52 protein-coding genes and 1 pseudogene (1 of these 53 only partly in view) are annotated in these 55,533 nt (G+C 71.7%); 28 read left to right on the forward strand and 25 right to left on the reverse strand.

From position 1 onward, the window contains the following. The 4 genes from AQI95_RS37970 to AQI95_RS37985 are packed head-to-tail and all read right to left on the reverse strand — an operon-like array spanning nt 1 to nt 3,427. The gene (locus AQI95_RS37970; RefSeq protein WP_067135008.1) at nt 1–1,035 is read right to left on the reverse strand and encodes a DUF2891 domain-containing protein; all 1,035 of its coding nucleotides are present in this window, start codon (nt 1,033–1,035) and stop codon (nt 1–3) included. Further along, on the reverse strand, nt 1,035–1,685 hold the full coding sequence (gene pcp, locus AQI95_RS37975) for a pyroglutamyl-peptidase I (RefSeq protein ID WP_067135010.1): 651 nt from the start codon (nt 1,683–1,685) through the stop codon (nt 1,035–1,037). Before pcp ends, AQI95_RS37970 begins: the two co-directional genes overlap by 1 nt. 51 nt (nt 1,686–1,736) lie before the next feature. Next, nucleotides 1,737–2,711, reverse strand: a complete 975-nt coding sequence (locus tag AQI95_RS37980) for a DUF979 domain-containing protein (protein WP_067135012.1) — start codon at nt 2,709–2,711, stop codon at nt 1,737–1,739. Next, a complete protein-coding gene (locus AQI95_RS37985; RefSeq protein ID WP_067135015.1) occupies nt 2,708–3,427 on the reverse strand; it encodes a DUF969 domain-containing protein in 720 nt (239 codons plus the stop codon). Before AQI95_RS37985 ends, AQI95_RS37980 begins: the two co-directional genes overlap by 4 nt. Nucleotides 3,428–3,595: 168 nt before the next feature. Between AQI95_RS37985 and AQI95_RS37990 the strand changes: the two genes are divergently transcribed. The 4 genes from AQI95_RS37990 (at nt 3,596) to AQI95_RS49955 (ending at nt 8,167) form a co-directional block, all read left to right on the forward strand. Next, nucleotides 3,596–4,348 carry a LamB/YcsF family protein gene (locus AQI95_RS37990; protein ID WP_067135017.1) on the forward strand — a complete coding sequence of 251 codons (753 nt, stop codon included), beginning with the start codon at nt 3,596–3,598 and terminating at the stop codon, nt 4,346–4,348. Then, nucleotides 4,345–5,007, forward strand: a complete 663-nt coding sequence (locus tag AQI95_RS37995; protein ID WP_067135019.1) for a 5-oxoprolinase subunit B family protein — start codon at nt 4,345–4,347, stop codon at nt 5,005–5,007. Before AQI95_RS37990 ends, AQI95_RS37995 begins: the two co-directional genes overlap by 4 nt. Beyond that, nucleotides 5,004–5,861: a 5-oxoprolinase subunit C family protein gene (locus AQI95_RS38000; protein WP_067135021.1), complete on the forward strand. Its 858-nt coding sequence runs from the start codon at nt 5,004–5,006 to the stop codon at nt 5,859–5,861. Before AQI95_RS37995 ends, AQI95_RS38000 begins: the two co-directional genes overlap by 4 nt. A 62-nt stretch (nt 5,862–5,923) precedes the next feature. Further along, the gene (locus AQI95_RS49955) at nt 5,924–8,167 is read left to right on the forward strand and encodes an FUSC family protein (RefSeq protein ID WP_107121870.1); all 2,244 of its coding nucleotides are present in this window, start codon (nt 5,924–5,926) and stop codon (nt 8,165–8,167) included. A 24-nt stretch (nt 8,168–8,191) separates the two neighbouring features. On the opposite strand, the gene AQI95_RS38010 is transcribed toward AQI95_RS49955, so the two are convergent. Both AQI95_RS38010 and AQI95_RS38015 read right to left on the reverse strand, forming a co-directional pair. After that, nucleotides 8,192–9,241: an alpha/beta hydrolase gene (locus tag AQI95_RS38010; RefSeq protein WP_067135023.1), complete on the reverse strand. Its 1,050-nt coding sequence runs from the start codon at nt 9,239–9,241 to the stop codon at nt 8,192–8,194. A 13-nt stretch (nt 9,242–9,254) separates the two neighbouring features. Next, nucleotides 9,255–9,926 carry a M15 family metallopeptidase gene (locus AQI95_RS38015; RefSeq protein WP_067135025.1) on the reverse strand — a complete coding sequence of 224 codons (672 nt, stop codon included), beginning with the start codon at nt 9,924–9,926 and terminating at the stop codon, nt 9,255–9,257. A gap of 156 nt (nt 9,927–10,082) precedes the next feature. Here AQI95_RS38015 and AQI95_RS38020 point away from each other — a divergent pair, with 156 nt between their 5' ends. Beyond that, entirely contained in the window at nt 10,083–10,598 is a 516-nt protein-coding gene (locus AQI95_RS38020) for a hypothetical protein (RefSeq protein WP_244188974.1), read from the forward strand. A gap of 48 nt (nt 10,599–10,646) precedes the next feature. On the opposite strand, the gene AQI95_RS38025 is transcribed toward AQI95_RS38020, so the two are convergent. After that, entirely contained in the window at nt 10,647–11,561 is a 915-nt protein-coding gene (locus AQI95_RS38025) for a TolB-like translocation protein (RefSeq protein ID WP_079071805.1), read from the reverse strand. Nucleotides 11,562–11,847: 286 nt separating this feature from the next. Here AQI95_RS38025 and AQI95_RS38030 point away from each other — a divergent pair, with 286 nt between their 5' ends. From AQI95_RS38030 to AQI95_RS38045, 4 genes are all read left to right on the forward strand, one after another. After that, nucleotides 11,848–13,257 (forward strand): hypothetical protein, encoded by a 1,410-nt coding sequence (locus tag AQI95_RS38030; RefSeq protein ID WP_067135031.1) that lies wholly within the window; start codon nt 11,848–11,850, stop codon nt 13,255–13,257. Between the two features lie 126 nt (nt 13,258–13,383). Beyond that, the gene (locus AQI95_RS38035; RefSeq protein ID WP_067135033.1) at nt 13,384–14,130 is read left to right on the forward strand and encodes a nuclear transport factor 2 family protein; all 747 of its coding nucleotides are present in this window, start codon (nt 13,384–13,386) and stop codon (nt 14,128–14,130) included. Next, the gene (locus AQI95_RS38040) at nt 14,127–14,468 is read left to right on the forward strand and encodes a YciI family protein (RefSeq protein ID WP_067135036.1); all 342 of its coding nucleotides are present in this window, start codon (nt 14,127–14,129) and stop codon (nt 14,466–14,468) included. Before AQI95_RS38035 ends, AQI95_RS38040 begins: the two co-directional genes overlap by 4 nt. Next, nucleotides 14,465–15,724, forward strand: coding sequence for an RNA polymerase sigma factor (locus AQI95_RS38045; protein ID WP_067135038.1), 1,260 nt, complete (start codon nt 14,465–14,467; stop codon nt 15,722–15,724). Before AQI95_RS38040 ends, AQI95_RS38045 begins: the two co-directional genes overlap by 4 nt. A 67-nt stretch (nt 15,725–15,791) precedes the next feature. On the opposite strand, the gene AQI95_RS38050 is transcribed toward AQI95_RS38045, so the two are convergent. Beyond that, nucleotides 15,792–17,288, reverse strand: coding sequence for a long-chain-fatty-acid--CoA ligase (locus tag AQI95_RS38050; RefSeq protein ID WP_067135040.1), 1,497 nt, complete (start codon nt 17,286–17,288; stop codon nt 15,792–15,794). A 101-nt stretch (nt 17,289–17,389) separates the two neighbouring features. Between AQI95_RS38050 and AQI95_RS38055 the strand changes: the two genes are divergently transcribed. Further along, nucleotides 17,390–18,652 (forward strand): PucR family transcriptional regulator, encoded by a 1,263-nt coding sequence (locus AQI95_RS38055; RefSeq protein WP_067135043.1) that lies wholly within the window; start codon nt 17,390–17,392, stop codon nt 18,650–18,652. A 22-nt stretch (nt 18,653–18,674) separates the two neighbouring features. Here AQI95_RS38055 and AQI95_RS38060 read toward each other — a convergent pair whose 3' ends face one another. The 3 genes from AQI95_RS38060 to AQI95_RS38070 form a co-directional block, all read right to left on the reverse strand. Continuing rightward, the gene (locus AQI95_RS38060) at nt 18,675–19,448 is read right to left on the reverse strand and encodes a crotonase/enoyl-CoA hydratase family protein (RefSeq protein ID WP_067135045.1); all 774 of its coding nucleotides are present in this window, start codon (nt 19,446–19,448) and stop codon (nt 18,675–18,677) included. 46 nt (nt 19,449–19,494) lie between these two features. Further along, entirely contained in the window at nt 19,495–20,712 is a 1,218-nt protein-coding gene (locus AQI95_RS38065; RefSeq protein WP_067135047.1) for a CaiB/BaiF CoA transferase family protein, read from the reverse strand. A 79-nt stretch (nt 20,713–20,791) separates the two neighbouring features. Next, complete coding sequence (locus tag AQI95_RS38070; RefSeq protein WP_079071795.1) at nt 20,792–22,075, reverse strand: acyl-CoA dehydrogenase family protein; 1,284 nt, start codon at nt 22,073–22,075, stop codon at nt 20,792–20,794. A 304-nt stretch (nt 22,076–22,379) separates the two neighbouring features. Here AQI95_RS38070 and AQI95_RS38075 point away from each other — a divergent pair, with 304 nt between their 5' ends. Together AQI95_RS38075 and AQI95_RS38080 are read left to right on the forward strand one after the other, a co-directional pair. Next, nucleotides 22,380–23,369, forward strand: a complete 990-nt coding sequence (locus tag AQI95_RS38075) for a 3-hydroxyacyl-CoA dehydrogenase NAD-binding domain-containing protein (protein ID WP_067135049.1) — start codon at nt 22,380–22,382, stop codon at nt 23,367–23,369. Next, nucleotides 23,366–24,265: an NHL repeat-containing protein gene (locus AQI95_RS38080; protein WP_067135051.1), complete on the forward strand. Its 900-nt coding sequence runs from the start codon at nt 23,366–23,368 to the stop codon at nt 24,263–24,265. The genes AQI95_RS38075 and AQI95_RS38080 overlap by 4 nt, the downstream gene beginning before the upstream one ends. Before the next feature lie 302 nt (nt 24,266–24,567). Here AQI95_RS38080 and AQI95_RS38085 read toward each other — a convergent pair whose 3' ends face one another. Next, complete coding sequence (locus AQI95_RS38085) at nt 24,568–25,437, reverse strand: alpha/beta fold hydrolase (protein WP_067135053.1); 870 nt, start codon at nt 25,435–25,437, stop codon at nt 24,568–24,570. A 111-nt stretch (nt 25,438–25,548) separates the two neighbouring features. On the opposite strand from AQI95_RS38085, the gene AQI95_RS38090 reads away from it, so the two are divergent. Continuing rightward, nucleotides 25,549–27,303 carry an MOSC and FAD-binding oxidoreductase domain-containing protein gene (locus AQI95_RS38090; RefSeq protein WP_067135055.1) on the forward strand — a complete coding sequence of 585 codons (1,755 nt, stop codon included), beginning with the start codon at nt 25,549–25,551 and terminating at the stop codon, nt 27,301–27,303. Nucleotides 27,304–27,351: 48 nt separating this feature from the next. Here AQI95_RS38090 and AQI95_RS38095 read toward each other — a convergent pair whose 3' ends face one another. Then, nucleotides 27,352–28,638: a glycoside hydrolase family 88 protein gene (locus tag AQI95_RS38095; protein ID WP_208614369.1), complete on the reverse strand. Its 1,287-nt coding sequence runs from the start codon at nt 28,636–28,638 to the stop codon at nt 27,352–27,354. Nucleotides 28,639–28,915: 277 nt separating this feature from the next. Between AQI95_RS38095 and AQI95_RS38100 the strand changes: the two genes are divergently transcribed. The 7 genes from AQI95_RS38100 (at nt 28,916) to AQI95_RS38130 (ending at nt 38,251) form a co-directional block, all read left to right on the forward strand. Further along, nucleotides 28,916–29,944, forward strand: coding sequence for an ABC transporter ATP-binding protein (locus AQI95_RS38100; protein ID WP_079071796.1), 1,029 nt, complete (start codon nt 28,916–28,918; stop codon nt 29,942–29,944). Further along, nucleotides 29,941–31,329 (forward strand): ABC-2 family transporter permease, encoded by a 1,389-nt coding sequence (locus AQI95_RS38105; RefSeq protein ID WP_067135057.1) that lies wholly within the window; start codon nt 29,941–29,943, stop codon nt 31,327–31,329. Before AQI95_RS38100 ends, AQI95_RS38105 begins: the two co-directional genes overlap by 4 nt. Before the next feature lie 4 nt (nt 31,330–31,333). Continuing rightward, on the forward strand, nt 31,334–34,084 hold the full coding sequence (locus AQI95_RS38110; protein ID WP_067135059.1) for a bifunctional YncE/alkaline phosphatase family protein: 2,751 nt from the start codon (nt 31,334–31,336) through the stop codon (nt 34,082–34,084). A 179-nt stretch (nt 34,085–34,263) separates the two neighbouring features. Continuing rightward, nucleotides 34,264–34,707, forward strand: a complete 444-nt coding sequence (locus tag AQI95_RS38115; protein WP_067135061.1) for a universal stress protein — start codon at nt 34,264–34,266, stop codon at nt 34,705–34,707. A 74-nt stretch (nt 34,708–34,781) separates the two neighbouring features. Then, a complete protein-coding gene (locus tag AQI95_RS38120; RefSeq protein WP_067135063.1) occupies nt 34,782–35,669 on the forward strand; it encodes an SDR family NAD(P)-dependent oxidoreductase in 888 nt (295 codons plus the stop codon). Between the two features lie 54 nt (nt 35,670–35,723). After that, nucleotides 35,724–36,644, forward strand: a complete 921-nt coding sequence (locus AQI95_RS38125) for an SDR family NAD(P)-dependent oxidoreductase (protein WP_067135065.1) — start codon at nt 35,724–35,726, stop codon at nt 36,642–36,644. 209 nt (nt 36,645–36,853) lie between these two features. Then, a complete protein-coding gene (locus AQI95_RS38130; protein WP_208614370.1) occupies nt 36,854–38,251 on the forward strand; it encodes an FAD-binding oxidoreductase in 1,398 nt (465 codons plus the stop codon). 41 nt (nt 38,252–38,292) lie between these two features. Here the strand turns inward: AQI95_RS38130 and AQI95_RS38135 are convergent, their stop codons facing one another. After that, nucleotides 38,293–38,877: a GNAT family N-acetyltransferase gene (locus AQI95_RS38135; RefSeq protein WP_067135067.1), complete on the reverse strand. Its 585-nt coding sequence runs from the start codon at nt 38,875–38,877 to the stop codon at nt 38,293–38,295. Between the two features lie 175 nt (nt 38,878–39,052). After that, nucleotides 39,053–39,868, reverse strand: coding sequence for an SAM-dependent methyltransferase (locus tag AQI95_RS38140; protein ID WP_067135069.1), 816 nt, complete (start codon nt 39,866–39,868; stop codon nt 39,053–39,055). A gap of 270 nt (nt 39,869–40,138) precedes the next feature. Here AQI95_RS38140 and AQI95_RS38145 point away from each other — a divergent pair, with 270 nt between their 5' ends. Further along, nucleotides 40,139–41,719 carry an alpha/beta hydrolase gene (locus AQI95_RS38145; RefSeq protein WP_067135071.1) on the forward strand — a complete coding sequence of 527 codons (1,581 nt, stop codon included), beginning with the start codon at nt 40,139–40,141 and terminating at the stop codon, nt 41,717–41,719. Between the two features lie 114 nt (nt 41,720–41,833). On the opposite strand, the gene AQI95_RS38150 is transcribed toward AQI95_RS38145, so the two are convergent. After that, nucleotides 41,834–42,820, reverse strand: coding sequence for a sphingomyelin phosphodiesterase (locus AQI95_RS38150; protein ID WP_244188975.1), 987 nt, complete (start codon nt 42,818–42,820; stop codon nt 41,834–41,836). A gap of 330 nt (nt 42,821–43,150) precedes the next feature. Here AQI95_RS38150 and AQI95_RS38155 point away from each other — a divergent pair, with 330 nt between their 5' ends. Together AQI95_RS38155 and AQI95_RS38160 are read left to right on the forward strand one after the other, a co-directional pair. After that, entirely contained in the window at nt 43,151–43,837 is a 687-nt protein-coding gene (locus tag AQI95_RS38155; protein ID WP_067135075.1) for a GPP34 family phosphoprotein, read from the forward strand. 135 nt (nt 43,838–43,972) lie between these two features. Next, entirely contained in the window at nt 43,973–45,082 is a 1,110-nt protein-coding gene (locus AQI95_RS38160; RefSeq protein ID WP_067135077.1) for a CapA family protein, read from the forward strand. 26 nt (nt 45,083–45,108) lie between these two features. Here AQI95_RS38160 and AQI95_RS38165 read toward each other — a convergent pair whose 3' ends face one another. Further along, nucleotides 45,109–45,771, reverse strand: coding sequence for a dienelactone hydrolase family protein (locus AQI95_RS38165; protein ID WP_067135208.1), 663 nt, complete (start codon nt 45,769–45,771; stop codon nt 45,109–45,111). 156 nt (nt 45,772–45,927) lie between these two features. On the opposite strand from AQI95_RS38165, the gene AQI95_RS38170 reads away from it, so the two are divergent. Beyond that, nucleotides 45,928–46,347 carry a CBS domain-containing protein gene (locus AQI95_RS38170; RefSeq protein WP_067135079.1) on the forward strand — a complete coding sequence of 140 codons (420 nt, stop codon included), beginning with the start codon at nt 45,928–45,930 and terminating at the stop codon, nt 46,345–46,347. Nucleotides 46,348–46,419: 72 nt separating this feature from the next. Here the strand turns inward: AQI95_RS38170 and AQI95_RS38175 are convergent, their stop codons facing one another. Then, nucleotides 46,420–46,935, reverse strand: coding sequence for a DUF2231 domain-containing protein (locus AQI95_RS38175; RefSeq protein ID WP_067135081.1), 516 nt, complete (start codon nt 46,933–46,935; stop codon nt 46,420–46,422). A 303-nt stretch (nt 46,936–47,238) separates the two neighbouring features. On the opposite strand from AQI95_RS38175, the gene AQI95_RS38180 reads away from it, so the two are divergent. Further along, the gene (locus tag AQI95_RS38180) at nt 47,239–47,547 is read left to right on the forward strand and encodes a muconolactone Delta-isomerase family protein (protein WP_067135210.1); all 309 of its coding nucleotides are present in this window, start codon (nt 47,239–47,241) and stop codon (nt 47,545–47,547) included. Nucleotides 47,548–47,663: 116 nt separating this feature from the next. Beyond that, the gene (locus AQI95_RS38185; protein WP_067135083.1) at nt 47,664–48,881 is read left to right on the forward strand and encodes an alginate lyase family protein; all 1,218 of its coding nucleotides are present in this window, start codon (nt 47,664–47,666) and stop codon (nt 48,879–48,881) included. 177 nt (nt 48,882–49,058) lie between these two features. On the opposite strand, the pseudogene AQI95_RS38190 reads toward AQI95_RS38185, so the two are convergent. The 3 genes and pseudogenes from AQI95_RS38190 to AQI95_RS38200 all read right to left on the reverse strand — a co-directional run. Then, nucleotides 49,059–49,405: pseudogene (locus AQI95_RS38190) on the reverse strand (alcohol dehydrogenase catalytic domain-containing protein); the annotation flags it as partial. Between the two features lie 176 nt (nt 49,406–49,581). Continuing rightward, nucleotides 49,582–51,150: an MFS transporter gene (locus tag AQI95_RS38195; RefSeq protein WP_244188976.1), complete on the reverse strand. Its 1,569-nt coding sequence runs from the start codon at nt 51,148–51,150 to the stop codon at nt 49,582–49,584. Further along, entirely contained in the window at nt 51,147–51,737 is a 591-nt protein-coding gene (locus AQI95_RS38200) for a helix-turn-helix domain-containing protein (protein ID WP_067135087.1), read from the reverse strand. The genes AQI95_RS38195 and AQI95_RS38200 overlap by 4 nt, the downstream gene beginning before the upstream one ends. Here AQI95_RS38200 and AQI95_RS38205 point away from each other — a divergent pair. Next, on the forward strand, nt 51,736–52,257 hold the full coding sequence (locus AQI95_RS38205; protein WP_067135089.1) for a GNAT family N-acetyltransferase: 522 nt from the start codon (nt 51,736–51,738) through the stop codon (nt 52,255–52,257). The genes AQI95_RS38200 and AQI95_RS38205 overlap by 2 nt on opposite strands. 89 nt (nt 52,258–52,346) lie before the next feature. On the opposite strand, the gene AQI95_RS38210 is transcribed toward AQI95_RS38205, so the two are convergent. Both AQI95_RS38210 and AQI95_RS38215 read right to left on the reverse strand, forming a co-directional pair. Further along, nucleotides 52,347–52,622, reverse strand: coding sequence for a hypothetical protein (locus tag AQI95_RS38210; protein WP_067135091.1), 276 nt, complete (start codon nt 52,620–52,622; stop codon nt 52,347–52,349). Next, entirely contained in the window at nt 52,619–53,347 is a 729-nt protein-coding gene (locus AQI95_RS38215; RefSeq protein WP_067135093.1) for an MgtC/SapB family protein, read from the reverse strand. Before AQI95_RS38215 ends, AQI95_RS38210 begins: the two co-directional genes overlap by 4 nt. A gap of 258 nt (nt 53,348–53,605) precedes the next feature. On the opposite strand from AQI95_RS38215, the gene AQI95_RS38220 reads away from it, so the two are divergent. After that, nucleotides 53,606–54,019, forward strand: coding sequence for an ArsR/SmtB family transcription factor (locus tag AQI95_RS38220; RefSeq protein ID WP_067135095.1), 414 nt, complete (start codon nt 53,606–53,608; stop codon nt 54,017–54,019). A gap of 10 nt (nt 54,020–54,029) precedes the next feature. Here AQI95_RS38220 and AQI95_RS38225 read toward each other — a convergent pair whose 3' ends face one another. After that, nucleotides 54,030–55,460: an ABC transporter ATP-binding protein gene (locus tag AQI95_RS38225; protein ID WP_079071797.1), complete on the reverse strand. Its 1,431-nt coding sequence runs from the start codon at nt 55,458–55,460 to the stop codon at nt 54,030–54,032. 34 nt (nt 55,461–55,494) lie between these two features. After that, nucleotides 55,495–55,533 carry the end of an ABC transporter permease gene (locus AQI95_RS38230; protein WP_067135214.1) on the reverse strand. It continues 1,728 nt past the right edge of the window, so the window shows 39 of its 1,767 coding nt (coding positions 1,729–1,767); the start codon falls outside the window, past its right edge; it ends in the stop codon at nt 55,495–55,497.

Here is a 55,533-nt window from a genome sequence, read left to right on the forward strand (position 1 = left end):
CTAGCCGGGTGCGCCGGCCGGCGCGGGCTCGGTCCCGGCGTCGAGGGCCAGTGCCGCGAAGGTGGCCAGCCAGTGGTCGGTGGTGAAGTCCGCCCGCTGCACGGCGGGCAGACCGAGGGCCAGGTGGGCCGCGGCGGCCCGCGCCAGCCGCGCACGGACCGGCCCGTCCGGCAGTGCGGCGGCGATCGAGCGCAGCGCGGCGGCCCGGCTGAGGGTGAGCCCCAGCAGATGGCCGATCTGCGGGTCGCCGTGGTCGGAGACGACCGGCACCTGAAGCGGCGGGCAGGCCGCGCCGGAGCGCAGCGCGGGCAGGAAGCGGTCGAGCCACCGGGCGAACCGCTCCCGGTCGAGCACCCGGCGCATCGCGTCGGCCTCGACCAGTGCCGGGGACAGGAAGTCCTGGCTCGAGGGCTCCCAGTGCACGGGCGCGTCGTGGTCGTCGGCGAACCAGTCCAGCAGGCGTCGCCGTACGGCATCGGTGGTCGCTGCGGGCAGTTCGCCCGAGTCCAGCAGGAGGCCGAGCGCGAAGGCGCTGTTGGGATGGTTCCCGTGGCGCACCGGATACGTGGCCTTCGGCAGCCAGTCGGTCAGCAGTGCGTCGACGGCGGCGACGCCCGGGGCCAGGGCCTCGGCCCACCGGTCGCCGGCCGCACCCCCGTACGCCCGGCACTCGGCGGCGAGCGCCACCAGCCAGGCCCAGCCGTACGGCCGCTCGAAGGAGGGACGGCCGAGGAGGTAGGCGGCCTCGACGGCGATGTTCCGGGGTGTGAGGTGCCGGTCGAGTACGCCGATGACGGGCGCCGTCTCCGCGAAGGCGGGCGTGGAGCCGTGGCGGCGCAGCAGGCGGACCAGCAGCCAGTGCATATGGACCGAGGAGTGCCAGTCGTAGGCGCTGTGGAAGGCGGGATGCAGGGCGCTGGGCCGTACGTCCTCGTCCGGTGAAGTCATCAGGTGGGCGGGGGAGTTGGGGTACTCCCGGGTGATGTTGGCGAGGGCGAGCCGGGCGAGGCCGGCCGCACGGGCGGTGAGCGGCATCAGTGCGTGGCTCCCTCGGTGACCTTCAGGTCGCGCCCCGCGGGGGTGCGGGCGGCGGTGGCCAGCAGGGCGCGCAGTCCGCGGGCGACCGTGCTGGGCTCCAGGGCCGGCGCGGTGCCGTCGGTGACCTGTTCCGGCGCCCAGGGCACGTGCACGAAACCGCCCCGGGCGTGCGGGAGTTCGGTGGCGATCAGGTGGCCGAGGCCGTACGCGACATGGTTGCAGACGAATGTGCCGGCCGTGTGGGACACGGCCGCCGGGACCCCGGCCGCGCGCAGGGCGGCGACGCAGGCCTTCACCGGGAGGGTGGAGAAGTAGGCGGCGGGGCCACCCGGGACCACGGGCTCGTCGATGGGCCGGTTGCCCGCGTTGTCGGGGATGCGGGCGTCGTCGACGTTGATGGCGACGCGTTCCACGGTGACGCCGGGGCGGCCGCCGGCCTGGCCGAGGCACAGGACGAGTTCGGGGTCGCTCTCGCGGACGGCCTCGCGCAGGGCGTCGACGGAATCGCGGAAGACACAGGGGAGTTCGGCGGCCGTGACGGTGAGCCCGGCCGGCGGCTCGGCGGCCACGAGCGAGGCCGCCTGCCAGGACGGGTTGATCCTCGCGCCGCCGAAGGGGGCGAAGCCGGTGATGAGCACGCGGGTCATGGCACTTCCTTCACGAGGTGCTTCTTCACCAGAAGCGGTGGCCGGTGTCGGTCAGAACGCGAACAGCGCCATGATCACGGTGGAGCAGGCGAGGAGCGGAAGGGCCGTCGGGATCTGGGCCTTGATGGGGCCGTACTGGTCCTTCAGTTCGAGCAGGGTCGCCGGGACGATGTTGAAGTTGGCGGCCATCGGTGTGCACAGCGTGCCGGAGAATCCGGCCAGCATGCCGATCGCGAGGACGGCCGGCACATGGCCGTGCATCTGCTCGATGAGGACCGGCCAGCCGATCGCCGCGGTCATCACCGGGAACGCGGCGAAGGCGTTGCCCATGATGACGGTGAACAGGAACATGCCGACGCAGTACGCCAGCACGGCGAGGTACTTGGAGTTGTCCGGCAGGACGTCGTGCACGATCCTGCCGACCTGGGTGCCGACGCCGGCCAGCGCGAAGATCGAGCCGAGCACGGCGAGGAGCTGGGGCAGCAGCAGTGCGGAGCCCATCGCCTCCAGCATGGAACGCCCGGAGTGCAGCGGCACCGACAGCTTCCGCTCGCCGGTGACCAGCATGCCGACGACGAGGGCGACGAGGCAGCCGACGCCGAGCCCGAGCAGGGTGGCCTTGCCCGTCTCGAACAGGCCGGAGGTGTCGAGCAGGGAGGCGCAGACGATGGCGACGAGGGGGACGGTCAGCGCGGGGACGAAGATCTTGCTGCCGAGCCGGGCCGCGGAGGCCTCGCGTTCCTCGGCGGTGCTGGTGACGGGTTCGCCCTTGCCGAGGAAGTTGAATCCGGCGAGCACGATCAGGGCGAGGACGGCGACGCCGAGCGGTTCGGCGGGCAGGGTCCAACCGCCGTTCTTCGCGGTGGCGTCGGCGACACCCGTGCCGTAGGGAAAGGTCAGCCCGAGCAGGCCCCAGAACGCGGCGGACGTCCACCGCCTGGGGTTGCTGCGGTCGGCGGCCATCTGCACGGCCATGACGACGAAGACGAGACCCACCAGCCAGTAGAGCCATTCGACCTTGATCACTTGTCGGTCCCCTTCGGCAGCGGCAGATCGTGTTCGGCGACGGCGAGCGCCATGTCCCGCTGCAACTGCCGGTCCAGGAGCAGCAGACGGGCACCGTGGATGAAGAAGGCGCAGACGGCGAGCGGCAGTGCCCACAGGGCCAGCTGGGTCGGCTCCAGGTTCTCGTGGTACGTCGAGTTGACGAAGCCGGTGATCAGCAGGATCGAGCCGATCGCGATGAAGCAGTCCTCGCCGAAGAAGAGGCCCACGGTGTCGGCCGACGCGGCGTGGGACCGCACCTTCTCCCGGAGGCGCTCGGGCAGCGGCGCGCCCGTCGAACGCTCGGCGGCGGCCTCGGCCATCGGGGCGACCAGGGGCCGCACCGTCTGTGCGGGACCGCAGATGCTGGTGAGGCCGAACGCCGCGGTGACCTGACGGACCAGCAGATAGACGGCGAGGAACCGGCCGGCGCTGAGGCCGCCGAGCCGGCCGATGAGCCTGCGTGCCTGTTCGCGCAGGCCGTAGCGCTCCAGAAGGCCGATCACCGGCAGGACGACGGCGAAGACGGTGACCGAGCGGCTGTCGGCGAAGGACCGGCCGAACGCCGCGAGGACCTCCAGCGGGTTCATCCCGCCGATCAGTCCGGTGAAGACACCGGCGACGCCCACCACGAGGACGGGGTTGCGGCGCGTGACGAATCCGAGGATCACCACGACCACGCCGAGGAGAACGATCATGCGGTGGCCTTAGGCGTGAGCGGGCGGGAGGCCCGGGCGGCGCGGATCCGGGGGCCCGAATCCGTGAGGGATGCACGGACCCTAGGGGATCGTTCAACGATCGAACAAGGGGTCGGTCGGAAAATCCATCTCTTGTCGGATCGTTCAACAATCGATTACGTTCAGAAGGTGATCGACCTCAACGCGGACCTCGGTGAAGGCTTCGGCCGCTGGACCCTCACCGACGACGACGCCCTGCTCTCCGTCGTGACCAGCGCCAACGTCGCCTGCGGCTTCCACGCCGGCGACCCCTCGGTGATGCGCCGCGTCTGCGACCTCGCCGCCGCCCGCGGAGTCCGGATCGGCGCCCAGGTGTCCTACCGCGACCTGGCCGGCTTCGGCCGCCGCGCCATGGACGTACCCGCCGACGAACTGACGGCCGAGATCGCCTACCAGATCGGGGCACTGCGGGTCTTCGCACAGGCCGCCGGCGCCGAGGTCACCTACGTCAAGCCGCACGGCGCGCTGTACAACCGCACCGTGCACGACGCCGAGCAGGCCGCGGCCGTGGTGGCCGGCGTGACCCTGGCCGGCGGAGCGCTGCCGGTGCTCGGACTGCCCGGCTCACGGCTGCTGACCGCCGCCGAGGGGGCGGGCCTCACCGCCGTACCGGAAGCCTTCGCGGACCGCGCCTACACCCCCGCGGGCACCCTCGTGCCACGCCGCGAGCCCGGCGCCGTGGTGACCGACGAGGACGCGGTGGTCCGGCGTGCGCTGGCGTTGGCCGTGGACGGAGCGGTCGAGGCCGTGGACGGCACGGCCGTCCCGGTGGCCGCCCGCTCCCTGTGCGTCCACGGAGACACCCCGGGCGCCGCCCGGATCGCGGCGCGGGTGCGCGAGGCCCTCGTGTCGGCCGGGGTCGAGGTCGGGGCGTTCGCATGACCCCGAGCCGCCCCGTGCAGGTGCGCCCCGCCGGGCGGCACGCGCTGCTCGTCGACCTGCCCGACGCCGAGCGCACCGGAGCCTTCCACGCCGAACTCCTGCGGCGGCGCGCCGCGGGCACCCTGCCACCGGTGGAGGACATCGTGCCGGGCGCACGGACCGTGCTCCTGGACGGTGTCGCACACCCGGACGAACTGGCCCGCCGGATCGCCGACTGGGACGTGCCGTCCCGCGCCGCCGACGAAGGGGCGGTCGTGGAGATCCCCGTGCGCTACGACGGACCGGACCTGGCACACGTGGCCGCCCTGTGGGGCGTCGGCGTCGACGAGGTCGGCGCCCGGCACTCCTCGTACCCCTACCGCGTCGCCTTCTGCGGCTTCGCCCCCGGCTTCGGCTACCTCACGGGTCTGCCCGCCGAACTGCACGTACCGCGGCGCGACACCCCCCGCACCCGGGTCCCGGCCGGCGCGGTCGCGCTCGCCGGTCCCTACAGCGCGGTGTACCCGCGCGCCACCCCGGGCGGCTGGCAGCTGATCGGCACCATGCCGGACCCGACACCGCTGTGGGACCTCACCCGGGAGCAACCCGCCCTCCTCACGCCGGGCACCCGGGTGCGGTTCGTCCCCGAGATCTCCGGCAGCGTGGACGGCACACCATGACCGTCAAGCTCACCGTCGTACGCTCCGGCGCCCTCACCACGGTCCAGGACCACGGTCGGCGCGGCCACGCCCATCTGGGCGTTCCCCGCTCCGGCGCCCTGGACGCCCCGGCCATGAACCTGGCCAACCGGCTCCTCGGCAACGCCCCCGACGCCGCCGTCCTGGAAACCACCCTCACCGGCTGCGCCCTGCGCCCCGACCGCGGTGTCACCGTCGTCGTCGGCGGCGCGCCCTGCCCGGTCACCCTCGACGGACGCCCGGCGGCCTGGGGCATGCCCCTACGGGTGCCCGCGGGCGCCGTCCTCGACGCCGGCGGCGTGAGCGCGGGCGTGCGCTCCTATGTCGCCGTCGCCGGCGGCATCGCCGTCGAGCCCGTCCTCGGCAGCCGCGCCACGGACCTGCTCTCCGGACTCGGCCCGGCGCCCCTGCGCGACGGGGACGTCCTCCCGCTGGGCGCTCCCGCCGGGCGACCGACGCCGCCCGACGCCGCTCCCTGGCCGGCGCCGCCCGCCGAACTGACCCTGCCACTGCGACTCGGCCCGCGCGCCGACTGGTTCACCCCCGCCGCGCCGCACACCCTCACCTCGGCGACCTACCGCGTGTCGCAGCACAGCAACCGCATAGGCCTGCGCACCGAAGGGCCGCCGCTGGAGCGCGTGTCCACCGGCGAGCTGCCGAGCGAGGGCATGGTCCTCGGCGCCGTGCAGGTGCCCCCGGACGGCCGCCCGGTGGTGTTCCTGCACGACCACCCGACCACCGGCGGCTACCCGGTGATCGGCGTCGTCGCCGAGCCCGCGCTGGCGGCAGCGGCCCAGGCGGCGGCGGGCACGCCGATCCGCTTCACCCTGGGGTGAGCCGTCCGCCGCCGCCACCCCGGCAGCGTGCCGGGCCGTGCGCGGTGGGCGATTCTGGAAGCGTGGGCCGTGTCCCGGTCCGCCGGATTCCGGCGGACTACGCCGTCTCGGGGCGACGGGCGGTGCGCGTGACGCTGGTCGCGGCGGCCGGTTTCTACCTCTTCCGCTACGGCCTCGACCGCCCCGTCGCGGCCACCTACGCGCTGTTCGCCGCCGTCGCGGTCGGCGGACTCGCCAAGATCCCCGGCACCGGACGGCAGCGGGCCGCGACGGTGCTGCGCCTGCTGCCGGTGTGCTGGCTGCTGATCGTCGTCGGCACCTGTCTGTCGGTGCGGACCTGGAGCGCCGTCGTCGGCATGCTGGCGGTCGGCTTCGCGCTGGCCTTCGCCGCCGTGGGCGGCCCACGCCTCGCGGGGGCGGCGCCGGGCCTGCAACTCCTCTACATCCTCCCGTCCTTCCCGCCGTACGCTCCCGACACGCTCGGCGAGCGCCTGATCGGTACGACCACCGGACTGGCGCTCTTCATCGCCGTCGAGGCCCTGGTCTTTCCCGAGCCCGGCCCGCCGTCCTACCGGGCGCGGGCCGCCCATGCCGCGCGCACCGCCGCACACTGCGCGGCCCTGCTCGCCACGGCGCCGTACACGCTGACCGGCAGCGACATCCGGGCAGCCTGGGAGACGAGCCGGTCGCTGCGGTCCCTGACCGTGCCGGAGGCGGATCGCCCCGCGGGCCCCGGAGTGCGCGACCGCGCCCTGGCCCACACCGGCCTCACCACACGCACCCTTCTCAGCCGTCTGGCACAGCTGCCCGCCCCGCCCGACGGACAACCGGGCCCCGAGCCGACCGCCGTGCTCCAGGCCGTGGCACAACTCGCGACCGCGACCGCGACCTGCCTGGCGGCCGGACCGTCGCCGGTGGCAGCGTACGAACACCTGGTCACGGCACGGGCGCGGCTGTCCGCCGTCTCGGTCGGCCCCCGCACGGCCCCCGTCCCCGAAACCGCTCGCGCTCCCGCGCCCGAAACCGCTCGCGCTCCCGCGCCCGAAGCCGCTGCCGCTGCCGCGCTCGACTTCCCGCCCCCCGTGCTGCGGCGGCACGCCGCCGTGCTGGAGATCGCCGACGCCGCGCTCGCCATGGCGGCGGCGGCCGATCTGGCCGTACGGGGCAGGCACGCCGCGCTGGAGATCGCGCAGAGCCGCTTCTGGTACGCCGGGACCTGGGCGCCGGCGTTGTGGTGGCACCGGCTGCGCGGCCACGCCGGGCGCCGGTCGGTGTTCTTCCAGAACGCGGCCCGTATCGCCCTGGCGCTGACCGCCGCCCGGCTCGTGGCGGGCGTGGACACGCTCCCCCACGGATTCTGGGCCATGCTGGCGACGCTGACCCTCACCCGGACCACCATGGACGAGACCTGGCACACCATCCGCCTGGCGCTCGCCGGCACCCTGGCCGGAGCCTTCGTCACCGCCGCGACACTGAGCCTGGCCGGGCCCCACACCGCCGTCTACGCCGTCGTGCTGCCGGTGTGGATGCTGTTCGCGTTCACGGTCGGGCCGGTCAAGGGCGTCGGCTGGGCGCAGGGGCTGTTCACCGTGCTCGTGGCCCTGGTCTTCGCCCAGCTGTCGGTGCCGACATGGCGACTGGCCGAGGTCAGGATGCTGGACGTGCTGGTCGGCAGTGCGATCGGCGCCGTCTTCGGACTGCTGGCCTGGCCACGCGGCGCCCATGACGAGCTGCGCCAGGCGGCGGCCGAACTCCTGCGCAGGGCAGCCGAGATCGTGGTCGCCACCGGCGCGTCGGTGGCCGGCGGGGGCGCGGTGGTCGTCGCGCCGCCCGGCCAGCCCGGTCACCGGTCCCTGCAGCGCGCGGTCGTCCTCGCCGAATCCGCGTACGCCCAGTTCCAGAGCGAGCCGACACCTTTCGGCGGCGCGGCACGCCGGGCCGCCCCGCCTGCCGTGGACTGGCAGGCGACACTGCTCACCGGTCACCACACCCTGTGGGGGTCCGAGCGGCTGCTGACGCCGCCGCTGACCGGACTGGGCACCGCGGCGGCCGAATCCGTCGGCGCGCTGGGGGACCGGGTGGCCGGGCGGATGCTGCTGGTCTCGGCCGCGCTGGATCCCGGAGCGGACACCCCGGCCGGGCCGGTTCCGCTGATCGATCCCGCGCTCGGGCAGGCAGTCACCGAGCCGCCCGGCGCACCACGCCTGTACTACGCGACCGTGTCGTGGCTGGAGTCCCTCCTGACCGACCTGACCCGGATCGCGCACGGCGGCAGCGGACCCGGGCCGGACCCGCACCCGCCCTGACCGCGGCGCCGGCGGCGCCCGGCGTCACCGGGCGGGGCCCCCGACCTCGTCGGACCGGGTGAGGACGCGCCGCAGCCAGCGGGTGCGGGTGTCGCGGGCGTCCCGGCTGAGGGCCGCCCGCGGTGCGATGGTGTCGAAGCCGTGGAAGGCACCGGGCCACACATGCAGTTCGGCCTGGCCCCCGGCCCGCCAGATCGCCTGCGCGTAGGCCACGCCCTCGTCCCTCAACGTCTCGGCGGAACCGACGTCGAGGTACGCCGGCGGCAGCGCGGACAGATCCGTGGCGCGGGCGGGCGCCGCGTACGGCGGCAGGTCCGGGGCGCCGTAGCGGTCGCCCAGCAGCGCCTGCCACGCGGTGGCGCTCGAGGTGCGGTCCCAGGTGTCGACGCCGGCCAGCTGGCGGCTGGAGACCGTGCCGGCGCGGTCGTCGAGCATCGGGCAGAGCAGCAGTTGCCCGATCGGCGCTGGCCCGCCCCGGTCACGGGTGAGCAGGGCGAGCGCAGCCGCGAGTCCGCCGCCGGCGCTCTTTCCCCCGACGACGATCCGGTCGGCGTCCACGGCCAGCTCCGCCGCGTGCGCGGCCACCCAGACGAGCCCCGCGTAACAGTCCTCCACCGCTGCCGGGTAGCGCGCCTGGGGTGCCAGCCGGTACTCGACGGAGACCACGGCCAGCCCCAGGGGTTCGGCCCAGTCCCGCAGGACGCGCGGCAGAACCGACCACGCGTTGCCCGTGATCATTCCGCCGCCGTGCAGGTAGTACAGCAGCGGCAGCGGCCCGTGGAGCCCGGCGGGCCGCGCGCTCACGAGCGTGACGTCCGGCCCGTGCGGCGCTCCCGGCACCCGCAGCTCCGCCACCGCGAAGCGGCCGTCCGCCCGCAGCTCCTGCACCGTGGGCCTCGGCCGGACGGCCGCGTCCCGCTCCTGCCGGGCAGCGAGGTTCTCCGGCGTGATCGGCTCCCTCGCCCCGCTCGTCGAACGGGCCAGAGCCAGGGCCAGTTCGGGGTCGAAAGGGGGAGCGTCCCACGTCATCGGGATGGAGCCGGTCTGCGAGGGAAGGTCGTCCGCGAGATCCATGCGGCCCAGTCAATCACCCGTCGGACGCGGGGCCCGGAAGCTCCCGCGGCCCGTACAGCGCACCGGCGGCCCCGGTGCGCAGAGCCCAGTAGCGGTCGCCGTACGACCAGTGCCACCACTCGGTCGGGTAGTTGACCAGCCCCACGGCGCCGAGCGCGTCCCCCAGCACCCGCCGGTTGGCCCGTGCCTGCGGGGCGATGGCGGCGGCGTCCGTGCAGCAGGCCCCGTCGCTCTCCTCCGGGTCGGCGTTCACCCGCGTACCCATGTCCAGTTCGCGCCCGTCGGCGTGCACCAGCGTGAGGTCCACCGCCGCGCCGGCGCTGTGCGGCGCGATCTCCGGCGGCGACACATAGCGGCTCGCGGCCACGCGAATCCGCTGCGGTGACCAGTTCGGATGACCGGCCCGCAGGGTGCCGGCGTACGTGTCGAAGTAGCGGCGCTGTAGTGCGGGCGGCCGGTAGCCCTCGACGAACAGCAGGCGTACGCCGTCCGGGAGCAGCTCCTGAGCCTTCAGCAGACGGTCCAGCACTCCTTGTCGCAGATGCGCGAACGCCCCGGACGGCTCGGCCCTGCGCGAGTCCACGGCGAGGGCGTCGTGCCGCCGGACGTCGACAAGGGGTTCACCGCAGTCGGTCACGGGGACGGCCGCGACCCGTGGATCCGCCATCAGCACGATCTCGTTCATACGGGTGATCCTCGCCGACCGCCCGGCGGGCGACGGCCGTCTTCGCCGGTCTTGGCCGGAAGCGGTCGGCCCTGGTAGGCATGGCTCGTGCGATTCGAGACTGTGCCCATGCCTGCGGGGGTCGAGGCGCGGCCCCGCGACACTCGTGGATATCCCGTGCCGGCGATCACGCCCTGGGAGGGGGACAAGCCCCAGTTCGCGCTGACCGACTACGAACGCAGCGCCGCGTGCGCGAGGAAGCGCCTGTGCTCGGTGTGCGACCAGGGCATGCCGCAGGGGCCGGTGTGGCGCGTGGTGGGGGCCGCGGAGAGCGCGGCGATCGGGGAGGCGCTGGCCGCCGGCCGGCCCTACCGCAATCTCGCGCCCACTCTGGAAGGCCCGGGGCATCGTGCGTGCATGCTGTACGCCTCGATGGTGTGCCCGTATCTGGCCCGGCCCAACGCCCGGCGCGGCATGTCGGCGATGGACCCGGACGACCTGACCTCCCATGTGGTGCGCGGCGCTGTCCGGGGCGCCATGGGTGCCGTGGTGGGGTTCGCCGAGTACGAGTACGCCGTCACCGGCGACCGGGTGCTCTTCCGGTTCCTCGACGTCGTCGAGTTCCTGCCGCACGACACGGCCGACGCGCACCTGGACGAACTGCGGGCCGAGCTGGCCCGGACCGCGAAGTGACCCGCACCCCGCGCCCCGGGCGCGTCCGGCCCGTCCCGTCGTACGACGTCAGGGGCGGTACGCCGCCAGGCCCACGGTGGAGGTGACCTTGGCGGGGTGCCCCGTGCCGTCGGACGGCAGGGTCACCGTGCCGGACGGGGTGCGCACCGCGAGGGTCTTGCCGTCGGGGGACCAGGCCGGCTCGGTGTAGTCGGTGGTGGCGTGCGGGGTGAGGTCCTTGATGTGGTTGCCGTGCATGAAGTCCTCGACGAGCACGTGGTCGTGCCCGGCGACCGAGCGCACGAAGACGACCTCCTCCTCGCTGGGGGACAGGGCGGGCTCGGAGCCCTTGGTGAGCTTGCCGCCCTGCTGGCGCGTGTAGTCGTCACGGATGTAGACGGCGCCCGTGTCGACGTTGGCGTAGACCGAAGTGCCGTAGTGCCCGGCCGCCTCGGGCCAGACGTTGCCGGTCTGCGGCAGCGCGCCGCCCGGGCCGGGGTCGCCGTTCAGGGACAGCGTCTTGGGGGTGCCGTGGACGGCCTTGGCGGAGACGTACTTCAGACGGGACACCCCCTTGTCGCGGGCGGCGAAAATGAGGTTGTCCCGGGCGGGGAGGCCGATCTGGGAGTCCTTCGGGGTCACCTGCCAGGTGGGGTGGGACCAGTTCTGGCCGCCCGGGTTCTTGGCGACGACGACGCGCCCGCTGCCGTCGGGGCGTGCGACGTCCAGGTTTCCGGAGCCGTCGATGAAGGCGGCCTTGGCCCCGTCCGGGGACCAGGCCAGGTCCCGGACCGGGACTCCGAAGTTCACCTTGTGGCCGCCGATCAGCACCTGCGAGGAGCCGTTGCTGATGGTCAGCGTCCCGTGCGAGGCGCTGGTCGACGTCGAGGCCGAGGCGGCGCCGGAGGCGCCGAGCAGCGCCGTGCCGGTGACGGCCGCGGCCACGGCGATGGCGGCCGCGATGGAGCGGGTGCGCATGGTCATGAAGTATTCCCCCAGGAACATCGACGGGTCGGGTCGGCGTCAGAGCCGCTCCGCCGTCGCCCAGGTCGCCGAAGGCCACACGACCGCCTGCTGCTCTGTCCGAGATCCAGCGTGACAGGCCTCGATCCTCGAACCGTCCGCTCGGTGTCACAAGGGCGTAACACCGCCCGGAAAGCGGACGGGACCACTCCCCGCAGGCCGGTGCCGAGCACGCGGCGCCATGGGGCTAGGGTCCCCTCACCCTGCTTTCGAACGGCGTGAAACGCCTGCAACCCCAAGGATGTTGATGAGACGAAGATCCCTCACCGGTACGGCCGCGTGCTTCCTGGCCGCCACGGGCCTGGCAGCGGGACTGCTGGGCACGGCACCGGCCGGCGCCGCCACCGGCGGGCCGGTGATCACCCTGGACACTCCGGCGCCGGTGGCCCTGCCGGCCGCGCCCGCCACGGCCGACGTGTCCTTCGATTTTCGGACCACGGCGAAGAACCTTCAGGCCGACGACACCACGCTGACCGTGGACGCCCGAGGCCTGGCGAAGATCGCCAAGGTGACGTTCTCGGACAACTGCACGGCCAAGGGCCTGGTGGCCACCTGCTCGGAGACGTTCGAGTCCGACTCCTCTCCCACCAGCCACATGGGCGCCATGACCCGGCTGACCCTGACCCCGCTGAAGGGCGCCGCGCTCGGTGCCACGGGAACGTACAAGGTCACCGGCCGGTCCGCGCACGCGCAGATCGTGGGCGGCACGGGCAGGGCCGAAGTGGGCGGCCCCTTCTTCGGCCTCGACGAGCTGAGCGACCACACCGGCCTGAAGGTCGGCAGCACCGTGAGCGAACCCGTCCGGTTCACCAACACGGGCAACCGGCCCGCCAAGGGCGTCCAGACCGTCTTCGCCGTCTCACCCGGCCTGGACTTCGCCGACCACTACTCCAACTGCGCGTACGGGATCCTCGGCAGCATCCACTACGCGAAGTGCCGTCCCGGGGGCGCCATCGGCATCGCAGAGACGGCCGCGCTGGCCGCACCGGTGCGCCTGCGGGTGAACTCCGCCGCGCTCTACACCTACCTCGACACGATGACCGCGCCGCTCGGACAACCGGGCTGGCCGGACGGCCAGGGCATCAAGTGGACCTGGGGCAAGGGGGCCGCGCTCAAGCTGAAGGTGGTCAAGGCGGGCCGGAAGTCCTCGGCCCCGGCCGGCTCCGTCTCGCTGCCGCAGAACGGCGGCGGCACGGACTACCGGATCACTTCGCTCCAGGCACGCAACACGGCCGACTTTGCCGTCAGCGGCGCGAGCGCGCGGGCCGACGCGGGCAAGAACGCGACCTTCGCCTTCCGGCTGTCCGCCCACGGTCCGGCCACCCTGTACGACCGCAGCGGCGGTGAGGGGGTGCCCGCCGTCTGGGTGACGCTTCCGTCAGGTACCACCGCCGTCGGTCACTCGGCGAACTGCGCCCCGTGGCAGCTGGACAACCCGACGGCACAGGCCCACGGGCCCTACGTCTGCGGTCCGCCGGGCATCGAACTGCCCAAGGGACAGGTCACCGACTTCACCCTCACCCTCCGGGTCGACGAGGTGGTCCCGAAGGCCGAGGGCGGCGTCCAGCTGGTCTGGGGTCCGGATCCGGCCCACTCCCACCGGCCGGCCTTCGACCCGAACGGCAGCAACGACTGCGCGGCCCTCACCTTGAACTGAGGCACGGCGGCCGAGCCGCGGACGGGGCCGCCCGAACAAGGCGACCCCGTCCGCGGCGGTGTGTCGATTCCGCCCGGCGCCGTTCGTCGGTGGGGTGTAGGAAGCTCATGAGGACCGGGAGGAACGATGAAGTACATGCTGCTGGTCTGCGGCGACGACACCGCCGACCCCTCCGGGGCGGCACCGGTCGAACCCTGGGTGGAGGAGCACGGCGTCCGGCGCGGCGCCCGCCTGTACGGCCACCGGCTGCGGCTGCCGGCCGAGGCGGTCACCGTGCGGGTGCGCGAGGGCGAGGTGCTGCGGACCGACGGACCGTTCGCGGAGACGAAGGAGTACGTCGCCGGATTCGACGTCGTCGACTGCGACAGCCTGGAGGAGGCCGTTCGGATCGCCGCCCAGCATCCGATGGCCACGATCGGGGCCATGGAGGTGCGCCCCTTCTGGGACGAGGGGTTCACGGAGGACGCCGAGACGGCCGTCCGACGCATCGACGCCGAGCTGACCGAGGCCGCCCGCGAGCGGGACATCGACCGCATGACGGCCTGCTACGCCCCCGACGTCGAGGCCTTCCACCTCGTCGGTGCCGAGGAGACACGGGGGATCGCCGCGCTCCGCAAGGCTGTCGAAGCCTGTTTCGCCACCCTCAGCGGACCCGTGCACCGCGAGGTTCTCGACCTGCGCGTGCGTCCCGGCGAGGGCAGCGCCTTCAGCCACGCCGTCGTCCGTCTGCGCGCCACCCGCGTCGACGGCGGGGTCCTGGACCGCGTGGTCCGCGTGACCACCGGTTACCGCGACGCCGGGTCCACCTGGCTCATCGCCCACCAGCATGTCTCGGTCCCGTCGGACGCGACGCCCCCGAAGGAGCGGTCATGAAGTACGTCCTGTTCATCTGCACCCCGGTCGGCGGCGAGGAGCTCAGCCCCGCCGAGATCGCCGTCGACCCCCGTTTCGCCTCGTACATCCACGAGGTCCGCACCCGTGACGTCGTCAAGGGCGGTGCCCGGCTGCGGCCCGCCGCCGACGCGACCACCGTGCGCGTCCAGGGCGACGAAGTGCTGCTGAGCGACGGGCCGTTCGCCGAGACCAAGGAGTACATCGCGGGCCTCGACATCATCGAGGTCGCCGACCTCGACGAGGCCATCGCGCTCGCCTCCCGGCACCCGGCGGCACTCGCCGGCGGCACGGTCGAGGTGCGGCCGGTCTGGGAGTGAGCACCACGGACGACATCGAGGAGGCCGTCGCCACCGCCTTCCGCGAGGAGTGGGGCCAGGTCGTCGCGACCCTGATCCGGGTGACCGGCGACTGGGACCTCGCCGAGGAGTGCGCGCAGGACGCCTTCGCCCAGGCACTGGAGCGGTGGCGGCGCGACGGAGTGCCGCGCCGCCCCGGCGCCTGGCTGACCACGACCGCCCGCAACCGCGCCCTGGACGTACTGCGCCGGGAGGCGGTGGGGGCGCAGAAGCTGCGGGAGGCGGCGGTGTCGGCGCGGGACGAGGGACCGTACGACCCGGATCACGAGGGCGACGACAGCGGTGTGCCGGACGACCGGCTGCGGCTGATCTTCACCTGCTGCCACCCCGCGCTGCCCATCGAGGCCCGGGTCGCGCTGACCCTGCGCACCCTCGCGGGACTGACCACGCCCGAGATCGCGCGCGCGTTCCTCGTCCCCGAGGCGACGATGGCGCAGCGGCTGGTCCGCGCCAAGCGGAAGATCCGCAATGCGGGCATCCCCTACCGGGTGCCGCCGGCACATCTGCTGCCCGAGCGCATGACGGGCGTTCTCGGGGTGCTCTACCTGCTGTTCAACGAGGGGTACGCCGCCTCCACCGGCGCCGATCTGATGCGCGACGGCCTGTGTGCGGAGGCCATTCGGCTGGCCCGCCTCCTCGCCCGGCTGATGCCCGACGAACCCGAGGCCGTCGGCCTGCTCGCGCTTGCGCTGCTGCACGACGCACGCCGGGACACCCGGGTGGACACGGCGGGCGACCTGGTGACCCTGGAGGACCAGGACCGCACGCGATGGGACCGCGCCGAGATCGACGAGGGAGTGGCTCTCCTGGCGGGCGCCCTGCGCCGCGGCCGGCCCGGGCCGTACCAGATCCAGGCGGCCATCGCAGCCTGCCACACCACCGCGGCCCGCGCCGCCGACACCGACTGGGCCGACATCGCCGGCCTCTACGGCGAACTCCAGCGGTACGTCCCCTCGGCCGTGGTCCGGCTCAACCGCGCGGTCGCCGTGGGCATGGCCGAGGGCGGTGAGGCCGGCCTCGCCCTGGTCGAGGAGCTGGAGCGGCACGACGAGCTGTCCGGATACCACCTGCTGCCCGCCACCCGCGCGGACCTGCTGCGCCGCATGGGGCGGACCCGGGAGGCGGCGACGGCGTACGAACGGGCCCTGGAACTGGTCGAGAACGACGCGGAGCGCAGGTTCCTGGAGAAGCGGCTCGCGCAGTGCCGAGCCGCGTGACACCGGGCGCTCTCTCCTCACCGCTCCGCTGCCTCGTCGCCCCGTCTCCCCGGCGTCCGTTTCCTCGTCATCCGTGCAGATCGGCCGGTGGGACGATCTCCCGCTTGAGGATCTTGCCGGTCGGCCCCTTCGGCAGCGCGTCCACGATCCAGACCTTGCGCGGATACTTGTAGGCGGCGACCTGGCGCTTGACGTACGCGCGCAGTTCCTCGGCCGTCGCACGGGCGCCCGGTTCGAGAACGACCACCGCACCGACCTCCTCGCCGAGATCGGCGTCGGGGAGCCCGATGACCGCGGCGTCGGCGACCGCGGGGTGCTCGTACAGCACGTCCTCGATCTCGCGGGGGTACACGTTGTAGCCGCCGCGAATGATCACGTCCTTCGTCCGCCCGACGATCCAGAAGTACCCGTCCTCGTCGACCCGGCCGAGATCGCCCGTGTACAGCCAGCCGTCCCGGATGGTGGCGGCGGTCTCGTCGGGGCGTCGCCAGTACCGCTTCATCACGTTGTGGCCGCGGATCGCGATCTCTCCGGTCTCCCCCCGCGCCACTTCCTCGCCGCCTTCGACCACCCGCATCCCGACGCCGGGGATCGGGGTACCGACCGAACCGGGCTTGGGGCCGGGCACCAGCGTGTTGAACGAGGCGACGGGCGACGTCTCGGACAGCCCGTACCCTTCGAGCACGACGCAGTCGAACGCCGCCTGGAAGTCGTACAGCACCTGGACCGGCATCGGCGCACCGCCGGTGAGGGCCACGCGCAGCCGCGATACGTCGAAGGTGTCCCGGCCGGGCTCCCGCAACAGCCTGCCGTACACCGTCGGCACCCCCGCGAAGACGGTCACCCCGTGCCCGGCGAGGATGCCCAGTGCCGTCGCCGCGTCGAAGCGCGGCAGCAGCGTGAGGCATGCGCCGCAGGTGACGGTGGCGTTGAGGGTGCAGGTCTGCCCGAAGGCGTGGAACAGCGGCAGCCCGCCGAAAATCACGTCGTCGCTGGAGAGCCGGAACAACTCGGTGGCCACGATGTCGCAGTTGCGGGCGAGGTTGGCGTGGGTCAGCTCGGCACCCTTGGGCTGACCGGTCGTCCCCGAGGTGTAGAGAATGACCGCGGTGTCGTCCTCGTGCCGGTCGACCAGAGCCTCAAGGGGCGCGGCGGACTCCAGCAGTTCGGCGAACGCGCCCGGGGCGACGGTGACCGCCTCCGCCTCCTCCTGCTGCGCACCGGCGCGTGCCTCGTCGGCGAAGTCGTGCCACGCGAAGAGGAACCGGGCGCCCGAGTCGGCGAGGTAGTAGGCGACCTCACGGGACTTGAGCAGGGGGTTCATCGGGACGATGACGCCGCCGGCCCGGAGCACGCCGTAGTAGGCGAGGGCGAACTCCGGGACGTTGGGCAGCATGAGCGCGACCCGGTCCCCGGGCTTCACGCCACGGTCGTGGAGCAGTCCTGCCATACGGGCGCTGCCCCGGTCGAGCGCGCGGTAGGAGACGGCGGTGTCTCCCAGGCGGAGCGCGGTGCGATCCGGCCGGGTCCGGGCGCTGCCGACCAGGTGGGATGCGAGGTTCATGGGAGCGAGGCTAGGCCGCGGCCGGATGACAGCCACTGGGCGCTCGACACGACCTTCGGACCCGAATTGGTGCCGATGAACCATACCGTTAGCATCGGGGTATGACTGCGGAGCATCCCGATGCCGCAAAACAACTGTCCGTGGTTGCGGAGAACGTAGGGTCACACCTTTCGGAAGTCAGCCGCGACATCGCGGATTATGTCATCGGTGAGATTCCCGATCTCAGAGGCGATACAACCGTCGTCAAAATGCTGTACGCGAGCGTGGCGGAAAATGTCGCCACATTGCTGCACATTTTCGAGAACGATATGCCCGTGGAGAAGGTCGAAGGACCCGCGGCTGCTCTTGAGTACGCCCGGAGACTGGCGCAGCGGGGCATCTCGCTGAGTGCGATGGTCAGGGCCTACAGAATCGGGCACTGGCGCCTTCTGCAGTGGTGTCTGGACGAGCTGAACCGGCACAGCGCCGACGACGATCTCGCCACCGCGACCAACCGGCGCATGCTGCACGTGAGCTTCGCCTACATCGACCGGGTCACCGAGCACGTCATCGTCGTCTACCAGCAAGAACGTGACCACTGGCTGCTCAGCCAGACCGCGGCACGCGCCGCGCGGGTGCGGGACATCCTCGCCGAGCGGGACGTGGACCCCGACCGGGCCGAGCCGGCGCTCGGTTACCGGCTCCGGCAGAATCACGTCGGGCTCGTGGCCTGGTTGCCCACGCTGACGGGCGAGGAGGACGGACTGGCTCGACTCCACCGGGTCACCGACGAGATCGCCCGTCGGCTGGACTGCCCCGCCAGGCCGCTGTTCGTGCCGCGAGACGCGATTTTGACCTGGGCCTGGCTTCCGCTCGGTTCGCGCAGCGAAGTCTCCTGGAAAGTACTGTCGACTGTGCTGGAGCACAGTGATCCCGCCATCCGTATGTGCGCGGGAGGCCTGGGCTTCGGAATCGACGGATTCCGCGCCACACACAGGCAGGCGCTGCGCACCCAGGAACTCGCGGCGATTGCCGATCCGACCCCTCAATTCACCGACTTCTCCACTGTCGCGCCCATCGCCTTGATGGCCGCGAACTTCGACGACATGCGCGCCTGGGTGTGGGATGTCCTCGGGCCTTTGGCGGTCGATGACGAGAACAGTGCGCGGCTTCGGGAGACCGCCCAGATCTTCCTGGACAACGGGTGCAGTTACACCGCGACCGCCGGTGCCCAGATTCTGCACAAGAACACCGTGCAGTACCGCATCCGCAAGGCGGAGGAAATCATGGGACGTCCGGTCCAGCAAGGGCACACCGATCTCGAAGTCGCGCTGCGCGCCGTTCAGTACCTGGGCTCGACGCTCCTTCGCACGAGCCCTGAATGAGATCCCGAGTACGACTCCGGTCTCAGCGGCCCTGCCACTGCGGTGCGCGGTGCTCCGCGAAGGCGTGGGCGCCCTCCTGCGCGTCGTGGGACGCCAGCACCGGTGCGACGATCCGGTCCTGCTCGGCGAAGGCGTCCTGGTCGCCGAACGCACGGCGCTCGTTGACGACGCGCTTGACGGCCGCCACGGCCAGCGGGGCGTTCCGCGCGATACTGTGGGCCAGTTCCAGCGCGCGCTGCAGCGCCTGGCCCGGTTCCGTCAGGTGATTGACCAGGCCGAGTCGCTCGGCACGGTCCGCGGGCAGCGGCTCGCCGGTGAGCAGCAGTTCCAGGGCTATGTTGTGCGGGATGCGCTCCGGCAGGCGCACCATGCCTCCTTCGGGCGGCACGATGCCGTAGTGGACCTCCGTCTGGCCGAAGGTGGCGTTCCGCGCGGCCACGATCATGTCGCAGGCGAGTGCCATCTCGGTTCCGCCGCCCAGCGCATAGCCTTCGACGGCGGCGATGAGCGGAGTCCTGATCCGGGCCCGGGTGAGGCCCGCGAACCCGCGCCCCGCGACGATGGGCTTGTCCCCGCGGGCGAAGGCCTTGAGGTCCATGCCCGCGCTGAAGACGCCGCCGGCACCGGTGAGGATGCCGACCATGAGGTCGTCCCGGGAGTCCAGGTGGTCGACGGCTGCCGCCAGGGCGCGGGCGGTGGCCCCGTCGATGGCGTTGCGGGCGTGCGGCCGGTCGATCGTGATCACGAAGATTCCGTCCTCTTCCTCGGTCCGTACGGTCGGTGTGTCCGTGGTCATGACGCGGTTCCCCTTCCACTTCCACCCCCCTGGTGTGTGCCGGGCTTCAGGCGACTGCCTCGGCCTTGCGCAGCTCCTCGATCCCGGCGTCGTCGAAGCCGAGGTCGTGAAGCACGGAATCGGTGTGTTCGCCCAGGTCGGGGGCGGGTCGCGGACGGACCTTCGGCTCCTGGTCCAGGCGCACGGGGCTGTCGACGGTCAGGTGCGGTGTGTCGCTGCCGTCGTCTATCGGCACGAACACCCGGTTGGCGAGCAACTGGGGATCCCGGGCGCATTCCTCGAGCGTCTGGACGACTCCGTAGGTGAGACCGGCGGTGTCGAGCGCCTCGCGCCACTCGGCCAGGGTGCGTGTCGCGAAGGTCTTGTCCAGCAGGGCGGCGATCTCGCCGGAGTGGGCCCGGCGGCTGGCGGAGTCGGCGTAGCGCGGGTTCTGCGCCGCCTCCGGACGGCCGATGGCCTTCAGGAAGAGCGGGACCTGCTTGTCCTCGTTGGCGAAGACGAGGACGATCCAGCGGTCGTCCGCCGTGCGGTACATGTTCGCGAGCGCGTTCGGCGGGTCGGCCCGGTCGATGGGGCGCGGGGCCTTCGCGCCGACCATGACGGCCTGCAGCCACATGCTGGCCGCCCAGGCGCCCTCGGCGAGCAGCGACGCCGTGACCCGCGCGCCCTGGCCGGTGCGCTCCCGCCGGTACAGCGCGGTCATGATCCCGGCGAACAGAGTGATCGCCGTGGAGTGGTCGCCCGATCCGAACGCGTTCATGGCCGGCGGCACGCCCTGTTGCCGCGTGAGGTGCATGAGACCGCTGCGCGCCCAGTACGCCGTCACGTCGAACCCGGGAAGGTGTGCGTCGGGACCTTCCTCGCCGAAGCCGGTGACATCGGCGTAGATCAGCCGGGGATTGAGCGGGGCCAGGGCCTCGTACTCCAGGCCCAGCTTCGCGCGCGTGCGCGGCGGGAAGTTGGTCACGAGCACGTCGGCCCATCGCACCAGGCCCTGGAGCACGGGCTGCGCGCCGGCCGACTTGAGGTCGAGCGCGATGCTGCGCTTGTTGCGGTTGTCCAGCTGCCAGGGGTAGTTGACCCCTTCGACATGGGGGTTGGGAGGGACTCGGCTGAGCGAGCGGTAGGCGTCGCCCACGCGTGGTGGTTCCACCTTGACGACGTCGGCACCGAAGTCGCCGAGCACGGTGCATGCGGCGGGCCCGGCGATGAAGCTCGCGAGATCGACGACGTGCAGTCCCTCCAGGAGAGGCGGGTGGTTCATGACTGCTCCTGTCCATTGGTGGGGTCGCGGGCGGCGCCCGGGGCCATGCGCCCGTACGGGCGCCGCGGCACACGTCCGGTCAGCGGCCGGGCATCGCGGGCACGAAGGCGTTGAAGCCGGTGATGTCACGGCCGACGATCAGCGCCTGCACGGTGTCGGTGCCCTCGTACGTGTCGATCGCCTCGATGTCGCACAGGTGCCGGGCGATGTGGTAATCGAGCAGGATCCCGTTGCCGCCGAGCATGTCGCGGGCGTCGGCGAGGATGGCCCGCGCCCGTTCGGTGTAGTGCATCTTGGCCAGCGCGACCCGGGGCATCGAGATCTCGCCCTCGTCCAGCAGCTGGCTGAGCCGGTACTGCATGCACAGCATGTCGGTGATGTCCGCGAGCATCCGGGAGAGCCGGTACTGGATGAGCTGGAAGGCGGCCAGCGGCATCCCGAACTGCTTGCGCTGCTTGGCGTAGGCCAGGGCTGTCTCGTAGCCCGCGACGGCGGCGCCGATGGACTCCCAGGCGACGCAGAAGCGCGAGGCCAGCAGGACCTTCTCGGTGTCGCGGAAGGTCTTGACGTTCGCCAGCCGGTTCGCGGCGGGCACCCGGACGTCGGTCAGGGAGATCTGCGCGTTCTGGACACACCGCAGGGCCGTCTTGCCCCTGATGACTTCGGCGGCGAACCCGGGGGTGCCCTTCTCGACGACATAGCCGCCCACGTGCCCGTCGTCGCCGCGGGCCCAGATGATCACATAGTCGGCGAAGGTCGCGTTGCCGATCCACCGCTTGTGACCGTTGATGACGTAGGAATCGCCGTCCTGGTGCGCGGTCGTCTCCAGTTTGACCACGTCCGAGCCGTGCGCGGGCTCGGTCAGGCCGAAGGCGCCGAGCTTCTCCATGCGTGCCATCGGCGGCAGGAACCGCTGCTTCTGCTCCTCGGAGCCGAGCAGCGCGATCGACGTCATGGCGAGGGCAGAGTGGACCCCCATCATCGTCGACATGCTCAGATCGCCCCGGGCCAGTTCGAGGATCACGAGCCCGGCCGTCACATTGCTCATCCCCGGGCAGCCGTAGCCGGAGATCTGAAAGCCCGCGATGTCCAGCTGCGCGAGCTTGGGCACCAGCTCGAAGGGGAACTCCGCGCGTTCCCAGTACGGATTGATGACCGGGGTGACCTCCTGGTCCATGAACGCGCGGACCTTCTGCCGAAGGGCCCGCTGTTCGTCGGTGAGCAGCTTGTCCAGCAGGTAGTAGTCGGTGTGCTCGGGTCCGCCCAGGACCGGCGGCTCCACCCCGGAGCCGTTCGGGCTCGGGGCAGCGCCGTTCGAGACGGACTGGCCCGGGTGGACGTCCTCACCGTGTGTCGCCTTCATGTGCCGCTCCTTGCTTCGGGGTCCGACGGCGTCGGTGCGAACGACGCTAGAAGGGAGCGGGGGCACGGCCACTGGGCGCGGAGCACCACATTCAGGCCCCCTTTGGTGCCCCTGAACCAATGCGGCGGCCCCGGCACCCGCCCGGCCGCGTGAACCCGCTCGCGGCGCCGCGACAGGCGGGCTCTGTACCGCGAAACCAAGGAAGCGCCCGAATCCTGGGCGCGCAGCCCGATGCCACGGCCCGCCCGCTGCCCGACGGTTGCTCCATGAAGACCGCACACCCGGCGAGGAGCAGTGATCAGCCATGAAAGCGCACAGGCCCGTCCACCGTGTGGCGATCGTCGGCACCGGCACCATCGGTGCGAGCTGGGCGACGCACTACCTCGTCCGCGGCTTCGACGTCACGGCGACCGACCCCGCCCCCACCGCGGAGACGGCCCTGCGGTCGTACGTGGAGGCCGCGTGGGACGTGGCGGCCTCGATCGGGATCACGCCGGACGCCTCACCGGATCGGCTGAGCTTCACCTCGGACATGCGCCAGGCCGTCGCGGACGCCGATTTCGTGCAGGAGAACGCCCCTGAGCGCCCGGAACTCAAGGTCAAGCTGTACGCGGACATCGACGACGCGGCGCCGCGGGACGCGATCATCGCATCGAGTTCGTCGGGCATCACGATGAGCGTGATCCAGGCGGAGTGCCGGCGTCCGGAGCGGACCGTCATCGGTCATCCCTTCAACCCGCCGCACGTCGTCCCGCTGGTCGAGGTCGTCGGCGGTACGAGGACCGCCGCGGAGACGATCGAGGACGCCATGTCGTTCTACGCCGCCATCGGCAAGAAGCCGATCCACCTGAAGAAGGAGCTTCCCGGGCACGTCGCCAACCGGCTCCAGGCCGCCCTGTACCGCGAGGTCCTGCACCTGGTCCAGCAAGGCGTGCTCGACGTGGCGGACTCCGACGACGCGGTGTCCTGGGGCCCGGGGCTGCGATGGGGCGTCATGGGACCCCATCTGCTGTGGCATCTCGGCGGGGGAGAGGGCGGCATCCAGCACTTCATGGAGACCCTCATGCCGCGGATGGTGGCGTCCTGGCCGGACCTGGGGACCCCCGAGTTCACGCCCGAGCTGGCGCAGACGATCGTGGGCGGCGTCCTCAAGGAGGCCGACGGCCTCTCGGTCGACGCCCTGGCCGCCCGGCGCGACGCGATGCTCTCGGCCCTGCTGGCCGTGCGTGCCCAGTACGACCCGTCCGGGCCGCCGAGTGCCGCGGCCGGCCCCGAGGCGAAGGAGGGAACGTGACACAGGGCCAGGAGAGGCTGTTCGTGCTGGAAGCAAGCGGTGGCGGTCGCCTGTTCTCGGTGAATCCCGACGGCTCCGACAAGACGTTCCTCGTCACCGGGTGCAGGATCCCCGACGGGATCGCCGTCGACGCCGCGGCCGGGCACGTCTACTGGACGAACATGGGCGTGCCGCAGGAGAACGACGGCTCGATCGAGCGCGTGGACCTGGACGGAGGCAACCGGACGACGATCGTCCCGAGCGGCGTCACGCACACGCCGAAGCAGCTCCACCTGGAGGCCGCCGACCGGAAGCTGTACTGGGGGGATCGCGAGGGCATGCGGGTGATGCGCTGCGACCTCGACGGCTCGAACGTCGAGACCCTCGTGCAGACGGGAGAGGGAGCCGACGACCGCCGGGACGAGACGAGATGGTGCGTGGGAGTGGCCGTCGACCCGGCGGGCGGACACCTCTACTGGTCGCAGAAGGGCCCGAGCGACGCCGGACGCGGGAGGATACTGCGGGCCGGGATCGATCCGCCCGCCGGGCACGACGCGGCCGGACGCGGTGACGTCGAGGTCCTGTTCGAGGGGCTGCCGGAGCCGATCGACCTGGAAGTCGACCTCGCGGAGGGCATGCTGTACTGGACGGACCGCGGCGATCCGCCGCGCGGCAACACCGTGAACCGCTCGCCGATGCATCCGGCGGACGGGCGGCGAACGCCCGAGATCCTCTTCACCCACCTGATGGAAGGCATCGGCATCGCCCTCGATCCGGAGGGCGGCCACATGTACGTGACCGACCTCGGCGGGAGCGTCTATGAGGCCGGGCTGGACGGATCGCACGGGAAGGAGATCCTCGTCGTGCAGGGAAACCTCACCGGCATCGCGCGGGCCGTGGTGGCCGCGTCCCACTGACGGCCCGTTCAGGACGCGGCCGGATCGGGTGGCATCCCTGCCCGAGTGCCACCTATGCCCGGGTGCCATCCCTGCCCGGGCTCGGGACGCGGGCGCTCGCCGTCGAGACCGGCCTCGACCTTGTCCGGCTCGAACGACACCAGGCCGCCGATGCGGTCGACTTCCCGGTAGGGGTGGCTCGGTCGACTCCCAGGCGGCGCGTTCGGCGGTGCGCTCGCCCACCCGCACGGTCCTTCCGGGTGCGGGGTGGGCGCGAGGCCGCACCCCGAGGCTGGGGTGCCCGCGCGTTCGTTCTCGGCGCGTCAGGCGAGGACGCGGGCGAGGAAGTCGCGGATGTGCTCGGTGATGGGCTCCAGGTGGCTTTCCAGGGCGAAATGCCCGGAGTCGAGCAGATGGATCTCGGCGTCGGGCAGGTCCTGGCCGAACGCCTCGGCGCCCTCGGGGCCGAAGATGGCGTCGTTCGCCCCCCAGACCGCGAGCAGCGGGACTCGGGAGTCGCGGAAGTACTGGTGCACCTGCGGGTAGAGGTCCACGTTGGTGGGGTAGTCGCGGAAGAGCTTCAGCTGGATCTCGTCGTTTCCGGGGCGGTCCAGCAGAGCCTGGTCGTGGACCCAGTTGTCGGGGCTGACGAGGCTGGGGTCGGCGACTCCGTGCACGTACTGCCACCGGGTGATCTCGGGGGTCAGGGCACCTCGCACGGGGGCCTCGGTGTCGGGTCCCGGCGACTTGGCGTAGGCGAAGACGCCGTCCCAGAAGGGCTTGACGAAGCCCTCCTCGTAGGCGTTGCCGTTCTGGGTGATGATCGCGGTGACGCGGTCCGGGGACTGCAGGGCGAGCCGCCAGCCGATGGGTGCGCCGTAGTCCTGGACGTACATCGCGAAACGGTCCACGCCCAGGTGCTGGAGCAGGGCGGACGTGACCTCGGCGAGCGCGTCGAAGGTGTACGGGAAGTCCCCCAGGGCGGGCATGGCGGACTGGCCGAACCCGATGTGGTCGGGGGCGATCACGTGGTAGCGGTCGGCGAGCGCGGGGATGAGGCGGCGGAACATGTGCGAGCTGGTGGGGAAGCCGTGGAGAAGGAGCACGGTGGGTGCGTCCGGATCGCCGGCCTCCCGGTAGAAGACCTCGAGACCCCGTACGGCGGCGGTGCGGTGGTGGATTGCGGAGGTCATCGCCTCTAACCTCTTTCGTGGGATTCAGTGGTTACGAATCCAGTCGAGCATGTCAGGTGTAACCTGTCAAGCAATGTTGAGTGGTTAGATCGGGTCCGCGGGAGGTCAGCGATGGCGACGCTGTTGTCCGTCAACGTGGGGATGCCCGAGGACGTCTCCTGGCAGGGCAGGACCGTGCGCACCGGAGCCTGGAAGTCGCCCGTCGACGGCCCCCGGACGGTCCGGCGGCTGAACGTCGACGGTGACGGCCAGGGAGACCTGGCCGGGCACGGCGGCGAGATCCGCGCCGTCCTCGTCTACCAGCTGCAGTCCTACCGGTACTGGCAGAAGCACCTCGGTCGCGACGACCTGACGTTCGGCATCTTCGGCGAGAACTTCACCGTCGACGGGTTGCCGGACGACGAGGTGTGCATCGGCGACCGGTACCGCGTCGGCGAGGCCGAATTCGAGGTCACCCAGCCACGCGTCACCTGCTATCGCGTCGGCATGCGCCTGGGCGAACCGGCGATGGCCGCGCTCCTGGTCGCCCACCACCGCCCCGGCTTCTATCTGCGGGTCCTCACCGAGGGGCGCGTCCGAGCCGGCGACGAGATCACGCTGACCCGCAAGGGTCCCGGAGAACTCAGCGTCGCCGACACCGATGCGCTGCTCTACCTCCCCGGGCGGGACCCGGAGAAGCTGCGCAGAGCGCTGGACATCCCCGCCCTCAGTCCCGGTTGGCAGCGGTCCTTGCGCGAACTCGCCGCCGCGCATCCCGCGCCGGGACGGCCCGGCGCGCCCGGCGGCACCCGACGGCCCGCAGACGTGCCGGTGTGGCCGGGCTTCAAGCCCCTGCGCGTCGCCCGTATCGTGCGCGAGACGCCCGCCGTCACGTCGGTCCACCTCAGCGCCCCCGACGGCATGCCCCTGCCCGAGGCGCGGGCGGGCCAGTACCTCTCCGTCCGTCTCTTCGCCGGCGACTTCGGTCCCGCGGTGCGCAGTTACTCCCTGTCCCGTGCGCCCGCGGCCGGCGCCTATCGCATCAGCGTCAAACGGGAGGCCCGGGGGAGAGTCAGCGGCTACGTCCACGAGAGGCTGCGCCCCGGGGACCTCCTGGACGTCGCCGCTCCCCGAGGAACGTTCGTGCTGGAAGAGGGCACCGGACCGGTCGTCCTCGCCTCCGCGGGGATCGGCATCACCCCCGTGCTCGCCATGCTCCACCAGCTCGCGGCCGTACGAGACCCACGCCCCGTCCGGTGGATCCACGTCGCCCACGACCGCGCTCATCACGCGTTCGCGGCGGAGTCCCACGCGCTCCTGGCCCGACTCCCGGACGCCCGCGAGCAGCTCTACTACACGGCCGAAGCCGACCCCGGGCCCGACGGACGCCACGCCGTGCGGGGGCGTCCGACCGCCGCGTCGCTCGCGGACCTGGGGCTGTCGGCCGACGCCGACGCCTACCTCTGCGGACCGCCCGCCTTCATGGACGACCTCGGTGCCGTCCTGCGCGAGCACGGCTTGCGCCCCGAGCGGATCCACACGGAACGGTTCAGCGCCCTGCCCGCTGTCAATCCCGGTGTCATGCCCGCCACCGCGGTCCGGCCGCACCCGCCTTCCGGACCTCCGGGCACCGGGCCGCTCATCACCTTCGCCCGCAGCGGCATCACCACCCCGTGGTCACCCGCGCACGGGTCACTCCTCGAACTCGCCGAAGCCTGTGACATCCCCACGCGCTGGTCCTGCCGCACCGGGGTCTGTCACACCTGTGCCACGCACCTGGTGTCCGGCGGCATCACCTACACCACCCCGCCCCTCGAACCTCCCGAGGCCGGCACCGTCCTCGTCTGCTGCAGCGCACCGGCCACCGAAGTCGTCCTCGACCTGTGAGCGCGGGCGGCGTCCTCGGCGAGCGGGGTGGGGACGGGCCCGTACGCGCTACCGCCCCGCACGGGAGCGACCGGGACGGTCCGCCCCGGACACCGTCGACAGGTCGACGGCCCGGTCGACGTCCTGCGGCCGCAGGACGCGCAGGATGCCTTCGAGCAGGTAGTAGTCGGCGTACGGCAGGGAGATCTCGATGCCGTCCTCGGCCGGCCGGTTGCGGGTGCAGCGGGCGACTATCGCCTCCGCGCGGGTGGAGTTCCTCGTCAGGCAAGTCTCCGACAGCGCGGTGAGGATCCGCAGGGCGACCTCTCGGTAGTCGTGTCTGCCGGTGGCGGCGGACAGATCGAGCAGCCCGCACGCCATGACCGCGCCCGCCGACGCGTCCTTGACGTCGTAGGGCTGCTGCGGTGCGCGGTAGTCCCACACGGGAACGTGGTCCGAACCCAGCGCCCCCACCGCGAAGTCGGCGAGCTTGCGTGCGGTGGACAGGAACTCCTGACAGCCGGTGCGGCGGTACATCGTGGTGAATCCGTAGATGCCCCATGCCTGCCCGCGGGACCAGCAGGAGGACGGGCTGTAGCCCTGGACCGTGTTCGGGCCGATCGGTGCTCCGGTCCCGGGATCGAAGTCGAAGACATGAGGGGTCGAACCGTCCTCGCGGGGGAAGACCCGCCCCGCCGTCCTGGCGTGCTCGACGGCGACATGGAGGTACTTCTCGTTCCCGCTCTCGCGGGAGGCGAAGGCCAGCAGGTCGAGATTCATGATGGTGTCCATGATGACCCGGCCCGCGTTGTTCGGGTCGTTCAACGCCCCCCAGGCCCGGATGAACCGGCCGCGCGGGTTGTACCGCCGGATCAGTGAGTCCGCCGCCTCCAATGCCCCCGCCCGCCAGCTGTCGTCGCCCGTCAGCCGCCACGCGGTGACCCACGACGGATAGAACAGGAAGCCCAGATCGTGGGTGCTGGTGTCCTGCCGGCGCGGAGCCAGCTTGAGCGCGGAGTCCAGCGCCAGCGTGCGGAACGCCTCGTCCCCGCTGTGGAGGTACGCCATCCACAGGGTCCCCGGCCAGAAGCCTCCCACCCAGTCGCCGTTCTGGGAGAAGGTCCACTTCTCGAACTTCGTGCCGACGGGGAAGGCGCTCACTCCCGGCGCGACGGCGCGCAGCTTCTCCACCGCGTAGTCGGCCGCCGCGCGGAGTGCGCGTACCGCCGACGCCGGGTCCTGGGTGCCGGTGCCGGACGCCGTCGCGGCCTGCGCGGGTGAGACGGCGGTCGCCGTCGTCGTGGCGCCGGCGGCGACGGCGGCGACGGCGAGCACGGTGCGCCGGGACATGCTCATGGACGGCCTCCAAGCAGGCGATACGGCAGGGGCGTTGGGCGAGTCTGGCACGCCAGTGGTCTCTACGTACACCCACATGTCCGCGGTTCATGTATGTGAATATCCAGTATGCTGACGTGAAGTCAACTCCCTTTCGTGGTACGGGTGTTGAGGGAGGCTCCCGGCTATCGGTGCGGCGGTTGTCCGTTGTCTTCCGTTCCCTGAGCGTTCAACTGGCCACTGCTGTGAGTGTCGTGTGCCGTCCCTAGCCTCCTTGAGGTTTCGAAAGAAGGGGCTCATGGACTCACTTCTCGCGATCCGGGCACGCGGGATCACCAAGTGCTTCGGCGATGTGGTCGCACTCGACGGCATCGATCTGGATGTGGCGCAGGGGCAGATTCACGGCCTTGTCGGACCGAACGGTGCCGGCAAGACGACGCTCCTCGGGCTCATGCTCGGCCTGGCCGTGGCCGACGGCGGCCGGCTGGAGATCCTCGGCGCGCCGGTGGGCCGGACGTTCGCCGCTCCCGACGGTGTCGCCGGGTTCGTGGACGGGCCGGGGCTCTACCCCTCGCTCACCGCCCGGCAGAACCTCGCCGCGCTGGCCGCTCTGCGCGGCCAGGATCCGCGCGCGGCGGGGGTCGACGACGCGCTCGAACAGGTCGGGCTCACCGGTGTCGCCGACGACCGCGCGCGTGGCTTCTCGCTCGGCATGCGGCAGCGGCTGGGACTCGCCGCCGCGCTGCTCACCAAGCCCCGGCTGCTCGTGCTCGACGAGCCGTCCAACGGCCTCGACCCGGCGGGCAAGAGGCATGTGCACGGGGTCCTCACCGGGCTCGCGGCGCAGGGGACCGGCGTCGTGCTGTCGAGCCATCGCATGGACGACCTCGAGGCGCTGTGCTCCGAGGTCACCATCCTCGCCACCGGGCGGGTCGTCTTCTCCGGTCCGCTGGGCAAGCTGGCCGCCGAGAACCGTGAACTCGACTACCGCCTGGTCACCTCCGACCCGCAGGCCGCCCGCCGGCTGGCCGCCGAGACGCCGGGGGTCGGCGTGGTCGACGACGCGGGCGGACGCCACGGGGTCGAGACGCTCGTCGTACGGGCATTGGTGCCCGCCCTGGACGAACTGGTGGTGCGGCTGGTCCGGTCGGGTCTCGCGCTGCGCGAACTCGCGCCCGTGGTGTCCCCGCTCGAGGCCGCGTTCCTGGCCCTCACCGAGCAGCAACAGGAGGCCGCGGGCGAGCAGTCGTCGGCCGGTGCCGAGCAGCGTCAGGCCGACGCCGCGCGGCAGGAATCCGCCACCGAGCAGCAGGAGACCGGCCGATGAACGCGTCCCCGACCGCTACCGCCGTCGCCCCCACCCCCCGCCCCGCGATCACCGCCCGCCCCACGCGCGTCTCGGTTGCCCGGGGCTACCGCTTCGAACTGGTCAAGCTCGTCTCCCAGTGGCGGATCCGCCTGCTGGTGCTGGCCTGCTGGATCGCCCCGGCGCTCTTCGTCGCCGCGGTGAGCCAGCAGAGCACGCTGCCCGCCGACACCCTCTTCGGCCGGTGGATGCTCGCCACGGGCTGGGCCGGACCGCTCGTGATACTCGGCTTCTCGGGCACCTGGGCGCTCCCGCTGCTGACCTCCGTGGTCGCCGGTGACGTGTTCGCCGCCGAGGACCGGCTCGGCACCTGGCGCCATCTGCTGGTGGCGATCCGCTCGCCGCGCCGGATCTTCCTGGCGAAGGCGCTGGCCAGTCTCACCGTGATTCTGCTGCTCGTGGTCGGCCTGGCCGCTTCGAGCACGGTCGGCGGGCTCGCGGCCATCGGCAGTCGTCCGCTCGTCGGTCTCGACGGCCATCTGCTCTCCCCGGGGGACGCCGCGGGCAAGGTCCTGCTCGCCTGGCTCTGCGTCCTCGCCCCGACCCTCGCCCTCGCCGGGATCGGTCTCCTCGGGTCCGTCGCGCTGGGCCGGTCCCCCATGGGCCTGTTGCTGCCCGCGGTCGTCGCGCTCGCGATGCAGCTCGCCCAGATGCTGCCGCTGCCCGTCGCCGTACGACTCGCCCTGCCCAGCTGGGCGTTCATCGCGTGGAACGGCCTGTTCACCAGCCCGGCCCAGCTCGGCCCGCTCCTCATCGGCATCGTGGTCAGCCTGGTGTGGGCCGTGATCGCGACACTCATCGCCTATCTGCTCTTCCTGCGGCGCGACTTCACCAACCTGACCGACGACGGATCGGCGCGGCGCGCGGTCACCGCCGGGTTGCTGCCGCTCGCCGGGCTGGTCGCCGTCACGGTCGCGGTCGTCGCCGTCGCCACCGGTGCGACCGCGGGCTCCGGGATCCGGCAGGACAAGGTGCAGCGCTCGCTCGCCGAGGACTTCGCCCACCTCTATCGCATGCAGACCGCACAGCTGCACCGTCCCGATGCGACCGAGGCGCAGCTGAAGTCGACGGCGGCCTGCACCAAGGGCGACGTCAAGGACGGCGCCCAGGGCGCGGGCAACGACTGGCGCTGCGTCGTCTCCTGGCATCTGCCCGGCACTCAGGCCGTCGGACAGGCCATCTACCAGCTCGACATCACCACGGACGGGCGGTTCGTGGCCGACGGCGACGGACCGAAGGAAGTGAACGGCTACTTCATCGTGCGGACCTCGACCGGAGACGCGCCGAATCCGCTCTGGCAGTTCGACGGCAACGTCGACCTGCTTCCCGCCACCCCGAAGGGATGACTTCATGCAGGTAACTCGCCGCCGTCGTCAAGTCGAGAAGGAGTACGTCGTCCTGCTCGGCAGACGTGTCGGCCGTCGGGCGACGCTGGTCACGGCATGCATCACCACGGTCGCCCTGGCCACCGGCACCGCCGTCGCCTCCACGCGCCAGTTCGGCACCGACCAGGTCGGCCAGGTCACCGCCAAGGGCCAGGTCGTCTCCAGCGACCAGTACATCTCCCCGTACGGCAGCCGTCTCGTCCTCAACGACGGCAAGATCATGTCGTCGACGGTCAGCCCGGACGGCGGGCACCTCGCCGCCGCGGTCACCGACGGCGACGCGGCGCTCGTCGTCGTGGACCTCAAGACCGGGCAGGTCAAGCAGCGCGTCGGCACCAACGCGGCGGACGACCTGCGCATCAAGAGCGGCGCCGTCGGCCAGGAAGGCCCGACGTACTCGCCCGACGGCAAGCAGCTGTGGCTGGGCCAGACCGACGGCTACACCAAGTTCACCGTGAACGCCGACGGTACCCTCGCCAACCCGACGACCGTCTCGATCCCGGCCGACGGCGCCAAGCACGCCCTGGTCGGTGCCGCGGTGTTCTCCGCCGACGGCTCCACCGTGTACTCCGCGGTCAACGGCCAGAACCGGGTGGTCGCCATCGACGCGGCGTCCGGGGCCGTCAAACAGAGCTGGTCCGTGGGCAACGCCCCGCGCGGCATGGTCCAGGTCGGCGGCAAGCTCTACGTCAGCAACGAGGGCGGCCGGCCGGCGAAGCCCGGCGACACCACGATCAACTCCTACGGCACCCAGGTACCGGCCGACCCCAAGACCGGTGCCACCACCACCGGCACCGTCAGCGTGATCGACCTGGCCGACGCGTCCGCCGCCGTCGGCACCGTCGACGTGGGCCTGCACCCGACCGCCGTGTACGCCAAGGACGGGGCGGTCTTCGTCACCAACACCGCCGACAACAACGTGTCGGTCATCAACACCAAGAACGACAAGGTCGTACAGACCATCTCCACCCAGCCGTGGCCGGAGGCATCGGTCGGCTACGAGCCCAACGCGGTGACGCTCACCGACGACGGCCATCTGCTGGTGACGCTCGGCCGCGCCAACGCGGTCGCCGTCTACCGGTACACCTCCCCGCAGGAGCCGGTCAGCTACGTCGGCCTGCTCCCCACGGACTACTTCCCCTCGGAGATCACCACCGTGGGCAGGACGGTCGTCGTCTCCAACACCCGCGGCATCGACGCCCGGCGCCCCGACAGCACCGGCCACGGCACCCACGACACCACGTCGAGCCTGACGCAGTTCGCGCTGCCCAGCGACCGAGTCATCCGGTCCGAGACCCGCAAGGTGTTCCAGCAGAACGGCTGGACCGAGGACGCGGTGCGGATGGCGGACAAGCACAGCAGGGCGAAGCCGGTGGCCGTCCCGGCGCGCCTCGGCGACCCCTCGACGATCAAGCACGTCTTCCTGATCGTCAAGGAGAACCGGACCTACGACCAGCTCTTCGGCGACATCCCGAAGGGCAACGGCGACCCGTCGCTGACGCAGTTCGGCGACAACGTGACGCCCAACCAGCACGCGCTGGCCGAGCAGTTCGGGCTCTACGACAACACGTACGACATCGGCACCAACTCGGCCGAGGGCCACAACTGGCTGATGCAGGCCGACAACCCCGAGTACACCGAGTCCTCGGCCGGTGAGTACGCGCGCAGCTACGACACCGAGGACGACGCGCTCGGCCACCAGAAGACCGGTTTCCTGTGGACCGGCGCCCAGTCGGCCGGCAGGACCGTGCGGGACTTCGGCGAGTTCCAGCAGTTCCTGACCAAGCCCTCCGGTGCGAGCTGGCAGAACCTGTACTGCGACGCCAAGAACATGGACGCGACCGGCCAGGGCACCGCCTACCCGCTGGACTCGTCCTCGCCGATCCCCTCGCTCAACAGTGTGTCGGTGCCCGGCTTCCCGAAGTTCGACACCAGCGTCCCGGACGTCTACCGGGAGCAGATCTGGAAGCAGGACTTCGAGAAGAACGGTCCGGCGAACCTGAACATGTTCTGGCTCTCCAGCGACCACACCGGTGGTCCGGCCGGCCCCGCCGCCCAGGTCGCGGACAACGACCTCGCGACCGGCAGGATCGTCGACGAGATCTCGCACAGCACGTACTGGAAGGACTCGGCGATCTTCGTCGTCGAGGACGACTCGCAGGCCGGTCTCGACCACGTCGACGGCCACCGTGCGCCGATCCAGATCATCAGCCCCTGGGCCCAGCACGACAAGGTCGACAGCCACTACTACTCGCAGATCACCATGATCCGTACCATCGAGCAGATCCTCGGGGTCCGCCCGATGAACCAGAAGGACACCGCGGCCACCCCGATGCGCGGCGCCTTCACCAGCCACCCCGACGACACGCCGTTCGACGCGCTGCCCAACCGCACCTCGCTGACCGACGGCCTGAGCACCCCGCCGTCCTGCGGCGTGGACACCCCGGCCAAGCAGAGCCTCAAGGCGGCCGCCGTACCGGCGACGAAGGTACCGGCGGACAAGAAGTCGCTCGCGGCCCAGTGGAACACCTGGAAGTCGAAGCAGCGGCTGACCGGCCCGAGCGCCGTGCCCGACTACGCGAACCCCGCGCAGATGAACCACCTCACGTGGTACGAGTCCCACAACTGGGCCGAGCCGTACCCCGGTGAGAACAAGATCTACGCCCCGAACGACGTACCGGGCGCGTACATCCCGTCCACGGAGAACGACGACTGACGCGGGCTGCCCCGAAGCGAGGCCCCCCGGCAGGCGTGTGTCTGCCGGGGGGCCTCGCGCCGTTCCGCCCCCGCCGGGCCGCGGGCGCGCTGCTCTGGCGAGATGGCCACGACGCGTGCAGCGTGGAGACGGAGGGGACCGGTCGACGGGGTGGGAGAGCCGTAGGAGAGGTGGAACACATGGACAGGGATGCCTCCGAGCCCCGGGTGGTCGTCGGTGTCGACGGATCGCCGTCCTCGTACGAGGCCCTGCGCTGGGCCGTGCGGTACGCGGCCCTCGTCGGCGGCACCGTGCACGCGGTCGCGGTGTGGGAGCTGCCGGGGCTGTACGGCTGGTCGGCGCCCGCCGTGGACATGGACGTCGACGAGGAGGAGACCCGGGAGCGGATGCGGAAGGAGCTGACCGACGTGCTCGGCACGGACGCGGCCGACTCGGTCCGCAGCCATGTGGTGCACGGCAACGCCGCCGATGTGCTGCTGCGGGCCGCCGAGGGAGCCGAGGTCCTCGTCGTCGGCGGCCGGGGCAGGGGCGGGTTCGCCGCCGCCCTGCTCGGCTCGGTCAGCCACCACGTGTCGCAGCATGCGAGCTGCCCGGTGGTGATCGTGCGCGCCGAGAAGAAGTGACATGACGTCTACGCATACAGGGAGTGCGTAACTTTCGTTGGACTCATGGATGAGGCGTTCCTAGCGTAGGAGGCATGAACACCCCACGCATCGCCCTCGTCACGGGCGCCAACCAAGGGCTGGGCCGTGCCCTCGTCGAGGGACTGGCGGCCCGTACGAACCCGGACGACCTGGTGCTGCTCACCGGCCGCAGCCCGCAGCGCGTGACGGACGCCGCCCGTGAGGTCGCCCAGCTGCCCGCCACACGCGCCCGGGTCGAGGGCCGGGTCCTGGACGTCAGCGACACCGACGCCGTCGCCCGCCTCGCCGAGGACCTCGGGGTCCGATACGGCGGGGTCGACATCGTCGTCTCCAACGCGGTCGCCCGGCTGCTCCCCGAGGAGTCGCAGGCCGAGCGAGCCGACGAGTTCATCGACGTCTCCAACACCGCCACACACGCGGTCCTGCGCTCCTTCGGGCCCGTCCTGCGCTCGGGCGGCAGGCTGATCGTCGTGGCCAGCAGCCTCGGCACCCTCGGTCACCTCGACCCACGGCTGCACCACCTGTTCGACGGCGCGAGCCTCGACCAGGTCGAGTACGCCGTGGAGTCCTGGCGCAGCGCGATCCACAGCAGGACCGCCCAGGAGGCGGGCTGGCCGATCTGGCTGAACGTGCCCTCGAAGGTGGCCCAGGTCGCCGCCGTCCGCGCGGTCGCCGCCGAACGCCGCGCGCACGACCTCGCCACCGACACCCTGATCGCGGCCGTGTGCCCCGGCATGGTCGACACCGCCACCTCGCGCCCCTGGTTCAGCGACGACGGCCGGGCCCAGTCCCCGGCCGAGGCCGCCGAGGCCGTACTCGACCTGATCCTCGACGGACCCGTCGATCCCGCGCTCTACGGCGAGCTGGTGCGCACCGGCACGGCCCTGCCCTGGCACGACGGCACACCCCCGGTGGAGCAGGACCGGATGCTCACCCCCTGAAGGCCGTCCCGCCCCCCGGCACACAGCTCGTCGTACACAGCTAGGAGTCCACTCATGAGTGCCCTCACCACCCCGTTCGGTTTCTCCAGCACGGCTGCCGAGGTCGCCCAGGGCATCGATCTCACCGGTCGTCGCGCGGTCGTCACCGGCGCCTCCTCCGGCCTCGGGGCCGAGACGGCCCGCGCCCTGGCCGGCACCGGCGCGGCCGTCACCCTCGCCGTCCGCGACGTCGCCGCGGGAGAACGCGTCGCCAAGGACATCGCCGCGAAGACCGGCAACCAGGAGCTGAGTGTCGCGCCCCTCGACCTCACCGACCTCGCCTCCGTCCGCGCCTTCACCGCCGCCTGGCAGGGCCCGCTGCACGTCCTGGTGAACAACGCGGGTGTCATGGCCTGCCCCGAGCAGTACACCGAACAGGGCAGGGAGTGGCAGTTCGCCACCAACCACCTCGGCCACTTCGCCCTGACCGAGGGCCTGCACGGGGCGCTGGCCGCCGACGGCAACGCCCGTGTCGTCGTGGTGAGTTCCACCGGCCACCAGCGGTCACCGATCGTGTGGGACGACATCGACTTCGCCTTCCGCCCCTACGACCCGTGGCTGGCCTATGGCCAGTCCAAGACCGCCAACGTCCTGTTCGCGGTGGAGGCCACCCGCCGCTGGGCCGGGGACAACATCACCGCCAACGCCCTGATGCCCGGCGCCATCTACACGAACCTGCAGCGCCACACCGGCGGCCGAGGCAGCGGCAGGGTCCAGGCCGAGCTGATCAAGACCGTCGAGCAGGGCGCCGCCACCTCCGTGCTCCTCGCGACCTCCCCCCTCCTGGAGGGCGTCGGCGGCCGCTACTTCGTCGACTGCAACGAGACCGACGTCGTCGACCGCCGTTCCGGCACGCTGCACGGCGTCGCCCGGTACGCCGTCGACCCGGACAACGCCCGACGCCTGTGGACCCTGTCCCAGGAACTGCTCGCCTAGGGCCTGTCGCCCAGGACTCACCCGCCTCCGGTGTCCCGCATGCGGGACACCGGAGGCGGGTGAAGACTGAAGTGGGGCGAGAAGCGGCTCGCCCCCCGGCCCGCTGCGGAGGCGGGCGCGGATCCAGGAGTTCCCGGGTGCGCGAGGGCGACGCTCCTCGGCCGTCCGCGCCGTTGACCGGATGCGTAGTTCGGACGGGGTGCTCGGCCATGGACACCATCGACGAAACAGCCGTCGGCAGCCTGCGCGAGGCACTGCGCGGATCCGTGGTCTCACCGCGGGACCCGGGCTACGACGAGGCGCGCAGCATCTACAACGCCATGATCGACCGGCGTCCCGCGGCCTTCGCCCAGTGCGTGGACGTGGCGGACGTGCAGGCGACGATCTCCTTCGCCCGGGACACCGGCGCCCAGCTCACGGTGCGCGGCGCCGGCCACAGCGGGCCGGGCCTGTGCCTGGCGGACGACGCGCTCGTCCTCGATCTGTCGCCGATGCGCTGGGTCAGGGTGGACCCCGAGACGGACACCGTCCAGGTGGGCGGCGGCAGCCGGATCGGTGACCTCGACCATGCCACACACGCCTTCGGACGAGCCGTGCCGTCCGGGATCATGTCGACCACGGGCGTCGGCGGTCTCACCCTGGGCGGCGGGCACGGCCATCTCACCCGCAGCTACGGCCTGACGGTCGACAGCCTGCTGTCGGCCGACGTCGTCCTCGCCGACGGCAGCTATGTCACCGCGTCGGCGCAGAGCCACCCGGACCTGTTCTGGGCGCTGCGGGGCGGAGGCGGCAACTTCGGTGTGGTCACGTCGTTCACCTTCGGGTTGCATCCGGCGTCAACGGTCGGTGTCGCGCTGACGCTCTGGCCGGTCGACCGCCTGCCCGAGGTGCTGCGCTGGTACCGGGAGTTCCTGCCCGGCGCCCCGGAGGAACTCAGCGGGTTCTTCGCCGTGCTGGTCGTACCGCCGGGACCCCCCTTCCCCGAGCCGATCCACGGGCAGAAGATGTGCGGGGTCGTGTGGTGCCACTGCGGCGGCCCCGCCGACGACCGCCTGGCGGAGCTGCTCGCCGTGGTGAACGAGCCGGCACCGCCGGCCTTCCACTTCATCACCCCCATGCCCTACCCCGTGCTGCAGACCCTGTTCGACACACTGCTCCCCAAGGGACTGCAGTGGTACTGGCGCGGCGCCTTCTTCGACCACATCTCCGACGCAGCGATCGAGGTGCACCACACATACGCGGAGAACCTCCCGACGGGCCTTTCGACCATGCACCTGTACCCGGTGGACGGGGCGGCCCACCGAGTCGGTGCCGACGACACGGCATGGGCCTACCGGGACGCCGTCTGGTCCGCCGTGATCGCCGGCATCGACCCGGACCCCGCGAACGCCGAAGCGATCCGACGGTGGTGTGTCGACTACTGGACCGACCTGAACCCCCACTCCATGGGCGGCACCTACGTCAACTTCATCGGCCACGGGGAGAGCCCCGACCGGGTCCGGGCCACCTACCGCGGCCACTACGACCGCCTGGCCTCGATCAAACGCGCCTACGACCCGGACAACCTGTTCCACGCCAACCAGAACATCCCACCGGCCCCGGAGTGAGACGGCGTGCGGCGACCGCGGCGCGGCCGGGCCGTCCGCCCTCACCACAACCTGTCGATCCGACCGGGATGCACCGCGATGCGGCTGTGCCGGAAGGACGCCTCGGCCCGGCGGGCGTCGTCCGAGAAGAAGCCGGCCATCGTGACCTTGTCGAAGCCGGGCCGGTCGCTGGGGAAGGGATCTCCCGGTGTCCCGCCGATGAGCACGGCGCCGGGCAGCATGTGCCAGCCCGCGCTCTCGTAGAAGGCCCGCAGCACACTGTCGCAGGTGAACAGCCCCAGGTCGAGTCCCTGGTCGATCATCGTCTCCCGGGCCGCCGCCACCAGGCGACGGCCGTACCCGTGGCCGCGGCTCTCCCGCCCCACCACGACGGTGCTCAGCCCTCCGGCGGCGTAGTGCCGGCCCGCGTGCACGATCTCCTTGGACAGGATGTCCAGAGCCGCCAGCACCGTCGACTCCTCGTCGACGAGCAGCATCGACCACGGCCGTAGCGCGGGATCGTGGGAGGGGGCGTCGGCGGCGGCGAGCGCTCCGGGCGGGGAGGGCCAGGCCTGCTCCTGGAGTTCCCGGACCTGCACACGCAAGGGGAAGGGGGTGGCCTGCTCGGGGAAGGACAGAATGCGCACGCGCCGATTCTCCTGACCTGCGCGGCCCGCGCAAGTGGTTTGCGAGCGGCCCGCCACACCCGCTCCCGCGGTGGTGCCCCCGCAGCACGCCTTCCTCGAGTTCCGGCGCTGGGCCCCGCTCACCGGGCCGAGCCGGATGAACGGGGCCGTCGGAGCCGCGACTTCGACCTGCCGGTCACGGCTTGCGGGCGAGCCCACCGTGCTCGGCGATGACCTGCGGCGTGGGCGCCCCCGGCTCCGGCCGCCACTGCGTGACCGGGACGACGCCCGGCTCGATCAGTTCCAAGCCGTCGAAGAACGCGGTGATCTCGTCGACGGTGCGCAGGTTGTAGGGAACGGCACCGCTGCTGTTGTAGGCGTCCTGGGCTTGCTCGAAGACGGGGTCGACGCCGAGTGAGCCGTCGTTGACGGAGAGGTGGCTGCCCGAGGGGAGGGCGTCCATCAGGCGGGCCGCGATGGAGCGGGCCTGCGCGTGGTCGGCGACATGGCCCAGGATGTTGCTGAGGATCAGGCCGACGGGGCGGTCGAAGTCCAGGGTCTGTGCGGCCGCCGCGAGGATGCGGTCCGGATCCGTCACATCGGCGTCGATGTAGGCGGTCGCGCCCTCGGGGGAGGAGTAGAGCAGCGCGCGGGCGTGCGCCAGGACCATCGGGTCGTTGTCGACGTAGACGATCCGCGCCTCGGGGGCGAGCCGCTGGGCGACCTCATGTGTGTTGTCGGCGGTCGGCAGACCCGTGCCGACGTCGAGGAACTGCCGGATGCCCGCCTCACGGACCAGGTAGGCGATGTTGCGGTGCAGAAAGGCCCGGCTGCTGCGGGCGATGGTGACGATGCCGGGGAAGACGGCGGTGTACGCGTCACCGGCCTGCTCGTCGACGGGGTAGTTGTCCTTGCCGCCGAGCCAGTAGTTCCAGATGCGTGCGGAGTGCGGCACCGATGTGTCGATCTTCTGGCGCAGCGCCGATTCGGGTGTCGTCGAGGGGTCGGTCATGAGTCGCTGTCCGTCTTCTCCGTCGTGGCGTGGATCATTCATGGCACAACTTACGTCCGAACAAGCGTCTTTCGCCCCTCGGCTCGGATTCCCCTTCAGGCGGCCTTCGGCGTACGTGACGGCGAACAGCCCGATCCGGTTCTCCTCCGCACGTCCTTTTCCGCGTACGTCTGGAGTCGTAGACGGATCGCCCGCCAGACGGATCCGCACACCCGCGCGGACACGAAAGGGTTGTGACGTTCTGTAAGTTGACGGAAAGGAACGTCCATCGTGCGGATAGGACGCGTGGCGCCCTTGGTCACCATGGGGGTCACGGCGACGCTGCTCACCGCCCTCGCTCCGGCGCAGGCATCCGCGGCGGAACCGCTCAAGAGATTCGAGAACCAGAAGCCGGCGTGGCACCGGTGCGACGCGTCGCAACCCGCCGCCTTCCAGTGCGCGACGATCAAGGTGCCGCTCGACTACGCCCGCCCCGGCGGCAAGACGATCGACCTGGCCATCTCCCGGATGAAGACCAGCGTCGCGGGCAAGCGGCACGGCGCGATCCTCTTCAATCCCGGCGGTCCGGGCGGCGAGGGCCTGGACATGCCGCTCATGATGAAGCAGGCGCTGCCCAAGAAGGTCCTGCAGCAGTACGACCTCATCGGGTTCGACCCGCGCGGTGTGGGCCGCAGCAGCCCCGTCACCTGCGGACTGACGGGCTCGGAGCAGAACTTCGAACGTGCCTACAGGCCCGAGACGTTCAAGCGGGACGTCGCATGGGCCCGCACGGTCGCCGAGAAGTGCCGTGCCAAGAACGGCGACAAGCTCCCGTACATCACCACCCGCAACACCGCCCGCGACATGGACGTCATCCGTGCCGTCCTGGGTGAGAAGAAGATCTCCTACCTCGGCTATTCCTACGGTACCTATCTGGGCGCCGTCTACGCGCAGATGTTCCCCCAGCGGACCGACCGCTGGGTGCTGGACAGCGCGGTCGACCCCGCACGGGTCTGGCGCGGCATGATCCAGGTCTGGGCGGAGGGCACCGAGCCGGCGTTCACCCGCTGGACGAAGTGGACCGCGCAGCACGACCGCACCTACAAACTCGGCAACACCCCGGCCAAGGTGAAGAAGACGTTCTGGGACCTGGTCGCCCGGGCCGACCGCTCTCCCATCGACGACGGTGGCCAGAAGCTCACCGGCGACGACATCCGCACCCGGCTGCGCGCCGAGTTCTTCAGCCCCAAGTCCGCGGCCGAGTCGGTCGTGAACCTCAAGAAGGCCGCCGACGGCCGTGCCACGTCCCGTCGTTCGTCCGCACCGGACGATCAGCGGGGAGCGCGCCGGTCCGCGGCCTTCGCCGCGGGGACGCCGGCCGACAACGGCACGGCCGCGTTCTGGACCGTGGTCTGCGGCGACACCGCGGCCTGGCCGCGCGACCCCGAGCAGTACCGGCGTGACGCGATCCGGGACAAGGGCAAGTACCCCCTCTACGGCGACGTCGCCTCCAACATCATGCCGTGCGCGTTCTGGAACAAGCCGGCCGAAGCCGTCACCAAGGTCGACAACAGGGTCGGCGTGCTCACCGTCCAGAACCAGTGGGACTCGCAGACGCCTCTGGTCAGCGGCCTGGGCATGCACCGCGCCCTGAAGGGCTCGCGCATGGTGTACGTCCAGGGCGGCGAGGGCCACGGCGTGTACTCCGACGACCCGCGCGCCTGCGCCAACATCGCCGTCAACGCGTATCTGAGCACCGGACGGCTTCCGGCGAAGGACATCACCTGCAAGGTGTCCGGCCGGCAGAGCCCCGGTGTGAACCAGCGCATCGTCCCGGCGCAGCCGCACGCACCGCAAGCGCCCCGTTTCTGACACGGCGCTCGCCGGGGGATCCGGGCCGGACCGAGACCGGCCCGGTGGATTCCGGTGGTGACGACGGGGCGGGTGGCGAGGAGGTCGTGTTCCTCGCCACCCGCCCCGTCAGGCTCAGTTGAGCTGGAACGACGCCTCGACCGGGTAGTGGTCGCTGGGCGCGTTGGTGTCGGTCTGACCCGTGCTCCAGCCGGACTGGGGGTCGAAGTCCACCTTGACGGCGGACATTCCGGCCGGCGTCGGGCGGCCCGGCGCGTTCAGGTAGCCGATGTAGTCGAGGTCGTCCCGGTAGTCCTTGGGGAAGGTCTCGACGCCGGACATGTACTGGCACCAGGAGGAGACCGGGCAGTCCATGGTCCGAAGGCTCTGGTCCGGGTCGGTGGCCGGGGTGCCGAGCACGCCGTTCACCGCGCTCTGGGCGTTGGCGTAGTCACCGCGCGACTGGCCGCCGTAGTACTCCACGTTCATGTCTCCGCCGATCAGCACCGGCGCACTCGAACCGGCGATGCCGTCGGCCCAGGAGCGGATCTCCCTCAGCTGGGCGAGGCGGGTGGACTGGGTCGTGTCGGTGGAGGTGTCGGACTCGTCGGCCTGCAGATGGGTGCCGACCACCCAGCTCTTCACGCCGCCCTTGTCGATCTGCGCCAGCGCGGCGCCCTTGTTGGCGTGGTAGTCCCACGTGCCGTAGGTGGAGTTGCTGAAGACGTGGGCGTACTGCGCGGTGATCGGGTACTTGGACAGGATCATCGTGCCGCCGTTGATGACGAACAGCGAGTTGGAGCAGTCCCCGCTGATGCCCGTCCAGCCGCCCCCGGAGCAGGTCTGGCCGACGACCGGGGTGTGGTACGGGTAGAGGTCGGCGAGCTTGCCGGTGATGTCGGCGGTCGAGGTGTTGTTGAAGTCCTCGTCCAGCACCACCACGTCCGCGCTGTGCTTGCGGATGATCGACTCGATGGTGGGGGTGCGCTGGGCCGCCTTCTCGTGCTGGGTGCTGTCGACGATCGGGGTGCCGAGATCGACGTTCCAGGCGAACACCGAGAGGTCGGTGCCGGCGCCCGCGCTCGCGGTGGGGGCCGTGTAGCCGCTGAGGCCGAGCAGCATGGCCGACGCTGTGGACGTGAGGGCGATAGCTGTACGACGCGAGACCATGCGCTCTCCAGGTGACGGTTGGGGTGGTCCCGACGCGCGATCATTGTCGGGTCGCGTACATGACAGCGTGACTGTAGGGGCTCACCGGTACGGCCGAGGGAACATCGATCGATCTGTCTGTGGAGAAAAGGTGTATGAACAAGTTCAGCTCGATGTGAGTGGATCCCACCGGCCAGCGCCGCCCACCGCCCGTAACCGTGTGCACTGTGCGTACACCGTGCCGAGCCGGACGGCTGAAGGTGGCCGCTGTCCGCGGTTGCCGTCCTCGGGCAGGATGGGCACATGGTTGGTGCCCTCACGCTGCCCGAGGAATTCGCCCTGCTCTCCCTCGCCGAGACCGGAAGGGCGATCGACTCCCGCCAGGCCGAGGCCGGTTGCACGGTGGCCGAACTCGGAGAACTCGCGTTGCGCGGCAGACTGCTCATCAGGACGCGCAAGTTCAAGGTGTTCGGCCTTGACACATATCGCCCGTACCGAGCCGAGATCGAGCTGATCGGCAACGGCTCGACCGCTCTGGCCTGGGCCGATGAACTGCTGGCCGAACTGGCCGAACTGGCCGAGGAGGACGGGGCGGTGGTGCCCCACAGATGGGTACGGCGGCACCGCAACGCGTTCCAGCGGCATCGCGGCGCACTGATCGCACGCGGCCTGGTCCGGCACATGCCGGGCGCGGGAGTGCTGCGGCGGGACCGCTACCACCCTGAACCGGCCGTGCGGCGCGGGTTGGTCGAAGCCGTGCGCCTGGCCCATGCCGGAGAGCATCGGCTGGACGCACACATGATGTTTCTCTCCGACATGGTCAGCTCGAGCCAGCTGACCCGGGACCTCGGCGGTTCATGGCGCACCCGGCACAAACTCGACCGGGCGCGTGGAACCGGCGCGGTGGCGTCGGTGCCCGAACCGCTGCGGGACACCAGCGCCGTGCTCGCCGCGCTGGTGCCCAAGCGGACACGCCACCAGGGCGGCTAGGGCGAGCGAACGATCAACGCCCTCAAGGGTCAAGTGGTCATATGGCGTATCAATGCATGAGTTGGTCACGCCTAGTTGTCCGAGTCGGCCGGTCTGTGTCGCGGGGCGGGGGTGCGAGATGCCTAAGGTGGGGACATGGGCGGCGGCGTGGTGACGCTGTTCCTGTGCGGCGACGTGATGCTCGGGCGCGGTGTCGACCAGATCCTTCCGCACCCGGGGAGCCCGGTGCTGCGCGAGGGGTACGTCACGGACGCCCGGTCGTACGTGGAACTGGCCGAGGCGTCCGGCGGTCCGATCCCCGCTCCGGTCGACCCCGCCTGGCCGTGGGGTGAGGCGCTGGCGGTGCTGGAGCGGGCGGCACCGGATGCCAGGATCGTGAATCTGGAGACGGCCGTCACCCGCAGCGACGCGTTCGCTCCGGGCAAGGCGGTCCACTACCGGATGCACCCGGCCAACCTTCCCGCTCTCACGGCCGCCCGGCCGGACGTCTGCGTGCTGGCCAACAACCACGTTCTGGACTTCGGCCGACCGGGACTGGAGGAGACACTCGACGCGCTCGCCGGTGCGGGGCTGCGGGCCGCGGGCGCGGGACGCGACGCCGACGAGGCCTACGCGCCCGTGGAAGTCCCGGTGGGACCGGGTCACCGCATCCTGGTCCTCGCGCTCGGAGCCCTGTCCAGCGGCATCCCGCCCGACTGGGCCGCGACCGCCGACCGGCCGGGCGTCGCCTACGCCCATGAGCTGTCGGCCGCCGCCGCCGAGGCCGCCCTGCGCCGAGTGCGGCGGGTGAGACGACCGGGCGACATCGTCGTCGTGTCGGTGCACTGGGGCTCGAACTGGGGCTATCTCGTCCCGCGTGACGCGAGGCGCTTCGCACACGCCCTGGTCGACGGCGGCGTCGACATCGTCCACGGGCACTCCTCGCACCATCCCCGCCCCATCGAGGTGTACCGGGGCCGGCTGATCCTCTACGGCTGCGGCGACTTCATCGACGACTACGAGGGCATCTGCGGCCACGAGGAGTACCGCGACGACCTCCGGCTCGGCTACCTCGTCTCGGTCGCGGCGGACACCGGACACCCGACCGGCGTGAGGATGTTCCCCCTGCAGGCGCGCCGGATGCGGCTGGAGACGGTTACGGAGCGGGACCGCGCATGGCTGCGCGCGACCCTCGACCGGATCTGCCACGGCGTACGCGTCGACGTCCGGCCCGACGGCATGCTCCGCTGCTCCCTGGAAACGTGACGCGCAGACGAGGCGAGGTGCGGCCACTACTGCGGCGGTGCCGCGCCCAGCATCTCCTCGCACCATTCCCGCACCGTGGCGGCGACCTCCTCCAGTGCGCCGGGTTCCTCGAAGAGGTGGGTGGCGCCCGGGATCACCCGCAGCGTATGGGCGGCCCGGAGCCGCCGCGCGGCCTCCTCGTTGAGCCGCAGCACCTCGCCGTCCCGGCCGCCGACGACCAGCAGGACGGGTGCGCGCACGGCGATCAGGGCGTCGTCGCCCGCGAGATCGGGCCGCCCGCCCCGGGAGACCACGGTCAGGACGCGGTCGGGGCGCTCGGCGGCGGCCCGGAGGGCAGCGGCGGCGCCGGTGCTGGCGCCGAACAGGATGACGGGCAGGCCGCGGGTGCCGGGCTCGGCGCCCAGCCACTCCAGGGCCGCCACCAGGCGCCGCCCTAGCAGCGCGATGTCGAAACGGTGCTCGGCGGTGACGACGTCCCGGCGTTCCTCCTCCTCGGTGAGCAGGTCGATCAGCAAGGTGCCCAGACCGGCCTCCCGCAACGTGGCGGCGACGGCCCGGTTGCGCGGACTGTGCCGGGAACTTCCGCTGCCGTGGGCGAACAGCACCACGGCTCGCGCGGACTGCGGCACCACGAGATCACCTGGGAGTTCGGCGCCGTCGGCCGGCACCACAACCGTCTTGGACTTCATGGCCATCAACTTCCCCGGAGGGCTCGGAGGACCTCGGTCCTCTCGTCGTACTCACCTACCACGATTGAAAGCCCAACAAGACATCGCAACCGCGCGGCGCGCACGATGGCAGCAGGCCGTCCCGGATCTTCCGTGCTCGAAATGGAGGGACGAGCGATGACGACTGCGAAGGACATCATGCACCCGGGTGCCCAGTGGATACCCCGGTACGAGACATTGGACCGCGCCGCGCAGCTGATGCGCGACCACGGCATGGGCGCGCTCCCGGTCAGCGACCCGGACAACGGCGACCGTATGTGCGGCATCATCACCGACCGCGACATCGTGGTGAAGTGTGTCGCCTACGGCCATGACCCGGCCCAGGTGACATGCGGTGACCTGTGCGAGGGGACCCCGCGCTGGATCGACGCCGGCTCGGACATCTCCGATGCGCTGCGGGAGATGGCGAGCCACCAGATCAAGCGCCTCCCGGTGGTCGAGAACAAGCGCATGGTCGGAATGATCAGCGAGACCGACATCGCCCGGCACCTCAGCGACGACCAGCTCGCTGCGTTCGTCTCACGCGTGTACGCGTGACGCTGCCGGGCGACATCGTCCAGGAGGAGGCCGCAGGGCACGGCCCCCGCGCGCCGCGGAGGCCGTGCGGGCTCAGGAGCCGCCGTGCTCGGACCCCGTCGCCGTCTTCGAGTAGGCGTCGTGCCAGGCGGCCTTCGCTCCGGAGTCGCCGATCCGGTAGACGTCGACCACCGCGCCCACCGATACGGCCACGCAGAGCACGCCGACGACGATCCGTACGGGCAGACCGGACCAGCTCAGGCCGCCCCCCTGTCCGGGCTCGGCCGGAGCGCGCCGCCCCGCCCACCAGACGACCGCCGCCAGTGCGAACAGGCCCAGCGCCCAGGGCAGCAGCCCGTCGCCCAGCTCGGTGTGCCGACGCACCAGGGCGTCGCTCTCGACATGCCGTTCGAGCCATTCACCGGCGTGCGTGGTCAGGGGTACGGCGGCCAGGGCGACGAGGGCCAGCAGCGGCAGCAGCGGACCCAGCCGCCGGGCGGCGCGCGGCCACAGCGCGGCCGTCACCAGGGCCAGCGCGGTCAGGGGTATCAGCACGACGACCACATGGACCAGCAGGACATGGGCGGGCAGACCGTTGATCAGAGTCATCCAGGCGCTCCTGAGGGGGGACGAGGCGCGTCAGCCTGTCATGGCAAACTCTCAGTTGCCTCTCAGTCGATCAGTGGATCGGCAGGTCAGAGGGTCGGCAGGTCGACCGGGCCGGTGGATCGCGCACCTGTGGGAGCAGGGCGGATCCCGTCGCGGAGAGGGCGACCGAGCGGCGGTCGCGGTCGAGCAGGCGCACCCCGGGATCACGCGCCGGTCGTGGCGCCGGCCGGCGGCGTGCACGGCGCCGAGCCGCCCGAGGCGTGCCGGTTTCCGCCGGTCTCCCGCAGCGAAGGGAGTCCGGCCGTGAGGGAGTTCCTGGTCGAGATCACCACCACCGTTCCCGAAGGCACCAGCCAGGACGAGGTGGACCGGCGGCGAGCCGCCGAGGCCGTCCGTGCCCGGGAGTTGGCGGCCGACGGCCACCTGGCGCGGCTGTGGCGCCCGGTCGGCGAGCTGCGCAGTATCGGCATCTGGCGGGCCGCCGACGAGCACGAGCTGCACGGGAAGGTGCTCGGCACGCTCCCGTTGCGTCCGTGGATGACCGTCACCGTCACGGCGCTGGAGCCCCACCCCAACGACCCGGGCCCGACCGGCGACACATCGCGGCGGTGACACGCGAACGTCCCGTGTTTCCACGCCACTTGACGGGCCTTTGGTCCGTACCTATGGTCATCGACCAGCACTCTGTTCAAGGAGTCGCATATCGTTCACATATGAGGACGTGTCTCATGCAGGACATCCCCGCACCACGTCACCGTAAGTCCCCCCGATCCGCTCTCGCGCTCACCGCAGCGGCCGCCCTGCTGACCACCGGACTTCTCGCCTGGCCCGGAGCCCAGCGGGCACAGGCCGCTCCGGCCGCGTTCGTCCACCCCGGTGTCACCGTCTCACGGGCTCAACTCGACTTCGCGCGCACCAAGGTGCTCGCCGGCGCACAGCCCTGGAAGAGCGCGTACGACCAGATGACGGCGAGCCCGTACGCCGACCTCGGTCGCACCGCCAAGCCCCGCGCCGTCGTCGAGTGCGGGCCGTACTCCAACCCCAACTACGGCTGCACGGACGAGCGCGAGGACGCCATCGCCGCGTACACCGACGCGCTCGCCTGGTACATCACCCGTGACGACCGGTACGCGAAGAAGGCGATCGAGCTGATGGACGCCTGGTCCGCCACGCTCACCGACCACACGAACAGCAACGCGCCCCTGCAGACCGCCTGGGCGGGATCCTCCTGGGCCAAGGCCGCCGAACTCGTCAAGTACACCTACACCGGCACCTGGCCGAACGCCGGCCGGTTCGCCACCCTGCTCCGCAACGTCTATCTGCCCAAGGTCATCAACGGCTCGAACTCCAACGGGAACTGGGAACTGACCATGACGGAGGCGGCCGTCGGCATCTCCGTCTTCCTCGAGGACAAGGCCTCCTACGACTCGGCCATGGCGCGCTTTCGCACCCGCACCGCCGCCTATGTGTACCTGTCCTCCGACGGCGATCTGCCGAAGACCGTGCCGAGCCAGAACCTGAACACCCGGGACAAGATCGTCGCGTACTGGCAGGGCCAGCCCACCTTCGTGACCGGACTGACCCAGGAGACCTGCCGCGACTTCGTGCACACCGGATACGGCATCTCCTCCATCTCGCATGTGGCCGAGACCAGCCGGATCCAGGGGCAGGACCTCTACGGCACCGACGTCGGCGAGCGGTTGCGGCAGGCGCTCGGCTTCCAGGCCAAGTACGAACTGGGCACCGCGGTTCCGAGCTGGCTGTGCGGCGGATCCGTCAAGCGCGGGCTCGGCCCGGTCACCGAGGTCGGCTACAACGCGCTGCACAACCGCCTGGGCATCGCCATGACCAACACCCAGACACTCACCGAGCAGAACCGGCCGGCCGGCACCAACAACCTCTTCGTGGCATGGGAGACCCTCACCGACGGCGACAACCCCAACTGACAGCGGCAGCCACGGTACGGCGCGCCCGCTCACCGGTCGGCCGACGGGACCTCGGCCCGGTCGCCCCGTACCGCGCTGACGAACACCGCCGGATCGCCGGGCAGTTCGTCGCCGCGCCACGCCGCATGACCGTCCGGGCGCACCAGTACGAAGGACCGTTCGTAGAGGCGGGCGATCTCCTCGTCCGCCTGCGGCGCCGTGGGCCAGGACGGTCTGGCCGGTGGTGAGGCGGGCGTGGTCGAAGAGGGCCTGCCGGGCGGTGAGCCCGGAGATCGGCAGGGCGGCGGCCGTGACGTGGTCGACGTCGGCCGGGAGCGGCGCGAGGTTTCGGGCCTCGACCGCGATGTACCCGGCCAGTGAGCCGTCGCGGGTCCGGTCGGCCGGTCCGCGGACCCGCCGGCCGAGGTCGGGCCGGCGGTGCCGTAGCCCAGCTCGGTGACCACTCCGGACAGCTCGTGGCCGGGCACGCTCGGGGTGAGGCCGCTGATTCCGGCGTCGCGGTCGCGGACGGTGATGGCTCGCATGAAGGCTTCCTCCGAGCTGGGGACGCCGGGGACGCACAGGGGCGAGCGCCGTGCCCCGTGGGCGCGGGCGCCGGCCCCGTTCCCGGACCAGCCCGAAGTCAGCGGCGAGTGGACCCCGCACCCGCCTGATCTGCGCATTCAGCTCGCGAGGGCCGGAGCTCGCACCGCGACACGCCCTAGTTCACTCCTTGGGCCAGAACGCGGCGGGCCGCCTCGGCCTCCGCCGCCGGTGGAGACAGCTCGTCGAGGGTGTCGAGCTCGTCGTCCGCTTCCAGTTCCCGTTCCCAGGCCGCCGCGAGCTGTTCCTGCTCCTGGCGCGGCTTGGCGCCGACGGCCTCCCGGTGATCCGGGTCGAGGGCCGCCAGGAATCGTCCGACCGTGTCCGTCGCCATACCGTGCTCCTTGTCGCAGGGAACGGTGCGCGCCACCTTCTGGCCCACCAGGGCCGAACGGGCCCGCGCCGACCTATGGACACCACCTGGAAACATCCTGATGGCCCCGCCGCCCACCCCGCAATCGGGGCGGTGCCCGCCCGGATCAGGATGCCCCGGGGCCGCGGAGAAGTACGCGTCGGATCCCTCGGTGCCCGCGGACCGTGTACGACCCCCGAGGGCGGCGGCGAGGAGCAGTGCGGCGAGGGCCGTGAGGGCGGTGCCGCGCCAGCCGAGGGTGTCCAGGAGCGGCGCGGCGAGGGCTGTGCCGATCGCGCCGACGGTGAAGTACAGCACGAGGTAGACGCTGCTGAGGCTGCCGGACCGTGCCGGGAGGAGCGCGATGACGCGGCTCTGGTTGGCGGCCTGGGCGGCGAAGCAGCCCGCGTCGAAGAGGGCGAGTCCGACTCCGGTGACGAGCGGGCTGCCGAGACCCGAGGCGAGCAGGGCGGTGCCGACCGCGGCGGCCGGCATGCAGACGGTGATCACTGTGGCCGGGCTGTGCCGGTCGGTGAGGCGTCCGGTGAGCGGGAGTGCCGCGAAGCCGAGGAGCCCGGCCAGGCTGTACAGGCCGATGGCGCTCGGGCCGAGGGAGTGGGGCGGCTGGGCCAGTGCGAGGACCAGCGCGACCCAGACGATGTTGAAGGCGAAGTACCACAGCCCGCCGACGGCCACCGCGCGCCGCAGCTGCGGGAACTGACGCAGCAACGGAGGGAGTGCGGTGAGAGCGGCACGGTAGTCGCGGTCCGGGTGGGGACGCCGCCGGGGCAGGAGCGTCCCGGCGGCGATCGCGCCGAGCAGGGCGAGCGCGGCGAAGACGAGGAGCATCCGCCGCCATCCGAGGAGGTCGGTGAGGGTTCCGCCCGCCAGACGGCTCAGCAGGATGCCGGCCGACATACCGGCGGCCACCGTGGCGACGCCCGTCCCCCGGCGCCCGGCCGGGGCGTGCCGGCCGGCGATGGCGCTCGCCTGGGCGGCGACACTGGCGGCCGCGCCGATGAGGAGGTAGGCGGTCAGGAGCACGGTGGCGCCGGATGCGGCCGCCGCGAGCGCGAGGGCACCGGCCAGGGCGGCGAGCTGGACGCCGACCAGTCGGTTGGGCGCGAGACGGTCGGTGAGCGGCAGCAGGAGCGCGAAGCCCGTCGTGCAGCCGGCGAGCGCCGCGGTCGGCACGAGGCCGATCACGGAGAGCGGTACGTCCAAGTCGGCTGCGACGGTGGTGAGTTCGGGCTGGAGGGCGTAGTTGTTCGCTATCGCCGTGCCGGCTATGGAGGCCAGCAGGAGCGTGCCGCCGCGGGGGAGCGGGCGGGTCACGGGGTGGTGCCGCGGGTGAGCACGACGGCGTAACGGCATTCGGTGTCGGTGGTGTTGGCGAAGACGCGCTCGGCGGGCGCGCCCAGTTCGATCGTGTCGCCCGCGTCGAGTTCGTGGACCGTGTCGCCGTCGTGGAAGGTCAGCCGTCCCTCGAGGACCCAGACGACCTGCCGTACGAAGGCGAAGGCGGCGGCCGGATACGGCACGCGGGCGCCGACCGGCAGGCGGATCTCGGCGATCTCCGCGGGGAAGTGCGGGCCGGTGATCTGGCGCCGCCGGTAGCCGGTCGCGGGGTCGCGCCACTCGGCGGTGTCGGTCCCGCGGCGCACTCCCGTCACCCCCTCGGCATCGTCCTGGGCCCCTTCGGCGAGGGCGAGCAGGGACGCGACGCTGAGCTGGAACGCCGCGGACAGCTTGCCGAGGACGACGGCCGTGGGGTTGCTCTCCCCGCGCTCGATCCGGCTGATCATGGCCTGGGACACGCCGGAGGCCTCGGCGAGCTGGGCCAGCGTCCACCGGCGGCGCTCGCGCTCGGTGCGGACACGCGCGGCGATCCGCTCCACCAGGGGATCTACTATGTTGGACATGACTTCAATATACGCAAGAAGCTCGGCGGGTGTGACCGTGCGCCCCGCCCGGCCCGACGACGTGGAAGCCGTCCGCGCGATCCGCAACCACGCCGTCGAGCACTCGACGGCCCTGTGGACGCAGACCCCGCAGACCCCCGCCGAGGGGGCCACCTGGCTGGCCGCCCACCTGGAGCGCGGCTCGGCGTTCGTGGCCGAGGCCGACGGTGAGGTCGCCGGGTTCGCGGTCTACGGTCCGTGGCGGGAGCTGGAGGGGTACCGGCACACGGTGGAGAACTCGGTCTACGTCCGCGAGGGCCGGCACGGGCTCGGCATCGGATCCGCGCTGCTGGCCGCCCTCGTCACCGCCGCCCGCGAGGCCGGCCACCATGTGATGATCGCCGGTATCGAAGCCGAGAACACGGCCTCGATCCGGCTGCACGAACGGTTCGGGTTCCACCACGTCGGCACCGCGCCCGAGGTCGGCACCAAGTTCGGCCGCCGGCTCGACCTGACCCTCATGCGCCTGCCCCTGGCCTGAGCGGCATCGCGCCGCCTCGGGGAGCGCGCGGGGTGTACGAGCCCGAGAGGGCGGGAGGCCGTCTGTGCCGCGGACGTGCTGCGGGTGCGTCAGGTCGTGTGCGGGTCGTCCGGGCGCCCGTACCGAGCCGTGATCCAGTGGCGTACGACCGCCACGGGCACCCGGCCGTCGGCGGCGATCACATCCATGGGTACGCCGCTGAGCCAGGCGGTGAGCGCGGCTCGGCGCAGACTGGCGGAGCGGGCGGCGAGCCCGGCCCGCAGGGCGCTCGCCGAGCCGGCGGTGAGCCTCGGCGCGTCCGCGGCCAGCTGCCGGGCGGCCTGGCGCACGGCGTTGCGGGCGGTGCGGGTGTCGAGGCCGTTCATGCCACCGCCTCCCGCTCCGTGTCGAGGGACGCGTCGTCCAGGTGCCAGTGCAGGTCGCGCACGCCCGGTTCCAGGGAGAGGCGGGCGATGAGCTGCTCCAGGGCGCGGGCGGGGTCGCCGTTCAGGGAGACCGCGGCCCGCAGGCTGGTGCTGCCCTCGTCGTCGCGTCGCACCCTGAACCCGGTGGGCGCGAGACCGTCGGTCGCGAGGGCCTGCGAAAGGAGCGCCCGGACATGTGTCTCGTCGCCGCGCTCGCAGATCAGGTGGACCGTGGCCCGTATGCCCTCGTTGTCGGGGTCGCGCTGCGGCACGCGGTCGATCAGCCGGCCCGCGGGGCGCAGCATCATGTGCACGGCGAGCACGGTGGCCGTTCCGATGAGGCACAGCACCAGCCGGCCGGAGGCGGCGAGCACGCCGACCGCGGCCGAACACCACAGCGTGGCCGCGGTGTTGAGGCCGCGCACGCCGCCGCCCTCGCGCAGGATGACGCCGCCGCCGAGGAATCCGATGCCGGAGACGACGTAGGAGGCGACCCGGGTGGGGCTGCCGGAGTCGCCGACGGCCTCGCTGTAGAGGACGAAGAGCGTGGCGCCGACGGCCACCAGGGCGTTGGTGCGCAGCCCGGCCATCCGGGCGCGCCACTGCCGTTCGACGCCGATCAGGGCGCCGCAGGTGACGCCGGTGGCGAGACGGAGTGCGAAGTCGAAGGTGGTCAGGTTCGCCATGGGAACCTCCCGTCGCCCCGCCGCGGCGGGACAGGTCGAGGGCATGGCGCCCGTCCGGCCGTGGAGCCGGGAAGGGGGCTACCGAATGCCCGAGGAGTTGGGGGACACGGGGGTGCGGGGCCGGTTGTGGCCCGGACTACTGCTGCGATCCATGTCGCTCACCTCCTTCGGGGCTCTCCATACCTTCTCTTATATTTGCACATCCACGCAACTAGAGCGTCGCGAGGTGTCGTGTGCGTCACCGGCTACCATATTTGCATGGAAGCGCAAGTAGCGTCGTGGGACGAGGAGCGGGCCGAGCGGTCGGTGGCGGTGCTCAAGGCGGTCGCCGACCCGTCGCGCTACCGGCTGCTGTGGGCGCTGAGCGAGCGGGAGCTGCCGGTCAGCAGCCTGGCCGAGCTGATCGAGGCGCATGTCGCGGCGACCTCCCAGCACTTGGCGAAGCTGCGCGCCGCCGGACTGGTCACCTCGCGCCGGGAGGGCACCCGCATCTTCTACCGGGCCTCCGGCCCGAAGGTGCGGGCCCTGCTGGAGAGCGCGGTGCTGGCCACGGACGAGGCCGTGGCCGCCGCGGACGCCGAGTCGGCACACGTCGTGGAGGCGGCCGCCCCGCGGGAGCGGAGCGCTCCCGCGCGGGTGGCCCGGGCCCGGCGGCCGGCCACGGAACACTGACGCCTCCGGCTCAGCCCTGCCCCGCGGCGGTGACGGCCAGACGCGTGTCGTCGTTCTCGTCGAGGTGGTACTCCTGCGGCTCGGCGTCGTAGGAGTACAGCTCGGCGTAGCGGCCCCAGTCGGTGGCCGTCTCCAGCTGGCGGGTGACCTGCTCGTCCGTGAAGTGGTGGGCCAGCAGATCCCGGAAGAAGCCGGCGCGCCGCGTTCCACCGGAGTTGTTGCGCAGGCTCTTGGTGATCAGTGTGACCAGCGGGGCATGCTGGACCGCCTCGGCGAAGATCTTCTTCGACTCCTGGACATCGGCGCCCGCGAACGCCGTACCGGTGTCGGTCAGCAGCAGGTCGTCGCCGCTGAGCGTGGTGAACCCGAGCAGGTCGAGCGCGTCGACCTGGGGGAGCAGATCGTCCACTTCCAGGCCGAGTTCATCGGCGAGGTCGGCCAGATCGCACCGGCCGCCGCGGTCGAGCACCATCTCCGCGAGCCCCGACAGCCCGTCCACGCTGGCCGGGGGCAGCGGGGTGTTCGCCGGGGTGCGCTTCTCCAGCTCCAGCGCCTCGTGTCGGCCGGGGACGCGGCCCTCCTTCTGGCGGCCGGTCATGGTGCGGTAGACACGGTCGATCAGGTCCTCGAAGGCAGGCGAGTTGCGGTCCCTGGGGCGTTCCAGGCCCACCTCGAAGACCTCGCGGATCGTGCCGTAGGGCCGGGCGCCCAGGACGACGATCCGGTCGGCCATCAGCACGGCCTCCTCGATGTTGTGGGTGACCAGGACGATGGCGCGGGTGGGGAACTGGCCGGACTCCCACAGCTCCATCAGCTCGCCACGCAGATTCTCGGCGGTCAGGACGTCGAGGGCGGAGAACGGCTCGTCCATCATCAGCACGTCCGGCTCCACGACGAGGGCGCGGGCGAAGCCGACGCGCTGGCGCATACCGCCGGACAGCTCCTTGGGGTAGGCGGACTCGAAGCCGTCCAGGCCGATCAGATCGATGGCCTGCCGGGCGGCGTCCGTACGTTCGGCGGCCGGAACGCCCTTGGCCTCCAGACCCAGTTCGACGTTCTGCTGCACGGTCAGCCAGGGCAGCAGCGCGAAGGTCTGGAACACCATGGCCGTACCCGGGTTGGCGCCGGTGAGCGGGCTGCCCCGGTAGGCGACCCGGCCCGAGCTGGCGGGCACGAGACCGGCCAGGCAGCGCAGCAGGGTGGACTTGCCCGAACCCGACTTGCCGAGCAGGGCGACGACTTCACCGGCGCGGATCTGCAGGTCGATGCCGGACAGGACGGGCAGTTCGCCGTCGGCGCCGGCGTACGACTTGGTCAGGCCGACGCTCTCCAGCAGCAGCTCGCCGTCGGCGGGACGGCGGGGCCTGTCGGCGGTCAGATGGGCGAGGCCGGCGCGGGCCTGGCGGTCGGCGCGCAGGTGGCGCAGGGCGTTCAGCACCATGTCGTGCTCCAAAAGCTGGTGGGAGAGGGGGAGTTCAGAGGGAGTAGCGGGCCTCGGCCAGCCGGTACAGGCG

The organism is Streptomyces yokosukanensis, from assembly GCF_001514035.1.
Lineage (GTDB): Bacteria > Actinomycetota > Actinomycetes > Streptomycetales > Streptomycetaceae > Streptomyces > Streptomyces yokosukanensis.

What these genes read in the sequence shown, in the direction of transcription:
- AQI95_RS37970 (WP_067135008.1), bottom strand. Translation starts at nt 1,035, where the DNA reads ATGCCGCTCACCGCCCGTGCGGCCGGCCTCGCCCGGCTCGCCCTCGCC.
- pcp (WP_067135010.1), bottom strand. Translation starts at nt 1,685, where the DNA reads ATGACCCGCGTGCTCATCACCGGCTTCGCCCCCTTCGGCGGCGCGAGG.
- AQI95_RS37985 (WP_067135015.1), bottom strand. Translation starts at nt 3,427, where the DNA reads ATGATCGTTCTCCTCGGCGTGGTCGTGGTGATCCTCGGATTCGTCACG.
- AQI95_RS37995 (WP_067135019.1), top strand. Translation starts at nt 4,345, where the DNA reads ATGACCCCGAGCCGCCCCGTGCAGGTGCGCCCCGCCGGGCGGCACGCG.
- AQI95_RS38000 (WP_067135021.1), top strand. Translation starts at nt 5,004, where the DNA reads ATGACCGTCAAGCTCACCGTCGTACGCTCCGGCGCCCTCACCACGGTC.
- AQI95_RS38010 (WP_067135023.1), bottom strand. Translation starts at nt 9,241, where the DNA reads ATGGATCTCGCGGACGACCTTCCCTCGCAGACCGGCTCCATCCCGATG.
- AQI95_RS38015 (WP_067135025.1), bottom strand. Translation starts at nt 9,926, where the DNA reads ATGAACGAGATCGTGCTGATGGCGGATCCACGGGTCGCGGCCGTCCCC.
- AQI95_RS38025 (WP_079071805.1), bottom strand. Translation starts at nt 11,561, where the DNA reads ATGACCATGCGCACCCGCTCCATCGCGGCCGCCATCGCCGTGGCCGCG.
- AQI95_RS38030 (WP_067135031.1), top strand. Translation starts at nt 11,848, where the DNA reads ATGAGACGAAGATCCCTCACCGGTACGGCCGCGTGCTTCCTGGCCGCC.
- AQI95_RS38035 (WP_067135033.1), top strand. Translation starts at nt 13,384, where the DNA reads ATGAAGTACATGCTGCTGGTCTGCGGCGACGACACCGCCGACCCCTCC.
- AQI95_RS38040 (WP_067135036.1), top strand. Translation starts at nt 14,127, where the DNA reads ATGAAGTACGTCCTGTTCATCTGCACCCCGGTCGGCGGCGAGGAGCTC.
- AQI95_RS38050 (WP_067135040.1), bottom strand. Translation starts at nt 17,288, where the DNA reads ATGAACCTCGCATCCCACCTGGTCGGCAGCGCCCGGACCCGGCCGGAT.
- AQI95_RS38055 (WP_067135043.1), top strand. Translation starts at nt 17,390, where the DNA reads ATGACTGCGGAGCATCCCGATGCCGCAAAACAACTGTCCGTGGTTGCG.
- AQI95_RS38060 (WP_067135045.1), bottom strand. Translation starts at nt 19,448, where the DNA reads ATGACCACGGACACACCGACCGTACGGACCGAGGAAGAGGACGGAATC.
- AQI95_RS38065 (WP_067135047.1), bottom strand. Translation starts at nt 20,712, where the DNA reads ATGAACCACCCGCCTCTCCTGGAGGGACTGCACGTCGTCGATCTCGCG.
- AQI95_RS38070 (WP_079071795.1), bottom strand. Translation starts at nt 22,075, where the DNA reads ATGAAGGCGACACACGGTGAGGACGTCCACCCGGGCCAGTCCGTCTCG.
- AQI95_RS38075 (WP_067135049.1), top strand. Translation starts at nt 22,380, where the DNA reads ATGAAAGCGCACAGGCCCGTCCACCGTGTGGCGATCGTCGGCACCGGC.
- AQI95_RS38085 (WP_067135053.1), bottom strand. Translation starts at nt 25,437, where the DNA reads ATGACCTCCGCAATCCACCACCGCACCGCCGCCGTACGGGGTCTCGAG.
- AQI95_RS38090 (WP_067135055.1), top strand. Translation starts at nt 25,549, where the DNA reads ATGGCGACGCTGTTGTCCGTCAACGTGGGGATGCCCGAGGACGTCTCC.
- AQI95_RS38095 (WP_208614369.1), bottom strand. Translation starts at nt 28,638, where the DNA reads ATGAGCATGTCCCGGCGCACCGTGCTCGCCGTCGCCGCCGTCGCCGCC.
- AQI95_RS38100 (WP_079071796.1), top strand. Translation starts at nt 28,916, where the DNA reads ATGGACTCACTTCTCGCGATCCGGGCACGCGGGATCACCAAGTGCTTC.
- AQI95_RS38105 (WP_067135057.1), top strand. Translation starts at nt 29,941, where the DNA reads ATGAACGCGTCCCCGACCGCTACCGCCGTCGCCCCCACCCCCCGCCCC.
- AQI95_RS38110 (WP_067135059.1), top strand. Translation starts at nt 31,334, where the DNA reads ATGCAGGTAACTCGCCGCCGTCGTCAAGTCGAGAAGGAGTACGTCGTC.
- AQI95_RS38115 (WP_067135061.1), top strand. Translation starts at nt 34,264, where the DNA reads ATGGACAGGGATGCCTCCGAGCCCCGGGTGGTCGTCGGTGTCGACGGA.
- AQI95_RS38120 (WP_067135063.1), top strand. Translation starts at nt 34,782, where the DNA reads ATGAACACCCCACGCATCGCCCTCGTCACGGGCGCCAACCAAGGGCTG.
- AQI95_RS38125 (WP_067135065.1), top strand. Translation starts at nt 35,724, where the DNA reads ATGAGTGCCCTCACCACCCCGTTCGGTTTCTCCAGCACGGCTGCCGAG.
- AQI95_RS38130 (WP_208614370.1), top strand. Translation starts at nt 36,854, where the DNA reads ATGGACACCATCGACGAAACAGCCGTCGGCAGCCTGCGCGAGGCACTG.
- AQI95_RS38140 (WP_067135069.1), bottom strand. Translation starts at nt 39,868, where the DNA reads ATGACCGACCCCTCGACGACACCCGAATCGGCGCTGCGCCAGAAGATC.
- AQI95_RS38150 (WP_244188975.1), bottom strand. Translation starts at nt 42,820, where the DNA reads ATGCTGCTCGGCCTCAGCGGCTACACGGCCCCCACCGCGAGCGCGGGC.
- AQI95_RS38155 (WP_067135075.1), top strand. Translation starts at nt 43,151, where the DNA reads ATGGTTGGTGCCCTCACGCTGCCCGAGGAATTCGCCCTGCTCTCCCTC.
- AQI95_RS38160 (WP_067135077.1), top strand. Translation starts at nt 43,973, where the DNA reads ATGGGCGGCGGCGTGGTGACGCTGTTCCTGTGCGGCGACGTGATGCTC.
- AQI95_RS38165 (WP_067135208.1), bottom strand. Translation starts at nt 45,771, where the DNA reads ATGAAGTCCAAGACGGTTGTGGTGCCGGCCGACGGCGCCGAACTCCCA.
- AQI95_RS38170 (WP_067135079.1), top strand. Translation starts at nt 45,928, where the DNA reads ATGACGACTGCGAAGGACATCATGCACCCGGGTGCCCAGTGGATACCC.
- AQI95_RS38175 (WP_067135081.1), bottom strand. Translation starts at nt 46,935, where the DNA reads ATGACTCTGATCAACGGTCTGCCCGCCCATGTCCTGCTGGTCCATGTG.
- AQI95_RS38185 (WP_067135083.1), top strand. Translation starts at nt 47,664, where the DNA reads ATGCAGGACATCCCCGCACCACGTCACCGTAAGTCCCCCCGATCCGCT.
- AQI95_RS38205 (WP_067135089.1), top strand. Translation starts at nt 51,736, where the DNA reads ATGACTTCAATATACGCAAGAAGCTCGGCGGGTGTGACCGTGCGCCCC.
- AQI95_RS38200 (WP_067135087.1), bottom strand. Translation starts at nt 51,737, where the DNA reads ATGTCCAACATAGTAGATCCCCTGGTGGAGCGGATCGCCGCGCGTGTC.
- AQI95_RS38210 (WP_067135091.1), bottom strand. Translation starts at nt 52,622, where the DNA reads ATGAACGGCCTCGACACCCGCACCGCCCGCAACGCCGTGCGCCAGGCC.
- AQI95_RS38215 (WP_067135093.1), bottom strand. Translation starts at nt 53,347, where the DNA reads ATGGCGAACCTGACCACCTTCGACTTCGCACTCCGTCTCGCCACCGGC.
- AQI95_RS38220 (WP_067135095.1), top strand. Translation starts at nt 53,606, where the DNA reads ATGGAAGCGCAAGTAGCGTCGTGGGACGAGGAGCGGGCCGAGCGGTCG.
- AQI95_RS38225 (WP_079071797.1), bottom strand. Translation starts at nt 55,460, where the DNA reads ATGGTGCTGAACGCCCTGCGCCACCTGCGCGCCGACCGCCAGGCCCGC.